We start from the raw sequence: 45,812 nt of genomic DNA, 5'->3' as shown, positions 1-45,812 counted from the left end.
CGCCGCACACAGCAGGACCAACGACACCAACCACGCCTTCATCGACACCCTCTTGCGCACGCACATCCTCCGTGAATCCATTGGTTTGACTTTGCCCGTCGAAAACGGCCGCGCAGTGTACTCGTACGTGCGGGCCGAAGGGGATATGCAGGAAGCCGCCGCCGCGCCTGGCCCTGGCGCTGGGGCCAGCGCAGCAGGCGCTCTGGGAGTAACTCTCGGCTGAGGGTCGCCCCCGCTCGAGCAGCGCGCGGCAACCGGTCGCCCGCGCAAGGCAGTGGTGGGGGGCCTCCTTCACCCTCCAGGGCATGTCGCAAGGCCCTTCTGGCCCACCACCGCCCCCTGCCCTCTTCCGCAACAGGACTCCCATCCCGCCTATACTCGACTACTCGTAGGTGCCCACCACGCTCACCGACGAGGCCACACCGGAGAGGCGCACGTACCAGGTGCCCGCGGCGGGGTTCTGGAAGGTGCAGGTCTCCGTGCTGCCGGCGTTGTTGGACAGACAGTCGTAATCCGTCTGCGTGGCGGGGCTTCCCAGCAGGACGCGCAGGTCGATGCCCGCTCCGCCGCAGGATGCCGTGCCCTGCGTGGCGAACGTCAGCTTCGTCGCCCCGGCGGGCACCTCCAGCTTGTACTGGAGCGGCGTGTTCGTGCTGATGCACGACGGGTTGATGACGAGCGCCCGGCTCACCAGCGGCTGGATGCCGTCGGGCGCGCCCACCGCGTCGTAGTCCGCGCTGAGCAGCGCGCCGTTGAAGGTGCCGCTCAGCCGCACGTACCAGAGGCCCGGCGTGGGGTTCTGGAACTCACACGCGCGCCGGCTCGTCGTCTTGACGGTACAGGCCGTGTCGCTCGCGGTGGGCAGGGCACCGGGGCGCGCGGTCATCACCGCGTTCGCGCCGCCGCCGAACAGGTCCAGGCTCAGGAAGCCCTGACCCGGCGGCACCTCCACCTGGAAGTACTGCGCCTGGTCCGGCGTGCTGGAGAGATTGGGCACCGGGGCGCCGCGCGCCAGGGGGAAGACATCTCCCTCGTTGGAGTACGTGCCCGTCAGGCTGGCCCCGCTGAAGGCATACGCGCGACCCACCGCGACGAACCAGGTGCCTGGCTCGGGGTTCTGCACGAGGCACGTCGCCACATTGCCCGAGGTGCCCTCCGCGTAGCAGGCCGGATTGGCCATCGTGGGGCGCACGCCGCGCTGGATGTAGAGGTCCGCGAAGCCGTCCCCGCCGGACAGGTTGAACTTGAGCAGGGATTGGCCGGCCGGGACCTCCAGCTTCCAGAGTTGCACGGCCTGGCCCTCGCCGTGGAGGCCGTTGACGGCGACTCCTCGGGTGAGCTCCGGGATGCCTTCCCCGGGCGTCTGCGCCGACGTCGCGGTGAGCACCGCGCCGGTGAACGCCGCGGAAACGGACCGGACCGCCGCGTACCAGGTGCCCGCCTGCGGCTGGCTGAAGGCACACGTGTCCTCGCTCTTCCCCACCACTTGCACGGTGCAGTCCGCCGTCGTGTTGTCCGGCGGCGCGCCGTAGCGCACGAAGAGGTTGGCGGTGCCCGTCGTGTTGCGCAGGTTGAAGGCCAGGTCGCTCGTGCCCGCGGCCACCTCGAACTGGTAGAGGCGCTGCTCTCCCAGCGCGCCGGAGACGGAGACCTCGGACACGCCCGCGGTGAGCGCGCGGGTGGTGGAGGTGGTGGCCCGCACGCGGCCCTGGAAGCCGTCCGCCGCCTTGACCATCACGTACCAGAGGCCCGAGGCCGGTGCCTGCACCGCGCACGAGGCGCCGGGCTGGGCCTGGGTGGAGACGGCCGCGCACTTGTAGCTCGTCGTGGTGGGCGCGCTGCCCTGCTTCACGTAGAGCTCCGCGTCCTGCTGGGTGAGCAGGTCCACGGTGAGCAGCGTCTGCCCCGCGGGGACGTTCAGGGTGAGGTAGCGGTAGCGCCCCGCGAAGTCCGTCAGCGCGAGCGGGACGTTGTCCGCCAGCGTCAGCGTGGGGGCGGGGAGGCGATCCGCGCTGGCTCGCAGCGAGACGTCGGCGCTGCTCGCCGTCATGTTGTTGGCCTCGATGAACCACGTGCCCGCCTGGGGATTCGCGATGACACACCGCCGTCCGCCGTCCGGCTGGTCCACGTTGCAGTCCGCGCCCGACGTGGGGGGCGCGCCCCTCGCCACTCGAAGCATCGCGGCAGAGCCCGTGCTGAGGCGGCCCTCCAGGGTCAGCGCGGACAGGCCGCTCGGCACCTCGATGCGGAAGAACTTGCCCGTGCCGTAGTTCGAGGGCGACACGGGGCCCACCCACTGGTTCAGGGGCAGCTCGGGGTACGGCTGGTAGGAGACCCGCACGCCCGCGCCGGTGTAGTCCTCTCGCCCGCGGACGCGCACGTACCAGATGCCCGCGTTGGGCGCGGTGAGCTCGCACGCGCTCGTGCAGATGCGGCCTCCCGTCGCGGGCGGCTTTGCTCCCGACTGCAGCACGTAGGCGACGTTTCCGTCACCGGCCAGGGTCTCGAACTTCAGGGTCTGCATGCCCACCGGCACGCTGATGCTGTAGAACCGGTCCACCATGTACGTCCCAGACAGGTCGGTCACCCACTGCCCGGCGGTGAGGGGCTCCGTGGGCAGCTCCGGCGCCGTGGCGGAATAGGTGGCGCGGACAAAGAACTCCGTGACCTCCTTGGTGGCCCGGAGCCGCACGTACCAGATGCCCGAGACGGGCAGGTCGAACACGCAACTGGTGCGCCCGTCATTGAGCGTGCCCTCGCAGTCGTTGTAGATGGACGTGTCCGCGGGCGCAGGGCGCGTGCGCGAGCGGATGGCGACCCACGGCTGGCCCGTGCTGCTCGTCATGTCGAAGCGCAGGCGGCGCTGCCCCGAGGGGACGTTGATCGTGTAGTAGCGGTTGTCATCCGGCGACGCGGAGATGCCGCTCAGCGCCTGGCCGTTGCCCAGCTCCACCGGCGCGCTCACCTCACCGGAGTACCAGACGCGCACGGTGGCGTTCAGCCGGATGCTGGAGGCCGTGGTGGCCAGCACGTACCAGGTGCCCGCCTGGGGCTCGTTGACCTCGCAGCTCGAGGTGGACGAGCAGGAATAGGTGCTGCTGTTGGTGGGAACAGGCACGGCGCCATACGCGAGGTAGACCGTCGGCGAGACGCTGTTGTCGCCCCGGTTCACCGAGACGCGCAGCTTCCCGGCGTTGGGCGGGACGGACAGCGTGAAGGCGCGGGTGTCGCTGGTGTTCATCAGCGTGAAGCCGGAGGACGGCTTACCGGGCGTCAGCTCCTGCGGCGCGAGCGCGCCGTTCGCGTAGTACGCCTGGAGCGCGACGCCGCTGAAGGCCGACTTGGCGTGCAACTGGATGTACCAGGTCCCTGCCTGCGGGTTGTTGATGACGCATTCCTCGGTGGCGTACGGCTGCTCGGAGAGGCAGTCATACGTCGTCGTGGTGGCGCGGTCGTTGAACCGCACGTAGAGGTTGGGGTTCTCGGTCAGGCTGCTCGTCGTGCGGACCCGGAGCACGGTCTGCCCGGGCGGCACCTCGATGGCGTAGTTGAGCAGCTCGTTGACGCTGGCGCTCAGTGGGCTCTCCACCCGGTCATTGCCGATGAACATCACCGGCGTCCCGTCCGCCGCCTGCAGGCTGCTGGTGACGCGCACGTTGGTGTAGTCCGAGGCGCCGCGGACCATGATGTACCAGGTGCCCGCCTGGGGATTGGTGACGTTGCAGTCCTCGATGGACGAGTCCCACCGCGCGGAGGTGCACGTGGCCGCGGTGGTCGTCGGGGGCGTGCCGAACGAGACATACAGGTCCGGGTTGCCCGAGCCGCCCATCGTCCGCACGTGCAGGGCCGTCTGCCCCGCGGGCACCGACACGGTCCAGTAGCGCTGGCTCCCCGTCGTGCCGCTCACCGTGACGAATTGGCCGCTGCCGAGCACGTTCGCCAGCGGGGCGTACTCGCCCAGCAGCGAGACGGTCGCGAAGGCGGCGTAGCCTCGGACCATCACGTACCACGTGCCCGCCTCGGGGTTGTCGATGGCGCACAGCTCCGTGTTGCCAGCGGCCGTGGAGGCGCACCGGTACGACGTGACGGTTGGCTCGGCGCCAAACTGCACGAAGATGTCCACATCTCCCGTGCCGCCAGACGTCTTGAAGTTGAGCACCTTCTGTCCAGGCGGGACCTGGAGCGAGAACAGCTTCTGCTCGTCCTTCGCGCCCGACACGGAGGTGGCCTGGCCCGTCGTCAGCGCGACGGCCGCGAGCGTGGCTCCACCGAGGGTGGTGCCAGGATTCTCTTGCACCGGAGCCGGACGGCTCGCGGCGGGACCACACGCGCTCAGGCACAGCCCGAGCAGACATCCAAACCAGACGACCCAGGACCGCGAAGACATAGCGCTATCCTCATGCCGGGGCTGAGTCGCGCCGGCGCGTGTGAAGAGGGAGAGGGAATGCGGGGATGCAGCGGCGCGGGCGGGGCTACTCATGGAGCACCCGCAGTTCGATGTCGTTGTAGCTGGTGCCGTAGGCATCGATGTACCAGAGGCCCGCCTGGGGATTGGTGAACGCGCAGGAGTCATCCGAGCCGGAGATGGTGGAGGCGCAGTCGTAGGTGGAGACGGGCGCATCGCCTCGCCGCACGTAGAGGTTGGTGGCGCCCGAGGTGCTCTTCGGGATGCCCACGGTCGACACCTGGAGGCTCTTGGCCCCGTCGGGCACCGACACCACGTAGTAGTGCGAGCCCGTCCCCGAGGGCACGCGGGTGCGCGAGCCATTCAGGATGGGCTCGATGCCCGACGCCGCCTGGGTGAGCTGATCCATCCCGGTGAGGGTCACGCCGCGGTACTTGCCGGTCAGCAGCACGTACCAGGTGCCCGCGGCCGGCGCCGAGACGACGCAGTCCATGGACTGGCTGCTGTAGCCATACGCGCAACGCGTCTCCGTCAGGGTGGGGACGGCGCCGCGCTTCACCCGCAGCTCCGTGTCCTGGAAGGCTCCGGTGACGTGGACGCGGAGTTGTGTCCGGCCCGCCGGAATGTCCATCGAGAACAGCCGCGGAATCGTGCCGTCCGCCGTGAGGTTGGGCACGGGGATGTGCGGTGTGAGCGGCGCGACGTCCGTGTCTTGGCCGTAGCGCCCGGTCAGGTAGACGCCATTGAAGTCCGAGGCCGCACGGACGAGCGCGAACCACGTGCCCGCCTGGGGCTGGTCGATGACACAGCGCTCACCCGTGGTGGCCGGGGCCGCGTGGCACACGGCGTTCGTGGGCGTCGGGCGCGTGCCGGATTGGACATACAGGTCCAGCGAGCCCGTGCCGCCCGAGACATCGAACTCCAGGCGCCGCTGTCCGGCTGGGACCTCCAGCTTCCAGAGGCGATAGGCGCCCACCTTGCCGGTGAGATTCACGCGCGCCACGCCATTCTCCAGCGCCTCCACCCCTTCGCCGGGCGTGACCGAGGTCGTGGCCTGGAGGTGCACGTTGGAGAAGTCCGTCTTGCCTCGGGCGAGGATGTACCAGCGGCCCGGTTGGGGATTCGCGATGGCGCAGGCCTCCAGGGGTGCGTCCGGCACGTCCGACTTGCAGTCGAAGTCCGCCGAGTTGGGGATGCCCTCGCGCTTGAGCAGGAGCGCCACGTCGCCTTGGGACCAGACGTCCCAGCCGCTCATCACCTCGGAGAGCTGCACGAGCAGGTCGCTGGTGCCCGCGGGGACGTCCACCGTCCACTGGCGCTCCGAGTTCTGGGTCCCGGAATAGGCAGGCTCCACCCAGCCGCTGAACAGGGGATAGGGCTGGGAGGTGGTGGCGCGCACCACGGCTGTCATCGGCACGGGCGCGGTGACCATCGCGTACCAGGTTCCCGCGGCGGGGCGCGCGAAGGCACAGCGGCGCGACTGGGTCGGGGACCCATAGTTGGCGTAGCACGCGGCGTCGAACGTGGTCGGCTCGCGTCCGTATTGGACATACATCGAGGCGATCGTGGGCGCGGGGAGGCGGGCATACAGGTCGAAGACGACCTGCTCACGGCCCGGCGGGACCTCGAACCGGAAGTACTGACGCGTGTCGGCGGGGGCGGACAGGCTCACCGGCTCGGTGTCCGCCAGCACGACGGTGGCGCTGTCGCTGCGCTCCACGGTGGCGAGCAGGGTGGCCTGGGTGTTCGCTGCGACGTTGAGGGTGATGAACCAGGCGCCGGCCTGGGGCTTCGTGAGGGTGCAGCGATTCTGGCTGCACGTGGAGAGGGCGGAGGCCGACCAGGAGCCGTAGCGCAGGGCCAGGCTCACCGCGGTGCCGCTGGTGGCCGTCACCGTCAGGCCCGCCGCGTCTGCTGGGACGTCGAGCCGGTAGTAGAGCGTGCGGCTCTGGGGCACCGCGGTCAGTGTCTGGGTTGCGCCTGATGCCAGGGGCGCGATGGGCGCGAGCGTGGCGCGCACGCGCGTGTCAGCGGCGGTCGCGTTCGCGCGCACGCGCACGTACCAAGGACCTGGCTCCGGCGTGTAATAGAAACAGCTGCTGGACGTGCTGCCCGTGCAGGCGCGGGCGTCCGTGGGCGTCGGGTGCCCCTTGGTCTTGAGATAGACATCCGCCACGTCGGGCGTGCCGGACAGCTCCATCGTCAGTCCCACCTGGTCCGCGGGCACGTCGATGCGGAACATCGCGTCCTGGGCGGGCGTGCTGGCGAAGGGCGTCCATTGCCCATCCGCGAGGACGACCTCGGCCGCCTCCGCGACGGCCGTGTAGGTGCCCTGGAGCTTGAAGTTGGCGAGGGCGCTCTTGGCCTGGACCGCCACGTACCAGGTGCCGGCGCGGGGCTGGTTGACGACGCAGCTCGCGGTTGCCGAGCGCAGGTTTCCGGTGCAGTTCGCGGACAGCGGCCAGGGCTTGTTGGCGAAGTTGGCCAGGAGCACCGCGTCGCCCGTGCCGCCCGTGAGCTCGAAGGCGACCCGGCCCTGTCCGGCGGGAACATCGAGGCTGTAGTAGCGCGTCTCGTCGGCCGGGATGGCAATGCCCGTCACCGGCTGGGCCGAGGTGAGCACGACCACGCTGGGGTCCGGCGCGGGCGTGGTGACGGCCGTGAGGGTGACGCCGGTGAAGGCGGCCGTGCCGCGCACGGTGATGAACCACATGCCCGCCGTGGGCGTGTTGATGACACACTGCTCGGTGGCGGTGGTCGTTTTGGACCGGCACGTGTAGCTGGTCTGCGTGGGCTGGGCCCCGTATTTCACATACAGGTCCACGTTGGTCGCGTTCGCCAGCGTGACGGTCAGCTTGGACTGTCCGGGGGGCACCTCCAGCCCGAAGAGGGTTTCACCGCCCGAGATGCCCGACAGCTCCTGGCGGGTCTCCCCCTGCGTGAGCAGGGGAACCTCCGCCGGTGTCGCGGGTTCGGGGACCGGGGCCTCCTCGCCGCGGTCGCATGCGCTCGCGAACATGAGCGCGCCCAGGACTGCGCACATCAGACTTCGACGCATGGTTGCTCCTCGTCGTCGGGAATGGCCGAGATGGCCTGAAAACCCAACTGCGACGCAGAGTGTAAAAAGGGGTCTGACATGGCGAGCCCGCTGACACGTCAACCGAGCCGTTGACGTGTCAGCCGGCCCCTTTGACGCGTTAGAGCGGCCTGAGCTCTTCGCCCTCCTTGCGATTCTTGTGGGCCGCGGCGGACGCTGGTACATCCGTTGCTCAGCGCACGCGCGCAGCACGCAGGCCCAATCCCAGAAGGCAATTCATGAAAACGCAAGCCAAGCAACCGTTTCAATTGCCAGACTTCTACGTCCCCTGGCCGGCGCGCCTGAATCCCAACCTCGAAGGGGCCCGCGTGCACTCCAAGGCGTGGGCGCGGGAGCTGGGAATCATCGGCAAGCCGAAGGACGGGAGCGCCCCCGAGATCTGGGACGAGGCCAGGTTCGATGCCATGGACTACGCCCTGCTCTGCGCGTACACCCATCCCGAGGCTCCGGGCCCTGAGCTGGACCTGGTGACCGACTGGTACGTCTGGGTCTTCTACTTCGACGACCACTTCCTCGAGCTGTACAAGCGCACGAAGGATCGCGAGGGGGCGAAGAAGTACCTCGACAGGTTGCCCGCGTTCATGCCGGTGGACCTCTCCGTCACTCCGCCGGAGCCGACCAATCCCGTGGAGCGCGGCCTCGCGGACCTGTGGGCGCGGACGGTGCCCCATCGCTCCGAGGCCTGGCGGCGCCGGTTCTTCACGAGCACGAAGCACCTGCTCGAAGAGTCCACGTGGGAGCTGTCCAACATCAGCGTGCAACGGGTCTCGAATCCCATCGAGTACATCGAGATGCGCCGCAAGGTGGGCGGGGCGCCGTGGTCGGCGGATCTCGTGGAGCACGCCGTCTTCGCGGAGATTCCCGACCGGATCGCGGAATCCCGGCCGATGCGCGTCCTCAAGGACACGTTCTCCGACGGCGTGCACCTGCGCAACGATCTCTTCTCCTACGAGCGCGAAATCCTGGAGGAGGGAGAGCTCTCCAACTGCGTCCTGGTGATGGAGAAGTTCCTCAACGTCGATACCCAGCGCGCCGCCAACCTGACCAACGATCTCCTGACGTCGCGGCTCCATCAGTTCGAGAACACGACGCTGACGGAGCTGCCCTCGCTCTTCGCGGAGTTCGGCGTGAACCCGGTGGAGCAGGCGCACGTCCTCACGTACATCCGCGGGCTTCAGGACTGGCAGTCCGGCGGCCACGAATGGCACATGCGGTCGAGCCGCTACATGAACAAGGGCACCCGGAACGAGGGGCTGCTCCCGCTCGCTCCCACGGGCCTGGGGACCTCGGCGGCGCGCCTCCGCTTGTCGCCTGATTCCCTGGGGTTGAGCCGGTTCAAGAGCTTCGCCCACCTGCCCTACACACCCGTGGGCCCGGTGAAGCTGCCCAAGTTCTACATGCCCTACAGCACGGGTCTGAACCCGCACCTGGACGCCGCGCGGAAGCACTCCAAGGACTGGGCGCGCCAGATGGGGCTGCTGGACCCGCTGCCGGGCCTGCCGGGCGTGTACATCTGGGATGATCACACGTTCGACATCGCCGACATGGCCCTGTGCGCCGCGTTGATCCACCCGGGCATGTCGGGCCCCGAGCTCAACCTGACCGTCGGCTGGCTCGTCTGGGGAACCTACACCGACGACTACTTCCCCGCGTTCTACGGGCACACCCGCGACATGGCGGGGGCGAAGGTCTTCACCGCCCGGCTGGCGGCGTTCCTGCCAGACGACCCCGCCACCTGCACGGCAGTCCCCATCAACCCGGTCGAGCGCGGACTGGCCGACATGTGGGCTCGCACCGCCGGGGCCCTGTCCCAGAGCGCTCGGAATCTGTTCCGCAAGGCCCTCCTGGACATGGCCGAGAGCTGGTTGTGGGAACTCGCCAATCAGATCCAGAACCGCATCCCGGATCCGGTCGACTACGTGGAGATGCGCCGGAAGACGTTCGGCGCGGACTTCTTCATGAGCCTGTCCCTCCGGCTGTCGCAAGGCGACGAGATTCCGCCGGAGATCTTCCATACGCGGACCCTGCGCTCGCTGGAGAACTCGGCCGGGGACTACGCCTGGATGACCAACGACATCTTCTCCTACCAGAAAGAGATTGAGTTCGAGGGCGAGCTCAACAACGGCGTGCTGGTCGTCCAGCGCTTCCTCGACCTCGACAAGCCGAGGGCCGTCGAGGTCGTCAATGACCTGATGACGGCGCGGATGCAGCAGTTCGAGCACATCGTCGCCACCGAGCTGCCCGCGCTCGTGGAGGATTACCGCCTGGACGCGAAGGCCCGCGAGAAGCTGCACAGGTACGTGGAGAAGCTGCAGCAGTGGATGCGGGGAGTGCTCGAGTGGCACCTCGCGGTGGGTCGCTACAAGGAATCCGAGTTGCGCAACACCCGGAAGCTCGTGCGGCTGCCGGGGAGCCCCACGGGGCTGGGGACCTCGGCCGCGCGCATCGCGTCGCAGCTCGGAGGCATCCCACCTGCTCAGCGTTGACGTGGCCGCGCCGTCCGGCTTCACTCCGCCGCCATGGCAAAAGTCACCGGCATCGGCGGCATCTTCTTCAAATCGACCAGGGACGACAAGGCGCTGTCCGAATGGTACCAGCGTCACCTCGGCATTCAGCTCGAGCCCTGGGGCGGCGCCATTCTGAAGTGGCCCGAGGATAAGGCCGAGGACAAGGGCCTCACGGTGTGGAATGTCGCGGCGAAGGACAGCGACTGGTTCGACGCGCCGTTCATGATCAACTACCGCGTCGACAACCTCGGCGAGCTGCTCGCTCAGCTTCGAGCGGCGGGGGTGCAAATCGTCAAAGGCCCCGAGAGCCACGAGAACGGCAAGTTCGCGTGGATCATGGACCCGGACGGCAACAAGGTGGAGCTCTGGGAGCCCATGCTCTGGGACGAGAAGAACAAGCAGCGCTGACCCCTGCCCTCTCCTCCTCCACCCCCCGCACCAGCCCGCCGCCTAGCAACAGTGCCCCCATTCCGCCTATACGCTATACGCTGCGGAGGGTGGCCTTGGCCCGCCAATAGTCGGCAAGGCATCAACAGATCAGCCCCGGAGTGAAGCGATGGGTAATATGGGTAAGGGCAGGCTCGAGGCCTTCAGTGATGGCGTCATCGCCATCATCATCACCATCATGGTGCTGGAGATGAAGGTGCCGCATGGCGAGTCGCTGGAATCGCTGCGTCCGCTCCTGCCGGTGTTCCTGAGCTACGTGCTGAGCTTCGTCTACGTCGGCATCTACTGGAACAACCACCACCACATGCTGCATGTCTCGACGAAGGTGTCCGGCGCCGTGTTGTGGGCCAACCTGCACCTGCTGTTCTGGCTATCACTGTTTCCCTTCACCACCGGCTGGATGGGCGAGAACCATTTCGCCGCGTGGCCGAGCGCCTTGTACGGTGGCGTGCTGCTCATGGCTGCCTGCGCCTACTGGCTGCTCCAGCGGGCGCTCATCGCGGTGGAAGGTCCGGGCTCCCTGCTCAAGTCGGCGGTGGGCAACAACTGGAAGGAACGGATTTCGCCGCTGCTCTATCTTCTGGGCATCGCATCGACGTTCTGGCGGCCGGGCATCGCTCAGCTGCTCTACGTGGTGGCCGCACTGCTCTGGCTGGTGCCGGATCGGCGCATCGAGCATGTGCTGAATCGTGGGGCGCAATGACAGCCTCTGGAGCCGCTCAAGGCGCGCTCAATGCCTGCACGACCAGCACATCCAGCTCGATGACGTCGCCCGGGGCACCCTCGGCGCCGGTCACCTCCACCCCCACCCGCTCCGTTCCGGCCGGGGCCGTCAGCTCGCGAGCAGTCCGAGCCCACTCCTCGGAAAGCACCGGGCTGGAGAGCACCTCCGACTGCAGCTCCTGGCCGCTCGCATCGCGCCAGCTCACCCGCATCTCGGCGACCAGTGCGCGTCCCGGCGTCCCGCGGGCCCAGAAGGAAGCGCGGTGCGCTCCCGGGGATGCGGCAAATCCCGGCCAGTTGTCGAGATGGACACCCCAGCCGTACAGCCCTGTCACCTCCACGCGCATGCCCGCTTCGCCATCTCTCGCGGCGGTGGGCGCTCTCGAGACGTTCACCGAGAACCACGGGACCCACTGTCCGAGCCCGGTCTCCAGAGACGCCGTCTCGGCGTCGAGCAGATTGGAGGTGGGGGAATGGTCGATGATGGCAGGCTCGCAGGCGGTGAGCGCCGCGACCAGCGACAGCACGCTCCAGCGCCCCGGTCTCATCGCCCTGTCTCCCCATCACGGGCCTGACAGGACAGCGTCTCACGGGCACGCTGGACTGCCTCTGCATAGCGCCCATGCTGGAACTGTCGTTCGTGGCGAGCCCAGTGCGCACAGGCGCGCTGCGCGTCCTTGAGCTGGTGCGTGAGCAGCGAGCCCAGCTCGAAGCTGAGGCGCTCCCGCGTCGCCGCGGGCTGCTTGCGCATCGCCGCCTCGAGGTACCGCGCCGCTTGCTCGAACTCGTGCCGACCGCGAAGGACCTCCAGCTCTCGCAAGATTTCCTCCACGCTCGGGGCACGGCCAGCCGCGGCGGGGGGGCGGGAGGAATCGACCACCGGGCTGGGCGTGGCCAGGGGCTGGGACGGTTCCGGCTCGGGAGACGCCAGCTCGCGACGTGCTGGCTCGGCGGGTTCGGCCACCGGCCACCCCAACGTCTGCCCCGGCCGAAGCTGAACCACCTCACCCGTGAGCCGACGGAAGAGAATGGCGCCTTCGTGCAGGGTGACCGCTCCACCCGCTTCCCGCTCCTCCACCGTGAAGCGCGTGCCCATGACCTCAATCGCCCCACCCGACACGAGCACGACAGCGGGGGAGGTCCCTGGCTTTCGGTGCTCCACCGAGAACTCCGCGCGGCCGCGGACCAGTCGCACCCCCGACGGCTCGCGACGAACGACGAGCGGCCCCAGGTTCCGAAGGGCGAGGCCTCGGGCGTCGTCCACCAGGGCGGCCTCACCCATCTGGATTTCCACCCCCGCGGCGTCTTCCCGCACCCTCAGGTCGGGAGAGGCCTGTGCGAGCTCGAGCCCCCCCAGCGAGCGTGCGGACGGAGCGCTCCAGAAGAACACCGCGAGGGCCAGCGCCGCTGCCGACGCAGCGAGCATCCACCATACGGGACGCCTGTGCCGTGCCGGCTTCGGCTCGCGCGCGTCCCGCAGCCGCGACCACAGCCGGGCCTGGGCGGCCGGGGACAGCCCCTGCTCGCGGCGGAGCTGGTCTTCACGCCGGAGCTCGGTGCGGAAGTCACGGGGAGCCATCGTCCACCTTCCATCCCCAGGCCGACAGACGGCCCTGGGCGCGGCTGATCAACTTCGACACGTAGCCCTCCGACAGCGAGAGGAGCTGGGCAATCTCGCGCTGGCTCAGATCATCCAGCATCTTCAAACCCATCACCACCCGCTCCTGCCCCGGCAAGCGGTCCAGCGCCGCCGTGGCGCTGCGCACCGCCTCTCGCCGCTCGAGGGCCCCCTCGGGCGTGGACTCCGTCTCCGTGCGCTGCGACGGAAACAGGAGGGCGGCGACGCGCCGTCGAAACGTGTTCTCGCGCCGCAGGGCGGAGAGCGCCACGTTCTGCGTGACGCGAAACAGCCAGCCCCTCACGTCCTCCTCACGTAGCCAGGCCCGGTGCTCCCAGGCCTTGAGAAAGACATCGTGCGTAACGTCTTCGGCCCAGCCCGAGCGGCCCGCCGCATACCGCATGGCCCATAAGAAGACATCCTCGGCGTGCTCCTCATAGAGCGTGTCGAACGACACAGGTCGGTCAGGCAGGGCGGGCGGGGCCTTGGAGTGGGAAGCGCGCGACATCACATCCATCACCTGGGCACCTACGATTGGCGCCGGAGAAACTTTCCTCGGAGGTTACGGCCACCAGGAGAGGCTGGCGCCGGTTTCGAGCCTCACGCCTCCCCGCGACCACAGCGTTCCGCCCTCGCTCGCATGGATCACTGGCCTCAGCAGGCCCATGGCCACGCGCAGCTCTGCCGCGAAGCGCTCGGTGAACCTCCACCGGAGCTTCATCCGGGCCCAGCCCGCGGGAGACACCTGCGTACCGGACCGGTCCGACACCCAGGAGGACGTGAGCTGGTAGTTGTGGAGGACGACACCCGCGCCCACGCCAGGTTCGAGCTGAAGACGCTCCGACGCGGAGAGCCGATAGCTGAAGAAGGCACCACCTTGCGCCTCGAGCACGGTCAGCTCCGCGCCGCGAGACACCCCGAGCCCCGCCTCCGCCTCGAGGCCGAACGCCCCCAGGCCCTGCCGGATGGACAGCAGGAGGTGTGGGTCGACGGCGGGTCCACGCCAGAGCGAACCCAGGCCCAGGCTCAGGTCCAGCTCGGAGCTCCGTGGGGCGGAAGCCACCGCCACGGGGGGCTGGGGCACGGGCCCAGCAGACTCGGCCGCAACGGGCTCGGGCGGGGGCGGCTCCGGCTCGGGCTTCAGCGCCCTCGTCATCTCGGACAGCTTCTGTGCGATCTCCAAGTGGAGCTCCGCGAGCGAGCCCCGCCCCATGCGAACGCTCTGCTCGACCCGCTGCCGCGGCCCGGCTGCCTCGAGCCGCAGTCCTTCGGGAGTGCGGCTCGCACGCAGCCGAAGCTGCGCCGGGCTCTCCGGAGAAACGACCGCGAAGCCCTCCTGTATCAACCGGAGCGCCACCTTCCGCTCCAGCTCCACACCTTCCCACCGCCGGTAATCCTGGTAGGACAGGGAGCGAAGGTCGAAGGAAACGGACACCGCCGGGGCCTGGGTCAGGAAGACGAGGGACAGCGCGCTGAGCAGAGCAGTCATGCGGTGACGCGGATAGTACCGTCGACCGTGGACCCCAGTCAGCTTCGGCCGTCCGGGCCCTCCAGCGGACCGACCCCACGGCGAGGAAAGTTTTTTCGGCCTGGCGCGTAGGTGGGGCCATGACTTCTCCACGCCATTTGAGCCTCCTGCTTCTGTGCGCGGGCGCGGTCGCCTGCTCTGGCAGAATCGAGCAACCCATCTCCGTCGGCGGAAACGACTCCGCGGGCGAAGACGATCCCGCTCCGCCCGCTTCGTCCGCGCCCATCTCCCCCGCCCCGGAGCAGTTCTCCTGCGATGCGAACGCCGTCCCCGTCGACCTGCCATTGCCCAGGCTGTCCCGGACCCAACTGGGGAACTCGCTCCGCTTCGCCATTGCCCGCGCCTTGCCGAAAGAGACGGACGCCATCTGGGCGAAGGTAGCGCCCACCTTCGCCCGGTACCCCACGGACCAGCGCACACCCGCCCCAGGTGATCTGAAAGGCGGCTACAGCCGGCTGGACCAGTCCATCCAGCAGGCCCAGATCGATGCCATGTACGACCTGGGACAAGCCGTGGCCCAGGAGCTCACCGGCAGCGACGCGCGCCGCAATGCCCTCCTGGGGAGCTGCGCGAGCGACGGACAGACGGCCAACGACCGGGCCTGCCTGGAGACCTTCATTCGCGGCTGGGGCTCGCGCGTCTTGCGCAACCCACTGCCGGCGGCGGAGGTCACCGCCTTCGCGGACATCGCGGGGAGTACTCCGGTGGACAGGGCGGCGGTGGCCGACGTCATCACCGCGCTCCTGAACTCGCCCTGGTTCCTCTACCGGGTCGAGCATGGAACCGACGCCAGCCAGCCAGTGAGCCCGCTCTCCGCGTTCGAGCTGGCCTCGAGGCTGTCCTACCAATTCTGGCAAGCGCCTCCCGACGACGAGCTCTGGGCCGGGGCGGTCAATGGCTCACTCCTGACCGAGGCCGGCTTCGCTGCCCAGCTCAATCGGATGCTCCAAGGTCCCCAACTGCGAAGCTCGCTGGACGAGTTCGTCAGCGAGTGGCTGCGGCTCGAAGAGTTGCCGTCGCTGGTCGCGCTCCGGAACGACCCGGTCTTTCAGGCCTTCGTCGGGGAGGAGATGCCCACGGACGCTGCTCGCACCGCGATGTTCGAGGACGTCCAGCTCTCCGCCTGGCAGACCATCGTGTCGGGTGGCTCGGTGAGCGACTTCCTCCACGACCGGAGATCCTACACGGGGGACCACTACCTGGCCTCCATCTACGGTGTGCCCGTCTGGAGCGGCACCGGTCCGGCACCGGTCATCCCTTCCCAGAACCGCAGCGGGCTGCTGACACGCGCTGCCCTGCTGGCCACGGGAACCGCGTCGACGCGTCCCATCCACAAAGGATACATGGTGCGCAACGCGCTGCTCTGCCAGCAGGTCGGGGCCCCACCTCCCAACGCCAGCGACAGGCCTCCCTCTCCGACCGAGGACATGACGACGCGACAGGCTGTGACCCAGCTCACCTCCGGAGGCAGTTGTGGAGGCTGTCATAACCAGACCATCAACCCGCCGGGCTTCGTGCTGGAAGGGTTCGATGCGCTCGGACGGGAACGCAGCGTGGAGCGGCTGTACGACCCGCGGGGCCACATGACGAACACCCCCCCGGTGGACACCGTAGCGGAAGTGCGGGTCTACGGCTCCGAGCGGCGGCTCGTCTCCAGCGTCGCCGAGCTCACGCAGTTGATTGATGACAGCCAGCTCTTCGAGTCCTGCATCGCGCGCCAGTACTTCCGCTTCTCGCAGGCTCGCGTGGAGTCCACCGCGAGGGATGGCTGCCTGCTCTCGGAGATGGAGGCGGTCGCGCGCAGCGGAGCGCCGATGGCCGACATGCTGAAGACGCTCGCCAACCACCCCACGTTCAAGCAGAGGAGCTTCCAGTGAGCAACACACCTGTCTTCCGAGTGGACCGCCGCATGTTCCTTCGCGGCGCGGGCGGAGCCGTCCTGGCGTTGCCGCTGCTCCCATCGCTGCTGAGCCCGAGGGAAGCGAAGGCCCAGACGGCCCAGCGCCCGAAGTGCTTCGTGCACTTCCGTACCCCCCATGGCGCCATCTTCGGCGCGAACATGTGGCCGGCGGACTCGGCGCTGACGCAGACCCTGTTCTACGCGAGCCACGACGTCCGGCGAGGGGCGCTGGCCGCGCCGGCCAACGCGAGCGGTGATGCGGTCATCAGCCGGGTGCTGACCGCGCGGTCGACGGTGCTCACGCCCACCCTCGTCTCGAAGATGAACATCCTGCGGGGCCTCGACTTCCCCCTGTACATGGGTCACAACTTCGGCGCCGCGCTGGGCTACTACGACTTCGACAAGCAGCGGCCCGCCTCGCCTCGGGCGACCATCGACCAGGTGATGGCCTACTCTCCGGCCTTCTACCCGAGCGTCACCTCCGTCCGGAAACGAAGCGTCGCCATCGCCGCCTCGGGCACCGCGAGCGGGAGCTGGGGCTACAGCACCCCCGGGGTTCGCTCCTCCGGGGTCGCCTCGAGCCCCATCAGCTCCATGGAGAGCTCGCTCGCCCTGTTCGACGTCCTGCTGGCCGGCACCAGCGGCTCCGGCAACACCCGAGCACCGGTGGTGGACAGGATTCTCGACAGCTATCGGCGGCTCCGCAACGGCAACAGCCGACTGTCGGCCGAGGACCGAGCGCGACTGGACCAGCACATCGACGCCGTCGCCGAGCTGCAGCGCCGGCTGGAGGCGACCACCAGCGCCGGCTGCCAGGTGCCGCAGCGGCCCACCACCGACAACCTGTCGCTCAAGAACTCGGGCTCCTTTGCGGGAGACCCCGCGAAGAACGTCGAATACTTCCGGCTCGTCAACGAGGTGCTCGCCGTGGCGATGAACTGCGGCGTCTGCCGCATCGCCACCATCAGCATCGACGAGAACAACCAGAACCTGACGTTCACCACCCGAGCCCCGCAGGGTGAAGACTGGCACAACAACGTCGTTCATCCGTCGACCGTGGCCGGGCCGAACCAGGAGCTGGTGGTCCAGTTCAACCAGGTCTTCTTCTCGCAGGTGTTCCTCGACCTCGTCTCCCGTTTCGAGCGGTTCTCGAACGGCGCGGGTGGAACGCTGCTGGATGACTCGCTGCTCGCGTGGGCCCAGGAGAACGGCAACACCCCACACTTCTCCTTCTCCGTCCCGGTGGTGACCGCCGGGAGCGCGGGAGGCGCCCTCAAGACCGGCAGCTACTGCGACTACCGGAACACCACGCGCAAGGTGAGCGGAGACTCCAGCACGGGCAGCGAGGGCAACTCCCTGTGGGCTGGCCTCCTGTACAACCAGTGGCTCGGCACCGCGCTCCAGGCGATGGGCATCCCGAAGGCGGAGTGGAGCGAGTCCGACCATCCCGGTTACGGCTGGAAGGCGTCATACCAATCTACGTACGAGTACTTCTTCACGAACAAAGGCTTTACCTCGGCACAGGCCTATCCGTCGTCGATGTGGCAGAAGACGGGAGAGCTGCTGCCGTTTCTCACGCCGTAGCTGTTGTGAGTCTTGCGAAAATGACCAATACATCCTCAGAAATCATCAGCGAGAGAGCCCATCGTCGGAGGGCTGTCCTGGCGACCCTCGCCAGTCAGGGAAAGCGCTTCGAGGGACTGATGCTGGGCGCCCTCCTTGCCTGCGGCCTGGCACTGCCAGCGCAGGGCCGCGAGAATGTGGGGGCCGAGCCCCCGCCCTGGCCGACGACACCGCCGGCTCAAATCTGCGGCAATACCGCGCTCTTGAGCGGCCCGAGTACCGCACCAGCGGGCGCGGTGACGGTTCCGGCCGGTGATAACAGCGGCTTCAACTTCAATCAGCCGGGCGCGACGTTCTGGTTCGGGCCCGGCGTCCATACGCTGGCCAGCGATGTCTTCGGACAGATCGTCACCCGCGCCAACACGACCTATATTGGCGCGCCGGGCGCAATCATCGACGGACAGCATCTCAATCTGTATGCCTTCACGGGTGCCGCCCAGAACGTCACCATCAAGTACCTGACCATCCGGAACTTCGGCCGCGGCCTGGACAACAACAACGAAGGCGTGGTCAACCACGACTCCGGAACCGGCTGGACCGTCGAGTATAATACCATCTCAGGCAACGATGGCGCTGGTGTCTTCCTGGGCACCGACAGCGTCGTCCGCTACAACTGCTTGAAGGACAACGGGCAGTACGGCTTCAGCATGTTCAAGCCGCCGGTCGAGGGCGGCTCCGCCATCCAGAACATCGTCCTGGACCACAACGAAATCACCGGCAACAACACCGACGACTGGGAAAGCCACATCGAGGGTTGCGGCTGTACCGGTGGCGGCAAGTTCTGGGACGTGCGGGGCGCGCGGGTGACCCACAACTGGGTCCATGACAACCGGGGCACCGGCCTGTGGGCGGACACCAACAACATCGACTTCCTCTTCGAGGGCAACTTCATCGAGAGCAATGATGGCGAGGGTATCTGGTATGAGATCAGCTACAACGCCACCATCCGCAACAACACCCTCCGCCGCAACGCCTGGGTGAGCGGCAACCGCAACCTGGGTTCGCCGGGTCCGGCCATCTACCTCTCGGAGTCGGGCGGCGACGCGCGGTTGGCCTCCGCCGTGAGCGGGGCACCGAAAATTCGCATCTACGACAACTTCTTCGAAGACAACTTCTCGGGTGTCTCCATCTACGAGAACGCCAATCGCTTCTGCAACTCCAACGGCAACACCAGCAAGGGGTACTGCACGCCGTTCATCACCCCGACCTTGATTCCGGAGGCACCGCGCAACTACGAATACCCCGCGCCCATCAGCGACACACACCCGTGCTACACCCTGGTGGCTGGCGAGCCCTACAAGACCGACTGCCGCTGGCACGCCAAGGCCATCGAAGTGAACAACAACGCGTTCTACTTCGACAGCACCGTCGTGCCGTGCGCCGGAACGTACTGCGGCGTGCAGGCCCTCATCGCCACCGGCGCCGACAACATGTCCTGGTCGCCCTACACGGTTGCCGGAATCCAGAACGATGTCATGTTCAACAATGGCAACAGCTTCCATGACAACACGTACGTCGGCAACTGGCGCTTCGCCAAGGGTTATGGCGAGACCGTCAGCTTCAGCGTCTGGCGGGCTGCTCCCTATGGACAGGAGGCCGGAAGCACCCTCGAGGGAGATGTGGGCGAGCCGCCGCCGACGCCGGGCTCCGGCGGCAACGCCCTGGACGCCGACACCTCCACCCTCGAGGGCTCTGTCGGCCAGTGGCAGACCTGGTACTCCACGGCCGTGGCCCGGTCGTCCGAGGAAGCGCACGCGGGCGCCAACAGCCTCCGTGTCGAGGTGACTGCCTCCTCGGGCTGGGGCGTCCAACTGGCGAACTGGCCCGGCTTCGCCACGACCGCTGGAGTCAAGAAGCTGAGCCTCTGGGGCAAGCTTGGCTCCGGAGCGGGCCTGACACCCAAGATGACCGTGAAGTGGCTGGGCGCGAACCAGACGGTCCTCCAGACCCACGAGGTGACGTTGCCCGCGCTGACGGCGACCTGGCAGCAGGTGTCCTCCGTGGTCGACGCACCGGTGGGTGCGAGCACCGTCCTCGTCTACCTGACGGGCACGGGCAGCTCCGGGGCCTTCTTCTATGTCGACGACATCGTCGTGGGTGACGCGCCAAACGCCCTCGATGCCGCCAGCGCCGGTGGTGAGGGCTCCGCGGGGCAATGGCAGGGCTGGTACTCCGCCAGCATCTCGGCCACGACCCAGGACGCGTACCGCGGGACGGGCAGCCTGCTCGTGAGCGTCTCGGCCCCCTGGGGCTGGGGCGTCCAGGTGGCGAACTGGCCCGGCTTCCCCACGAGCGGAGGCAACAAGCGCCTCAGCTTCATGGCGAAGCAGGGCTCCGGTGCCATCTCGAATGTCACGGTGCGGGTGAAGTGGTTTGACGGCAGCCAGGCGCTCGTCCAGACCGATCTGGTTCCGCTCACGGGCCTGACCCCCAACTGGCAGCAGGCCATCGCCCAGGTGGCTGCGCCCGCCGGTGCGGCCTACGCCTATCTGGAGGTCTACAGTACCTCGGGCGGCGCGGGTGACAGCCTGTACCTGGACGACATCGTCCTCACCGACGTTCCGAATTGACCTCGTCCGGCGAGCCCCAGGCGCCCGACGGGGCCCTGGGGCTTCCTCACCTTCGCCAGCGTCGGCCCGGGGGGAACTCAGTGGTTTCAACCACTGACTGGCCAGGGAGACAGGATTTGAACCTGTCTCCCCTGCCCTAATGCTTCGATGTCAGCGCGGTATCAGTTCCCGCTCATTGCTGCGCCTTGGCGGTGGCCGCCCCCGCGGGCACCGGGAACTGCCTGCCCCACAGGCGCACCTGGGCCGCCTTGGCCGCGTCACCCTCGAAGATGAGCGTGGCCTTCACCTTGGCCGAGGGTGGCATCTCGATGGCCTCGCTAATCTGGCCCGGAGCGCCCGCCAGCAGCGGCGTGAAGAAGCCCTCCTTGTCCACGAGCTGCGCGCCGCCCCCGTCCCGCAGGCCCAGCAGGTGGATGGGCTGGGTGGCCTTGTTCGTCACCGCCAGCACCACCTCCACGCCCTTGGGCGAGGCCGGCTTCACCTCGATGACCTGCAGCTCCGTGCTGGCGAACACCTCGTCGGGCTTGGACAGAGTCCTGGAGCCGTCCGTGCTCTCCGCGCCCTTGCGACCCGCCTCGATGCCGGTGACGACGCCGGTGCCGGCCCCCTTCGTCACCTCCACCGCCTTGCCCACCACGGTGGCTGTCACATCTTTGGCCATCTCGCCCTTGCAGGCGGACACGAGGATGATGAGCGGAATGAGTCGCATACGGCGAAACATGTGAACCCCTTTCTGGACGGACTGTACGTCGGATGGGAAGGAAGCGATGGGTCTGGGAGACTACTTGAAGCACCTGGGCTTGCCCACGGCATGTGCGAGCCTGGGTGCTTCGATGTCAGCGCTCAGTTCGCGCTGGCCGCTGAGCTGATGGGTTTGACCTCGGGAGCCGGAGACTCCTTCAACTCCACCGCGAGCGCGTCGAGGCCGTGGTAGCCCTTGGTGCTCACCTCGCCGCCCCGGTAGATCGCCCAGCCCTGGAGCTGGCCCGGCTGGAAGGCGCGGGTCATGTGCCAGAGCTGCGGGCCGCTGTTGGCCAGGTACAGGTAGAGCGCCCGCTTCGGGTTCCACGGGTTGGGCAGCGCCACGGCGAGCCCGTCATCCGAGCGCCCATACGTCTTCCCCTGCCAGCGGAAGAACCGGCGGCCGATCTCCACCGGCAGCTTCTTCTCCGCGGCCAGCCGCGCCACCAGCCCGTTGTCCTCGGCGCCTCCGAGTACGAACAAGTCCTTGCTCGCCAGCTCCTGCTCCGTCACCTCGGAGTCCGGCTTGAGGGGGGCGAGCTGGTCCGTGAAGGCATCCGCGACCACCTCGCGGAAGTTCAGGGTCAGCGTTCTATCCGCCTCCACCCCGCGTGCAGTGCCATGGACGAAGAGCAGCTGGCTGAAGTCATCCATCACGTTGGAGAGCACCTGGAAGCGCTCGCGCGGCACGGGAATGTCGTTGGCCGGGTTGAACACCACGCGCACGGGCTGCTCGGCCACGTGGAAGGAGAAGGCCTCGCTCGCGCTCTTCACCTCCACGCGCTCCAGCGTCGAGCCCTTGGCCGAGACGAGCTCCACGCTGGTGACGAGGTGATAGGGCTTGTCACCCTGCTCCACCTTGAGCGTCACGTCATAGCCGTCCTTGGCCTTCGTGGAGCTGGCGAGGATGCGCGGCTCGGGCAGGCCACCGCGATCCACCCACTGTGAGATGAAAGGCTTCAAATCCCTCCCCGCGGCCTCCGAGGCGGTGCGCACGAAGTCCGCCGTGGTGATGTTCTTGTTGGCGTACCGCTCGTGGACGGTGCTCATGACCTTCGAGAAGGACTTGTTGCCGAGCAGCAGTCGCAGCTGGTGCAGCAGGAAGGTGCCCTTGATGCGAGGAATGGCGTAGGTGCCGTAGCGGCCGTAGGAGGTGCGCGTGGCCACGGGCACCACGTCCCCCTCGCGCGAGGCGAGGTACAGGTAGCGGGTGTTGAGCTCCGCGAGGGCGTCGCGCTGCTGGTCGAAGGCCTTGTCCGCCGAGTCCGGCAGCTTGTTGAGCACGTTCCAGTAGGCGGAGGTGCCGCTCACCAGCCAGTTCTCGCCGTCGGTGGCCGGGAACACGGTGTTGGCCCACAGGAGCTTCTTGTCGAAGCCGAGGGACTCCTTGACCTTGGAGGTGTCGCGCTTGGGCGTGGAGTCCTTCGCCTCCGCGGCGAGCGACTTCGCGCGGGCGGCCTTGAGCTTGTCGGCCACGAAGATGGGGCTGAAGGTGGTGTAGCCGAGCGTCAGGTGGGCGGTGGCGCCGGGGAGGTCCTGGATCCACCGGCCGCCGACCATCTTCTCGCGCAGGGTCGTCTTGCCGTAGTGCGCGAGGAACATGAGCTGGCTGGCCATCTCACCGGTGGTGATCTTCCCGTCGCAGGCGTGGGGCCGGTTGATGGGGCTGGAGGCCATCATGCGGATGGCGTTCTCCAGGTCGATGCCGCCCTTGCCGTACTGCTCGAAGTACTTCTGGAAGGCGATGTCGCGGTTCCAGGTATTGAAGGCCAGGTCCACCGGGGCGTTCTGGGGGTTGGGGATGTATTCCTTGCGCACCTCCAGATCGCGGTTGTTGTTGTTGGCCCAGATGAAGTCCTTGAGGTTGCCCGGAGTGTCCGAGCCGTTGCCCTTGCCGCCGGTGCGCCACAGCTTCGTCTTCTTGGTGCCGAGCGTGAGGCAGGCGCCCTCGCCGGACTTGGCGTCCGCGAGCGTCCAGTCGTTGGTGTAGAGGCCGTTGTTGCGCTCCTTGAGGATGCGGGCCACGTCCTCGATGGTGGAGGCGTACTGGGCCGCCTTGCGGATGCGGTTGCTCTGGGGCGTGCCGTCGGGATCAAAGGGCGTCTGGCCCACCGTGGTCTCGCCGATGACGATGCCCGCGTCATTGATGAACCAGTCCGCGCCACTGTGGATGCCGCCCGGGAACGTCTGCATGATGAAGCGGTGGCCGCGGGTGGGCTGCACGTCCAGCATCACGTCCCAGTGGACGCCCGTGTAGCCGTTCCACATGAAGAGCTGCCCCATGATGAACTGGCCATCCCGGGTGGCGGACTTCGTGGCCACGAAGGACGAGCAGTGGTCGCCCTCACCTGCCCGAGCCGTCTCGTCCTCGGCCTTGAGGAAGACGCGCCCGGAGATCGGCGTGGCGCTCACGCGGTTGGCGTCCTCGAGCTGGCCCAGGTCCACCACCGAGTTCAATGCCACCACATCCAGCAGCTCCACCTCGCGGTCCTTGAACTTCACGCCGGCCTTGTTGACGCCGTCCGCGATGCCCTTCATCTCCTCGAGGAACTCGGGCTCGTACTTGCGCAGGAAGAGCGAGTCGGCGAGCAGCCTCACCTGGGACCAGCCGTTGACGGCGTCCTGGCGGTTCTTCTGGATGCCCACCTTCTCCATGTAGCGGACGACATCCTCCGCCACGAGCTCTCCGTACTGCTGACCGCGCTCGTACGGCTCGCCCTCGATGTGGATGTACTTCCATCCGCCGTCGTCGTAGCGGAAGCCCTTGCCGGCCCAGCGCACGGACTCCATGGGAATGTAGGCGGTGATGTCGTCCACCTCCTCGAGGCGCACGTCATCGACCCAGGCGGAGCCGGTGGCCTTGCCGTTGCGGCCCAGGTGCACCTGCACGCGATCCGAGCCCTGGATGGCGAAGAAGAGCACCGAGACGCGGCCGTCCTGGTCCGCGCCCTGGGTGGGCGAACAGTTGGTGAAGGGGAAGCTCTTCATCGACAGACAGGCGCCGATCGCCGTGGGGTAGCGCGCCTGGGCATCCGCCTGCACGCCGCGGGTGCGCACCCACGCGCTCAGGCGGTAGAGGCGGCCCACCTGGAGCTTCACGGGCTCGGACTGGACGGTGGTCTCGGCGCCGCCCACCGGGTTCTCGATGACGAGTCCCCGCGCGCCCTCGGACTTGCCGTCCGGGCTGGAGGCCACCCTGCCCCCTCCCGTCGCCGTCCAGCCGGAGGGCTGTCCGGAGGAAACCAGCGATTCGAAGCCGGCATTGGATACGGGCACCTGCGCGGCCCGTGAGGGGGACGCGTGGAGTGCTCCCGCTGTGAAGAGCAGCGCACCGAGGATTCTCGAGGTCATGCGGAGAGGGGTCATGTCCTTCCCGGAGTGAGGTGGGGGTTGTTGCGCAGGGCTACTTCTCCCGCTCCGGCCGCCGACCGTCAACCCATGTGCGGACTTCTTTCACAACCCGGGGGGATGAGCGTCTTCAAGGTCAGCATGAGTGCCTCCGGATTCGCGAGCGAACGATGAAGATGGGCAAGTATGAGACCCGCCGGCTGCTGGCGACCGGTGGCATGGCGGAAGTCTTCCTGGCCACCGCGGAAGGGCCGGGAGGCTTCGAGAAGACCCTGGTCCTCAAGCGGATCCTCCCGCAGCTCGCCGAGGATCCCCACTTCATCCAGCTGTTCCTCGCAGAGGCGAAGCTCGCCGCGCAGCTCAACCACCCCCACATCGTCCAGATCTTCGACTTCGGTGAGTTCGAGGGCGCGTACTTCCTGGCCATGGAGCACGTGGATGGCGTGAGCCTCAAGGAGCTCGCCACCCGCTATCACCAGGCGCGGCAGACGCTGCTCCCATTGGGCCCCTGCGTGAAGATCCTCTCGTTCGTGTGCGAGGGGCTCGCCTACGCGCATGGGCTGACGGCCCCCAGGACGGGCCAGCCCCTGAAGATCGTCCACCGCGATCTCAGTCCCGACAACGTGCTCATCAGCAGGAGCGGTGGCATCAAGGTGGCCGACTTCGGCATCGCCCGCTCGGAGGGCATGTCGAGCCGCACCCAGGTCGGCTTCATCAAGGGGAAGATCGCCTACATGCCGCCCGAGCAGATCCTCGGAAGGCCGTTGGATCTGCGCGCCGACATCTATGCGCTGGGCGTGGTGCTGTACCAGCTCGTGACGGGGCACCTGCCCTACGAGGAGAAGAACGAATTCCGCCTGGCGCGGGAGATCGTCCACGAGCCACCCACTCCACTGAGCCAGCGGCGCGTGGATCTGCCCGTGCAGCTCCAGCGGCTCATCGAGCGGGCCATGGCGAAGGACCCGAACCAGCGCCACGCGAGCTGCCAGGAGCTGCAGGCCGATCTGGAGCACTTCCTCGTCTCGCAGGCGCAGACCGTGGGAGCCACCCAGATCGCCGCGCTGGTCACCGAGGTGCTCGGCACCGGACCGGACGCCGGGAGCCCCGGAGGCGGCGAGAGCGGGGACCGGTTCCACACCCGCATCTTCGGAGCCTCCCCGGCGGGGGAGGACGCAGCGCAGGGGGCGAAGGAGCCGGCGGACCCGGAGGAGCTGGACATCGCGGTGCAGGCCTATGAGGAGTTCGGAGCCGCGCAGCGCGAGCGCCTGCTGGAGGATGCGGCGGGGGCCTCGGAGAACCGGCGCCAGAACCTGGTGGAGGTGCTGCGGCGGGCGCGCGACTTCCGCGCGGCGGCGAAGCTGCTGGAGGGCGGCCGGTCGGACGCGGAGGCCGCGGCCCTGTACGAGCAGGCGGGAGACCTGGGAGCGGCGGCCGAGGCCTGGTTGCGCGTGGGAAACATGACGCGGGCCGCCGCGGTGTTCGAGCGATGCGGGAGGCTGGAGCTGGCGCTCGACCTGTATCAAAAGCTGGGGGAGCGCCAGACCATGGCGCACTGCCTGATGAGGCTGAAGCGGCCGATGGAGGCCGCGGCCCTCTACCGCGAGCTGAACAACGTGCACGCCGAGGTGGAGGCACTGCGGAGCGTGCCGGCGGGAGATCCTCAATACCGTCAGGCCGTGCTGCGTCTGTGCGAGTTGATGGAGCACTATGGCCACACCCAGCGGGCCCTGGCGCTCGCCACCGCGGTGCTCCAGGCGTCCGAGGAGTCCTGGCGCGACCCGGACCTGCGGGCCCTGGTGCTACGGCTGTTGCGGCTGCTCGGGCGTCAGGCGGAGGCGGACAGGTTGCAGGCTCGGATGGACGAGGGCTCCCCGTGGGTCCGCGGCGCGCCGCCTCCCCTCACCGCCTTGGAGGGCTACGCCTACTTCAAGTCCATCCCCATCTTCGGCGAGCTACTGCTCGAGGACATGAGGGACCTCTACCGCATGGCACGGCAGATGGAGTTCCAGCCCGGGGAGACGCTCGTGGAGAAGGGCGCGCGAGGGGTGGGGCTGCTGGTGCTGCTCGAGGGAACGGTGGACGTCTTCATCGGCCCGGAGGCGGACGCGCGGCTGCTCAACACCCTGGGGCCGGGGGCACACCTGGGGGAGATCTCCCTCGTGCAGGACGCTCCCGCCTCCGCGCACGTGCGAGCCCGAACGGCCGTGCGAGCCCTGCACATCTCGCGCGAGGACTTCCAGCACTACCTCTCCACCCACGACGCGGCGGCCCTGCGCATCTACCGCCTCTTCACCCTCAATCTGGCGGATCGGGTCCGCGCCCTGAGCACCTGAGAGAGATAAATGCCCGGTTTGACTCGGAAATCAGCGCGGGAAGAGGACCGTCACTGGGCTGCCGTCCCCTGCCCCTCGGGTCAAGTCCCCCTGGGATGCCTGCCCGGAGTCCCAGGCAGCCTGAGCGCTTTACTTTTACCAGGGAGGATTTCGGGCCATGCTCCGGCCCCAGTGCGTTCTACATCCTGGATCATCCTGTTGCTGTGCGCCGGCTGCACCGCGCACGTTGCTCCCACTGTCTCCCCCTCGAAGGAGACGGCCTCCGCCGCCGTCCAGCCCGCTTCATTGCAGGCGGCTTCGCAGGAGACCGATGCCTCACGGCCGCCGGAGAAGCTCCCGGAAGCCGTGACGCAGGTGGTCGAACACAACGACGCGGCCGTCGCGGCCTCCGAGGAGTCCGCCGAGAGCGGTGACGACGAGGCAGGTGACGACGAGCTGGCGGACGCCGTCGATACGGACGAGGGCGAGGCCGGGGAGGCCACCAGCTCCACCGTCGTGCCCAACGGCCCGCTGTACACCTCCGAGTGGTCGGACGAGCAGCTCACGGAGCTGTGGAAGAAGCATCCGGCGTCGCTGGGGTCCATCTCGGTGGGGTTCGTCGAGAGCGGGCGGATGGTGAACTCGGTCCAATTCCCCCAGGGGGAGGAGTGGATCGTGGTCTCGCCCGAGCTGGCGTGGGGCACCCAGGAGACGGTGGACTACGTGACGCGGGCCATCCGCGAGGTCCGGGCGCAGTATCCGAAGGCGCCCCAGCTCCGGGTGAACCAGATCAGCTCCCGTGATGGTGGCTACCTGCGGCCGCACAAGAGCCATCAGAACGGCCGGGACGTGGACCTGGGCTTCTACTACCCCACCGTCGATCCCATCCGGGCGCGCGAGCGCGAGCGGTACATCGATCTCGAGCTGAACTGGGCCCTGCTCAAGGCGCTCGCCATGCACGCGGATGTGCAGATGATCCTCGTGGACAAGCGCGTCCAGAAGGTCCTGTACGACTACGCGCTGCGCAAGGGCGAGAACAAGGCGTGGCTGGACTCGCTCTTCAATGACGGCGCGAAGTCCCTCATCAAGCACGCCAAGCGCCACCGCGACCACTTCCATGTGCGCTTCTTCAACCCACGCGCCCAGGAGCTGGGACGGCGGATCGCCCCGCTGCTCGCGCTGCAGCCCGACAAGAACATCCAGATGCACCGGGTGCGCTCGGGAGACACGCTCGGCGGCATCGCGCTGCGCTACGGCTCGAGCATCCAGGGCATCAAGAAGGCCAACCGGATGCGCAACACCTTCCTGCGCATCGGCCAGGTGCTGTCGGTGCCTCTGAGGGGCCCGTGCACCCGCTGCCCGGTGCCGCCGCCCGTCGTCGTTCCTCCGCGGCGGATGCCTCCCGAGCTCGAGCAGCAGGCGCCGGCCGTGGCCGCGAAGCAGGCGCCCGAGGCCGCTTCGGCCGCTGGTTCGGAGCAGCCGGTCGTCACGGCACCGGGCGCCCTGGCGCAGCCCGCCGTAGCCGCACCGCCCGCTGCCGTGGAGCCGCAGCCGGCCATGGCCACCCAGCAGGCCCCTGCCTCCCCCGAGCCGAAGAAGCCCGCGGTGGAGGTGCAGCGGCAGGACACGGGTGGTAGCGAGCCACCGAGCGCCGAGACCGGGACGCAGCAGCAGGCCCCCGAGGCTCCGGCGCAGGAGCCCGCGGTCCAGGGCACTCCAGCCCACACCTCGGCCGCGGTCATGCAGATCGGACCGGCGGCGTCGCGGTGAGACGGAGCGCGGTGCCCCGCGCTCCACCGTCATTTCCGGATGAGCCCCCCTCCCCCTCCGGCGTCGCTTTGAGCGTACGCGGCGGGGTTCCAGTTTGAGGGGGGCATGGGCGCACTACATGTTGCGCCGGTACTGCCCGCCCACCTCGTACAGCGCGCGCGAGAGCTGGCCGAGCGTGCAGACCTTACAGGCGTCCATCAGCGCGGCGAAGATGTTCCCGTTGTCCAGCGCGGCGCGCTTCACGGCCGCGAGGGCCTGAGACGCGGACGACTCGTTGCGCTTCCAGAAGGCGTCGCGGGAGCTGATGGCGTAGTCCTTCTCCTCCTGGGTGGCGCGGATCACCTCTGGCGGGGTGATGGTCGGCGAGCCCTTGGGATCCAGGAAGGTGTTCACGCCGATGATGGGCAGCGTCCCGTCGTGCTTGAGCGTCTCGTAGTAGAGCGACTCCTCCTGGATCTTCGAGCGCTGGTACATGCGCTCCATGGCCCCGAGCACGCCGCCGCGCTCGGAGATGGAGCGGAACTCGGTCAGCACGGCGGCCTCGACCAGGTCCGTCAGCTCCTCGACGATGAAGGAGCCCTGGTTCGGGTTCTCGTTCTTGGAGAGACCGAACTCCTTGTTGATGACGAGCTGGATGGCGAGCGCCCGCCGCACGCTCTCCTCGGTGGGCGTGGTGATGGCCTCGTCGTAGGCGTTGGTGTGCAGCGAGTTGCAGTTGTCGTTGAGCGCCAGCAACGCCTGCAACGTGGTGCGGATGTCGTTGAAGGCGATCTCCTGGGCGTGGAGGCTCCGGCCCGAGGTCTGGATGTGGTACTTGAGCTTCTGCGAGCGCTCGTTGCCGCCGTACTTGTCGCGCATGGCCTTGGCCCAGATGCGGCGCGCGACGCGGCCCAGCACGGTGTACTCGGGGTCCATGCCGTTGGAGAAGAAGAACGACAGGTTGGGCGCGAAGTCGTCGATGTGCATCCCTCGCGAGAGGTAGTACTCGACGAAGGTGAAGCCGTTGGCCAGGGTGAAGGCGAGCTGGGAGATGGGGTTCGCGCCCGCCTCGGCGATGTGGTAGCCCGAGATGGAGACCGAGTAGAAGTTACGGACCTTCTGCTCGATGAAGTACTGCTGGATGTCCCCCATCAGCCGCAGGGCGAACTCCGTGGAGAAGATGCAGGTGTTCTGCGCCTGATCCTCCTTGAGGATGTCCGCCTGCACGGTGCCGCGGACGGCCTGGAGCGTGGAGGCGCGGATCTTCTCGTACGTCTCGCGCGGGAGGACCTCGTCGCCGGACACGCCGAGCAGCAGCAGTCCCAGCCCGTCGTTGCCCGCGGGCAGATCGCCCTGGTAGCGAGGCCGGGGAAGGCCGCGGCGCTGGTAGATCTCGGCGATCTTCTTCTCCACCTGCTCGGTCTGGCCCTGGGCGCGGATCCACTTCTCACACTGCTGATCCACCGCGGCGTTGAGGAAGAAGCCGAGCAGCATCGGCGCGGGACCGTTGATGGTCATCGACACGGAGGTGGACGGGTCCGCGAGATCGAAGCCGGAGTAGAGCTTCTTCGCGTCGTCCACGTTGGCGATGGAGACGCCGGAGTTGCCCACCTTGCCGTAGATGTCCGGGCGGTGGTCGGGATCCTCGCCGTAGAGCGTGACCGAGTCGAAGGCCGTGGACAGGCGCTTGGCGGGCAGCCCGCGTGAGACGTAGTGGAAGCGCTTGTTGGTGCGCTCGGGGCCACCCTCGCCGGCGAACATGCGCGCGGGGTCCTCGTTCTCGCGCTTGAGCGGGAAGACGCCGGCGGTGAACGGGAAGGCGCCCGGCGCGTTCTCACGCAGCAGCCAGGTGAGGACGTCGCCCCAGTCCTCGTACTTCGGCAGGGCAATCTTGGGGATGCGCAGGTGCGAGAGCGATTCGGTGAAGAGATCGATCTCGATGACCTTGTCGCGGACCTGGTACTGGTACTTGGCCGCCGCGTAGCGGCGCTTCGTGGCCGGCCACTCGTCCAGCAGCCGCTTGCACTCCGGGTGGAGGCGGGACTCCAGGTCGCGGTACAGCTCCACCAGCTCGGAGAGATAGGCTGGCTCTCCCTCGACGCGCTGGGTGACGTGCACCACGTCCGAGGCGTCCCGGGGCTCGACGATCTCGAGCCGCTTCTGGCCCACGTTCGCGCGCAGCGCCTCGATGGTGCCCTGGAGCTGGTACATGCGCCGGGCGATCGCGGCCTGGGCCCGGGCGAACTTGTCGTAGGACTCGCAGGTCTCGACGATCTCCGCCAGGTAGCGGGTGCGCTCGGGCGGGATGATCCACTTCTTCTCGCTCATCCCCGGGGTGATCGGGATGTGCGACTCGAGCCTGGCGCTGGTCTTCCGGGCGATCGTGTCGATGAGGGCCCGGTAGAGCTGGTTCATGCCCGGGTCGTTGAACTGCGAGGCGATGGTGCCGTAGACGGGCAGCGCATCGTCCGGCGTGGAGAAGGCGTTGTGGTTGCGCTTCCACTGCTTGCGCACGTCCCGCAGCGCATCCAGCGAGCCCCGCTTGTCGAACTTGTTGATGGCGATCACATCGGCGAAGTCGAGCATGTCGATCTTCTCGAGCTGCGTCGCCGCGCCGTACTCGGCCGTCATCACGTAGAGAGACACGTCCGAGTGCTCGGTGATCTCCGTGTCGGACTGGCCGATGCCGGACGTCTCCACCACGATGAGGTCAAACCCGGCGGCCTTGCAGATCTCGATCGACTCGCCGACGTGCTTGGACAGGGCGAGGTTGCTCTGACGCGTGGCCATGGAGCGCATGTACACGCGCGGGTTGTCGATCGCGTTCATGCGGATGCGGTCGCCCAGCAGTGCGCCGCCGGACTTGCGCTTGGACGGATCGATGGAGAGCACCGCGAGCGTCTTGTCGGGGAAGTCCGCGAGGAAGCGGCGGACCAGCTCGTCGACCAGGCTCGACTTGCCCGCCCCACCCGTTCCGGTGATGCCCAGCACGGGGACTCGCGGGGAGCTGGAGTTGATCTTCGACAGCGCGTCGCGCAGCGCGTCACCGGAGGAGGCGAAGTTCTCCGCGATGGTGATGAGCGAGGCGATCTTGCCCGGCTCGCGCGCCGGCCGCGGGGATAGCAGGGGCGTGAAGTCCCCGGAGCGCTTCTCGAAGTCACACTTGGAGATGAGATCATCGATCATCCCCTGCAGCCCGAGCGCGCGGCCGTCATCCGGCGAGTAGATGCGTGTCACCCCGTAGCGGTGGAGCTCCTCGATCTCGGACGGGAGGATGGTGCCTCCACCGCCGCCGAACACCTTGATGTTGGCGCCGCGCTCGCGCAGCAGGTCGATCATGTACTTGAAGAACTCGACGTGCCCGCCCTGGTACGAGGTGATGGCGATGCCCTGGGCGTCCTCCTGGATGGCGCAGTCGACGATCTCCGCGACCGAACGGTTGTGACCCAGGTGGATGATCTCCGCGCCCGAGGCCTGCATGAGCCGGCGCATCACGTTGATGGCCGCGTCATGCCCGTCGAAGAGCGAGGCGGCCGTCACGATCCGCACGTGGTGACGGGGCTTGTAGGGCATGGGAACTGAAGTCAATTTGAGGTTTCGCACCGTGTGTAACTCCCACCTTGAATTCGATGAGCGGCTCAGGTCTGGGCCCGGCGGCTCGCCTTCTTCTCGCGCTCGCCCAGGGCGGCCTGGAGGAACTTGCCCGCCAGCTTCCGGCCAATGAGCTCCTGGGCGACCATGCCCGCCTCGACGAGCTTGTCGAGGTGGATGCCCGTCTGGACGCCCATTCCATGGAGCATGTAGACGAGATCCTCGGTGGCGAGGTTTCCCGCCGCGCCCGGAGCGTAGGGGCACCCGCCCAGCCCGCCGATGCTGGCGTCGAAGGTCGTCACGCCCATCTGCAGGCCCACCAGCGCGTTGGCCAGGGCCGTGCCGCGCGTGTCGTGCAGGTGCAGCGCCAGCTTCTCCACCGGGATGTGCTCGAGCAGCGCGCCGAGGATGGTGTCCGTCTGCCGCGGCGTCCCTACCCCGATCGTGTCGCCCAGGCTGAGCTGGTAGATGCCGCCGTCCACCAGGGCCCGGCTGATCTCCACCACGCGGGAGACGGGCACCTCGCCCTCGTAGGGGCAGCCCCACACCGTGGACAGGTAGCCGCGCACTCGCAGCCCCGCCTTGAGCGCCGCCTCGGTCGTCTGGCGAGCCTCGGCCACCGCCTCGGCGATGCTCTTGTTGATGTTCTTCTTCGAGTGGGCCTCGGACGCGGAGATGAAGACGGCCGCCTCCTCCAGGCCCGCCTCCTTGGCGCGCGCCAGCCCCCGGAGGTTGGGCACCAGCGCCGAGAAGGTGACGCCCTCGCGCCGCCCCACCAGGCGCAGCAGCTCATCCGCGTCGGCGAGCTGCGGAATCCACTTCGGTGACACGAAGGAGGTCACCTCGATGCGCTTCTCCCCCGCGGCGATCAGCGCCTCGATGAGGCGCGCCTTGTCGCGCGTAGGCAGCGTGCGCAGCTCGTTCTGCAGGCCGTCGCGAGGACCCACTTCATAGACGTCGACATGCTCCGGCAACCTGCCGAGCCCGACTCCGCGCGGGCGGCGCTGTTCGTTCGAATCCACTGGACGGATGTCTTGCGTCGAGCTTCCGGTTTTCCTGTCAGCCATGTCGCAGCTCAGCTCCCACGATGAGATCCGTCGATGTGCCCGACGGCTGCTCTTCCCCCAGCCCGCCATGCAGCCAGCACACCGAAAACCCCGTGGATTCCAATAACCGCGTCAGGTCCGCGAGGGGATAGTAACGGATGGCGTAGTGGCCTGTAAGAACGCGTCCGTCTGGCCTTGTCAATCGCCGGGTGGCCTCGTCCCGGCCACGCACTGCGTCGAAATGGCTCTGCTCTTCCAGAAGACTGCCGTCCGGCAACCGGGTGGAGAAGGAGGCATCGGGATGGGCGGCCAGGCGCTCGTATGGCACGGTGTGCAGCACCAGACGTCCCCCTGGCCGTAGGCACCGCGCCACCTCGCGCAGCAGGGCCACGTGCTCCTCGTCCGAGAAGATGAACAGCGTCGAGTACCAGGCGTAGGCCCCCGCCAGCGAGCCCGTACGGAATGGGAGCGAGCGGAGGTCGGCTCGCACGGCTGGAAAGCCCGGGAGCCGTTCCTGGAGTGAAAGTGGATCCAGCTCCAGACCGATGACGCGGCCCGCCAGAGGGCCCTCGGCGTTCAGGCGCGCGGCGTGCCGGCCGTGGCCGCATCCCAGGTCCACGATGGGGCCAGGGACCTGGAGAGACTGGAAGCTCCTCGCGAGATACGCGACTTCTCGCGCTGTCGTTGCCTCGGAGAGGAACGGCAGCGTGGAACGCAGGTACAGCTCGCCGAAGAAGCTCACGGGGGCGCGTTAGAACAGGCCGCCCGCGCGGTCGCAAGCCGCCCGGAGTCCGGGCCTCATCGTCCGCGCGCCAGCCCCACCTTCAACCGGCGCACCGACTCGTCCAACACCGCTTCTGTCTTGCAGAAGGCGAAGCGCGCCATCCCCTGCCCCAGGTGCTTGTGCTCCGCGTTGTAGAAAACACTCGGGGGAATGGCCGCGACTCCCACTTCCGTCACCAGGTGACGGCAGAAGGCCACGTCGTCCGCGAAGCCCCGTCCGGAGATGTCCGCCATGATGAAGTAGCTGCCCTCGGGCGTGTGGGCCTTGAGCCCCGCCTCGGCGAGCCCCGCCAGCAGCCGATCCCTCTTCGACAGGTACTGGGCGCCCAGCTCCTGGAAGTACGCATCCGGCATCCGCAGCGCCGCCGCCATCGCCGCCTGCAGGGGCGAGGCCGTGGCGAACGTCACGAACTGGTGAGCGCGCTGCACCGCGTCACGCAGCGCGGGGGGCGCGATGATCCATCCAATCTTCCAGCCGGTGAGGCTGAACGTCTTGCCGCCGCTGCTCACCGTCACGGTCCGGTCCGCCAGCGAGGGCACGGTGGCGGGACGCACGTGCCGCGCCGGGCCGTAGACGATGTGCTCATAGACCTCGTCCGAGAGCACCCGCACGTCGTGCTCGGCGCACAGCGCGCCGAGGAACTCGAGCTCCTCGCGGGTGTACACCTTGCCGGTAGGGTTGTGGGGCGTGTTGACGATGAGCAGCCGCGTCTTGGGACCGAAGGCCGCGCGCACCTCATCGCGGTCGAACCACCACGTGGTGTGCGAGGCATCCGGAGGGCGCAGCGGCACGTAGCGCGCCTTCGCCCCGATGAAGCTGAGGTTGGCGTCGTACGAATCGTAGAAGGGCTCGAAGACGACCACCTCGTCGCCCGGATCCACCAGGCCGAGCAGCACGCAGAAGATGGCCTCGGTGGCGCCGCTGGTGACGGTCACCATGGTGTCTGGGTCGATGCCCGTGTGGCCGTGGAAGCGCGCGCCCTGCTCGGAGATGGCCACGCGCAGGTCGCGCAGGCCGGTGCTGGGGGCGTACTGGTTCACCCCGTCGGTGATGGCCTTGCGAGCGGCCTCCTTCACGGCCTCGGGCCCGTCGAAGTCGGGGAAGCCCTGCCCCAGGTTCATCGCCCCGTGTTTGAGGGCGAGCGCGCTGAACTCGGAGAAGACGGTGGTGCCGAGATGGGCCACGCGGCCCGCGAGGATTGGCCTGCTGCTCATGCGTACGCTCCCTTGTTCAGGGGCGTACAATAGCGTCCATGGGCACGGGTCGCGCCACTGCTTCTCGCCGCGCGGTCGCCCGGCTCCAGCCCAGGGCGAGGCCCACCACCACCATCACCATGGGCACCGCGCACATCAGGTCCGTGGCGTAGTGGAAGCGGCCCACGAGGGTGGCGGCGATGAGGCAGAGGCCCGGCACCAGCATCACGCGGAAGACGCGCCGCTCGAAGCGCCAGGCGTACACGAGCACCAGCAGCGTGGCCCCGGTATGCCCCGAGGGGAAGCAATCCCGGGCGAACGGCGGCATGCGCATCACCGAGTCCAGGAAGGGCGTCATCCACAGTCCCGCGAGCGGCCGGGGGAAGTCGTGGAAGAGGAAGTAGCGCGGGCCGATGGCCGGCACCAGCGCGTAGCTGAGGTAGTTGAAGGCGAAGAAGAGACTGAGCGCGAGCAGGTACTCGTCGAAGGAGTCGCGGCGCCCGGTGAAGTACAGCACCACGCCCAGCACCAGCGGCCAGATGAAGTGGCCGTAGTAGCAGACCATCAGGATTTCGGTGAGCCAGGGCGGGACCACGTGCCCGAGCATCACGGAGGCCTGCACACCGAACAGCCGCTGGTCCATGGTGGAGAGCTGCGCGTCGCGCAGCACCGGGGTGATGGCGGTCACCACGGGGTTGAGCAGCCCGTGGCTGAGGCTTAGCACCGGCAGCAGCCAGAAGGAGGCCACGAAGGCGAGCAGCCGGTGCCTCGGGAAGTAGGACTCCAGGGTGCGCAGGACCAGGGGCCCGAGCGCGAACAGGGCGAAGTGAACGGCGGACCTCAAGGAACCGGGGGCCCAGCGAGCGGGCCCCACGAGCGCCAGGGCGGCCAGTGCGCAGGAGACGACAATGACGATGTCGACCCCGCGAAGGTGGACGTACCGGGCGCCCGGGCGGACGCGGTTGTACGAGGTCCAGGAGCTCACGCCGACTTCCGCTCCCCCGGCTCTGTAGCGGCCTCGGGCACAGCGGGCGCGCTGATCTCCAGGCTCCGAACCATTCCCCCCTCCGCCTTCCGGCCCTTCCACCGCTCCATCAACGCGAGCATGGCCGGGAAGAAGACCGTGGTGCCCAGGAAGGTGCACATCACACCCAGAAGTGCAATCTCACCGATCGACCGCAGGCCCGCGTGATGAGAGATCAACAGTGCACCGTAACCGGCGGCATTGGAGAGCGTGGCCACCACCGCCGCCAGGCCCGTGTGCCGTACGACATGGCCGAGCGAGCCGGGGCCCTCTTCCTCGTACCGGTGGAAGAGGTGCACCGAGTTGTCCACGGCGATGGCGAGCAGGTTGGGGAGCACCACGGCGTTGATGAAGTTGAGCTGGACGTTGAAGAGGTACATCCCTCCGGCCAGGCACAGCATGCCCAGGAACAGGGGCCCGGCCACCAGGCAGGCGCGCTTGAAGCTGCGCAGGCTGATGAGGATGGTCAAGAAGACCACCACCGCGGCCGACCAGAGGATGAACGGTCCGTCCGCGCGCACCATGGAGAAGATGCGGGCGGCGATCCGGTTGCTGTCCAGCACCGCCAGGTCCACGCCCCGGGCCTTGGCGCCGTCAATCACTTCGTCGATCTGCGAGGCCCATGCCGCCAGCTCCCGGGTGTCGTGGTTGGACACCGAGGGGAACAGCAGCAGGAACATGCCCTTGCCGTCGAGCGCCTCGAAGCGGCGGCGGACCTCCTCGGGCATCTGCTCGGGCCCGTACGGCTGGGCGTTCAGCATCTTCTTCACGGTCTCGATGCGAGGATCCGTCTGGGCGCTCTCGGGCAGCTTCTGGAGCATGTCGCGCAGCGCGGCAATCTGCTCCTGGTGCGCCGGCACGTCCTGCGGCAGCAGATCATTGAGCGAGGCGTACTGCTTGAAGGTGGAGTCCTCGCCGTGCTTCGCCTTCACCTCGGAGATGACCTGCTGGACCACCTGGGCCTGCTTCAGGTCGTCCACCAGGAGGATGGCCGGGTTGAGGGGCGAGCCGAGCTGCTCGACGATGTGGTCATCCAGCTGCACACTGGACGAGTTGCCCTTGAGCTTGCGCATGTTCGTCTCGAAGCCCACGCGCGGCAGCACGTAGAGCGAGTACCCCGCGAAGCCGATCACCGCCATCAGGATGCCGAGGATGGCCACGGTGGGCATGCGCTTGCCGGTCGAGGGCCGCGCCGTCTGCGCCGGGGCCTCCGGAGCGTGGTCCGCGGCCGGCTTGCGGCCCGGGCGCAGGCGCTCGGCGAGCACGAGCAGCGCGGGGCCCATCCCGTACGCCACCAGCACGGACAGCATGACGCCCACGCCTGCCAGCAGGCCGAACTGCTTGAAGGCCTCGAACCGGGCGAACACGAGCACGAAGAAGGCCGCCGCGTTGGTCAGCGCCGAGGTGATGGCTCCGGCGAAGGTGCCGCGCACGGCCTCGGCCAGCGCGAGGGACGCCGGGTGCTCGCGCCGCTCCTCCCAGTAGCGCATGGCCAGGTGGATGCCGTACTCCAGGCCCAGGCCGATGAGGATGGCCACCAGGAAGCCCGTGACGATGTTGAGGTGGCCGATGGCCATCTCCGCGAAGGCGAACGTCAGCGACACGCCGAAGATGACGGGCACGCCCACCACGGCCAGCGCCCACAGCCGCCGCGTGGCCAGCAGGATGATGGCCACCGCCATCACCGCCGAGAGGATGCCGGAGCGCGTGAGATCATTGCGCATCACCGCGTCCTCCTCGAGCCGTGCCTGGAAGGCGCCCGCGTAGTCCAGCACCACTCCGGGCGAGCCCTGGGCCACCTCGGCGGACACGCGTTTCACGTCGTCCACGAGCTTCTGGGCGAACACCAGGTCGCCCGCTGTGCCTCCCGGCTTCACCATCAGGTACACCTCGGAGCCATCCGCGCTCCCGAGGTACTCGCGCATGGGCGCGTCCGGGGTGTACTTCTTGACGATGGCGTCGAAGTCCGGCGGCGCGTCCTTCTCGTCGAGCAGGTCCACCGCGAGCGCCTTCTGCTTCTCGTAGCGCAGCCGCGCGCTCACGTCCTCGCGCAGCGCGCGCAGCTTCTCCGTGGGCAGCAGCAGCAGGCCGCGCTCCTGGAAGAAGCCCACGTTGAAGTGGTGCTCGACGTAGCGCACTTCGGGCAACGTCTCGAGCTTCTTGGCCAGCGTGTCGGCGAAGGCCCGCAGCTGCTCGGGCTTCGCGCCCCGCGCCCGCACCACCAGATAGCCGTCACCTCCGGCCTTCTGCGCTACCCGTGCGAGGTCCTTGACCTCTCGGGCCCCGCTCGGCAACAGCTCCACGAAGGAGCCACGGAACTCCAGCCGCCCTGACAGCAGGGCTCCACCGAGCGCCAGGACCGTGAATACAAGGAGGACCCGCCAGGGGCGCGCCAGCGTTCCCCGGATGAAGGCCTCGAACCAACGACGACGAAGAGACTCAGCCAAGCTTGACCCCAGTCGAGTGGAGGCCCGCAGAAAGCAAACTTCCGGCCACCTGTCACGGACCTCAGCGAATCCCGGAGCAAACAGCGTCTGCTCTGGAAGCCTTCCGCCCCCCTATCCGCCCGAACCAGGGCAGGCACGTCCCAACTGTGCAACCGGCTGCTCACTCGTCCGCCCGGAACCGGGAATACCGGTACGTGTCAACCCCCTCCGAGTGACGCACTCTGACCGGAGGGCACACCGCCAGACAGTCGATGCCTTGACACTCGGAGGGTGACTCAATATTGACGCCACGCCTACCCCCCGAGGAGGACGCGCGCTGCGGTGCCCCGGGTCGGAATGAACACTGCAGGGAAGCGCGCCCCGGATCCGCCGAGCCGGATCTCGCTTAACAAGAGAAGAACGCCATGAGTGACGTGTTCGAGAAGTGCCGCAGTTGGAAGGACTACCGCATTGCCAAGGCCACGGGGCTCTACCCGTACTTCCGGGCCATCGAAGAGTCATTCGGGGCCACGGAGGTCCAGATCGAGGGCCGCCGCGTCATCATGGTGGGCTCCAACAACTACCTGGGCCTGAGCGCGGATCCGCGGGTGAAGGAGGCGGCGATCAAGGCGGTGGAGCGGTACGGCACCACGTGCTCCGGCTCGCGTCTGCTCAACGGCACCCTGGCGCTGCACGAGGAGCTGGAGCAGCGGCTGGCGAAGTTCCTCAACCGCGAGGCCGCGCTGGTCATCTCCACCGGCTTCCAGACGAACCTGGCGCTGTCCTCCATCCTGGGCCGTCACGACATCGTCTTCGCGGACCGGCAGAACCACGCCTCGCTGGTGGACGGCATCCGACTGTCCTTCGCCACGGAGCGCAAGTTTCGGCACAACGACCTGGACCACCTCGAGCAACTCCTGCAGCAGTCGGCGGAGAAGGAGCCCAAGGCGGGGAAGATCATCATCACCGACGGCGTGTTCTCGATGGAGGGCGACATCTGTGACCTGCCCCGCATCGTGGAGCTGTCCAAGAAGTACAACGCGCGGGTGATGACGGATGACGCCCACTCCATGGGCGTGCTGGGGGCGCTGGGCCGTGGCACCTCGGAGTACTTCGGGCTGGAGGCGGAGACGGACCTGGTGATGGGCACGTTCTCCAAGAGCTTCGCGTCGCTGGGCGGCGTGCTGGCCGGCCCCGCCGACGTCATCAACTACATGCGCCACAAGTCGCGCTCGGTCATCTTCTCCGCGTCCATGACGCCGGCCTCCATCGCCTCGGCGCTCAAGGCCCTGGAGATCATCGAGGCCGAGCCGCAGCGGCGCGCGCGGCTGCTGGACATCGCCGAGAAGATGCACAACGGCTTCCGTGCCATGGGCTTCGACACGGGCGTGTCGGTGACGCCGGTGGTGCCGGTGCACATCGGCGACCAGGTGAAGTGCTTCCGCTTCTGGAAGGCGCTGCACGAGGCGGGCGTGTTCGCCAACCCCGTGGTGCCCCCGGCGGTCGAGGCGGGCCACGCCCTCATCCGCACCAGCTACATGGCCACGCACACGGACGAGCAGCTGGACCGGGTGCTCGACATCTTCGAGCAGATTGGCAAGAAGCTGGACATCATCCCCCAGACGCGGCCCTCCACGTACACCCCGGTGCAGATCGCCCGCCCGGGCACCTTCGTGCGCAACAACAAGGCCACGGAGAAGTGGGCCGCCGCCAGCGCGGGTCACAACGGCAGCAACGGCTTCTCGCTGGATCAGCTCTCGCGCATGTCGTCGCGCGAGGTGGCCGGCAAGCTGTTCGACGCGGTGGAGTCGCTCACCTGGCGTGCCGCCAACCTCCAGCCCGACGACATCCGCAAGCTGGGCCAGATGCCGATGAAGCTCTGGGAGAAGCGCTCGAACATCCCCGGCTTCCTGTTGGAGAAGGGCGCCAACCTCTTCATTCGCAACGGTCGCGAGGATCACAGCTAGGAGCACACCATGGCCGTCTCCGCCCAGAAGCAGAACCCCGAGACCCCGTTGCCGCCCCTGCCCGCCGACGTGGAGGTGACTCCCGTCCGCACCTCGGCGGATCGCACGGCCTTCATCCGCCTCACCTACTCCATCTACAAGGGCGACCCGAACTTCGTGCCGCACCTGGAGATGGAGCGCCGGGACTTCATGGACCCGCGCAAGCACCCCTTCTTCGAGTTCGGCGAGGTGGAGTACTTCCTCGCCCGCCGGGACAAGCAGGTGGTGGGGCGGATCGCGGCGGTGAGCAACCCCCGCTACAACGAGTTCCAGGGCACCAACGTCGGCTTCTTCGGCCTCTTCGAGTGCGTGGATGACGCGGGCGTGGCCCGGGCGCTCTTCGAGGCTGCGGAGGCGTGGCTGCGCGCCAAGGGCTTCACGTCCGTCATCGGCCCGATGAGCTACTCCACCAATGGAGAGGTGGGCATGCTCATCGACGGGTTCAACACCCCGCCGGCCATCATGACGACGTACAACCCCACCTGGTACCCGGCGCTCGTCGAGGCCAATGGCTTCAGCAAGGCCAAGGATCTGTACGCGTGGGAGCTGTCCGCCTCCACGCCTCCGCCGGAGAAGGTGGCGCGCATCGCGGAGAAGATCCGTCAGCGCGAGGGCGTCACGGTACGCCCGGTGAACCTCAAGGAGTTCGATGCCGAGGTGACCCGGGTGAAGACCATGTACAACCAGGCCTGGGAGAAGAACTGGGGCTTCGTGCCGATGACGGAGCACGAGTTCGATCACCTGGCGCGCGATCTGAAGCAGATGGTGCGGCCGGAGCTCGCGCTGGTGGCCGAGGTGAAGGGCCAGCCCGTGGGCTTCGCGCTCACCATCCCGGACGCCAACGAGGCCATCAAGGCCGCCAACGGCCGGCTCACCACGTTCGGCCTGCCCATCGGCCTGGCGAAGCTGCTGCTGGCCTCGCGCCGCATCCGCCGGCTGCGCCTCGTGCTGCTCGGCACCATCGAGGGCTACCGGCGCCGCGGCCTGGACGCCATCCTCTACCTGGACACCCTCAACAGGGCGCGCGAGCTGGGCTACGAGGGCGGTGAAATCTCCTGGACGCTCGAGGACAACCACCTCGTCAACCGCGCCATCGAGTCCATGGGCGGCAAGCGCTCCAAGCTGTACCGCGTCTACGAGAAGCCTCTGTAGGCGGAAGCGGCTCCTGAGGGCTCCAACGAGAGAACCCCACCCCGTCCCTCACAGAGGGCCGGACGTGGGGTTCTCGCGTTTCGTCACGCTGAGGTGGTGGGATTACAGCGACTGCTCGAGCTGCGCCCGCTTGGCCTTCAGGGTGGACAGCAGGCCGTCGAAGCCCTTGTCGGCAATCAGCTTACGGAACTGGCCCTGGTACGTCTCCAGGAGCGACACGTCATCGGTGACGATGTCGTAGATGCGCCAGTCACCCTTCCCGTCCGCGCGGTAGAGCTTGTAGTCGACGGGGAACTTGTCCCGGTTCACGTTCACCGTGGTGCCCACGGTGGCCTCGTTCCCCTCGACGTTCTCCTTGCCGTACTGCACCTGCGCCTTGGCCTGGCCGAGCGCCTTCTGGGCGTAGGAGGCGCGGAGCAGACCCTCCATCGTGCTGGAGAACTCCTTGCGCTGCGTGGCCGTCAGCTTGTCCCACTTGTCGCCGAGCGCGCGCTTGGACAGCTCACCAAAATCCACGAACTTCTCTACCACCTTGGAGAGCTGATCCGCCGTGGCGCCCTTCGTGGTGGCGACCTTCTGGACGTCGGTGTTGCCCGACTTCACGACATCCAGGGGACCGGGCGCGGCGGTGAGGATCACGGCGGCGAGCAGGGAAGCGAACATGTCTGTGTGACTCCGAAACGCTAAAAGTGAAGTTGGGATGCAAGACAGCCCGCGGCGCGGACTTATTCACGGTTCCCGCGGCGCCGTTCCTGTGACTCGCGCAAGCTCCGCCTGGGCGACCTGGTAGTCGTGCCAGCTCTGAGCCCGGTCGCCCGCCGCCTGGGCGTACGCCGTGAAGGACTCGATGACATCCCGCGTGCCGGTGGTGCCCAGATCGAACGCGGCCATGGCGGCCGTGGCCCAGCGCCGCGCATCCCGCTCGGCGTCACTCAGGGCCTGGGCCCGCCGCAGCGCCGCCATCAACTCCCCGTGGGTCTTCGTCACCTCCAGGCGGATGGCGGCCTGGAGCAGCCGCTGCTGGGCCTTCAGCTTGTCCAGCTCCGCTCGTGACTGATCCAGCTCCGCCTGCTTCGTCGGGAAGTCGAAGGTGTACCTCGCCACCAGTCCTACGCCCACCTCGCGATCGTTGTACGGATCGTAGGCGAAGGGATCCCGTTGTGGCGTCGCGTTCGAGGTGTACCGGAGCGTCAGGAAGCCCGCGAGCCCGATATCCGGGAAGAACATGCGCTCGCGGATGAAGACCTCCTTCTCGCGCGCGATGATGCCCGCGGCGATGCCGGCGATCTCCGGCCTCTTCTGCTCGGCCAGCGCGAGGGACTCCTCCAACGTTGGAGGCTTCACCTCCCCTTCTGGCTCCAGCTCCGTCTCGGCGACCTCCACCGACTCCTCGGGTGGAATGCCCGCCAGCAGACGGATGGCGGCCAGCGCGAGCTGCCTGCCCTGCTCCGCCTGGGCCCGGCGCGCCTCGAGCTGCTTGCGGAAGAAGCCCAGCTTGTACAGGTCCATCTTGGAGACCTGCTCGGACTTCTGGCTCAGCATCTTCTGAAGCTGCTTCGCCGCGTCCTCCAGCCGCTCGGACGTATCATCGAGCTGCTTCAGCCCCGAGCGCGCCAACTGGTAGCCGAAGAAGGCCTGCGCGGCCTGGGAGCCCGCCTCGTCCTCCGCGCGATCCTTGAGCGCCTTGCCGATGATGGGGCCCTGCTCCGCCGCCTTCTGCAGCGCCGTCAGCTTTCCGAAGGTATAGAGCGGCATGACCGCGTTCGCCTGGAGGAAGGTCGCGATGCCCAGCCGGCCGAACTTCCAATCACCCTCGAGCGAGGCCTCTGTCGTCGGCGGCCCGCCCAGGCCGTCGTTGTAGGCCTCGGGAAGCGGCCCGCCCAGGCCCGCCGTCGCCTCGAGCTTGGGGAACCAGGCCCACTTCGCCTGGTACCGCAGCGCTTCCAGCCGGCGCAGTTCCGCTCGCGCCTCTTCTACCCGCGCGTCCTGCTTGCGGGCGCGCTGGACGAGCTGCTCCAGCGTGAGGGGCGTGCGCTTCGCCGCCCCGGGCGCCGAAGGAGGGGCTTCGTTGGGGTTGGGAGCCGCCTCCTCCGCCGCCTCACCCACCTGAGGTGTCACGCTCGGGGCCTGTGGGACCTGTCCTGCTCCGGACGGAACCTGCGGCGCCACCTGCGAGGGCGGAGGTGGCGTCGTGGGGGCTCCGGGCACCGGTATCGAGGGCGCGGGCGCTGGAGTCGGAGCGACTTGAGCTCCCGCCAGCGCCGCGGCGAGCACCAGTCCCACTCCCATGACACGTTGCGGATCTCTGCGGTTCACCACTCGCCTCTCCCAGAGGCCCTCGTTGTTCCGGGGCGTTCCCAGCGGCGCAGCATCCACTTTCGTGACCCATCCGTCATCGGGTTCGTGTACCCCGACCGTTCGCACCGCGACGAAGATTCGCATGATCTACTTGGTACGCGGCCGCTACCTGGGCAGAATCCGCGCCGTCAAAGTCAAGGGGCCTTCCGCCCCACACCGAGGAGTCACATGGCGTATACCGATCGCGTCAAGCAGATCCTCTCGTGGTACCCGTCCGACAATCCCGGCACGCTGTCCAACCTGGCCCGCCTGCTCAACACCGGTGCGCTCGCCGGCACCGGCAAGCTGGTCATCCTCCCGGTGGACCAGGGCTTCGAGCACGGACCCGCGCGCTCCTTCGCCCCCAACCCGCCGTCGTATGATCCGGACTACCACATCCAGCTCGCCATCGAGACGGGCTGCAACGCCTACGCGGCGCCCCTGGGCTTCCTGGAGTCGGTGGCCGGCAAGTTCCTGGGCGAGATTCCGCTCATCCTGAAGCTCAACAACTCGGACACCCTGGGCAAGCCCGAGCACCCCATGTCCGCCGTCACCTCCTCGGTGAAGGACGCGGTGCGTCTGGGCTGCACGGCCGTGGGCTACACCATCTACCCGGGCTCGGGTTACCGCAACGAGCAGTACGAGGCGCTTCGGGACATCATCCGCGAGGCCAAGGAGTACGGCCTTCCCACGGTGCTGTGGGCCTACCCGCGCGGCCACATCTCCAAGGACGGCGAGACCGCCATCGACGTGGTGTCCTACGCGGCGCAGATCAGCGCCCAGCTCGGCGCCCACATCATCAAGGTGAAGCCGCCCAAGGCCTTCCTGGAGCAGCCCGAGGCCAAGAAGGTCTACGAGCAGCAGAAGATCCCCATCGGCACCCTGACGGACCTGATTCGCGACGTGGTGAAATCCGCCTTCAACGGAAAGCGCATCGTCATCTTCTCCGGTGGCGAGACCAAGAGCACCGAGGCGCTGCTGGAGGACATCCGTCAGATCGCCGCGGGCGGTGGCTTCGGCTCCATCATGGGCCGCAACGCCTTCCAGCGCCCGCACGACGAGTCGGTGAAGCTGCTGAAAGATGTGATCAACATCTTCAAGAACGCTAAGTAACCGTCGCGACGAGGAGTTTTTCCGCGGCCGGTGTCTTTCGGGACCGGCCGCTTTTTCATTGGCGGTGTACGGAATCGGAAAGGGTCAAAAAAGACAGATGGGTAGTTGATGACCCTGCACCTGTTTTTCCCTCTGGAGGCCTTCCGTTCTCACTGTCTGAGCAGTATTTCTCCTCTCAAAAGCTATTTGCCTGTATAAAAATTTTCTGTTATTAAAACAGGAAAGAATGTCCATGGGGCTTGCCCGACCCCCCAAGCCGCCCAGCCCCGGAGGTTCGCCATGCTGACGCTGGTTGCCGCAGTGCAGGATACGATGCCGACGCGCGGAACCTCGGGTGCCAACGACCCCCTCTACATGAAGAAAGAGCGGAAGCCTCCACAGGCCGGGACCCCGGCAGAGCAGCAACAGTCGGCGTCCCCCGTGGACTTCGTGTCCTGGGCGAAGACGGTGCAGTACCAGACGCAGGTGGTGTTGCATCAGATCCTCGAGCTCGAGGACGAGCGTCACCTGGATCCCGATTGGAACAAGGTGCTGGAGCTGGTGCGCAGCTACTCGCTGCGTCCCTCCAAGCG

At 67.8% G+C, this 45,812-nt stretch carries 29 protein-coding genes (1 of these 29 running past the window's edge); 13 read left to right on the top strand and 16 right to left on the bottom strand.

Annotated features, from left to right (window positions below; translation table 11 throughout):
• A partial coding sequence (locus DAT35_RS60970; protein ID WP_233261732.1) for a hypothetical protein occupies positions 1 to 223 on the top strand: 223 nt, incomplete at its 5' end.
• Positions 224 to 382: 159 nt separating this feature from the next.
• On the opposite strand, the gene DAT35_RS27330 is transcribed toward DAT35_RS60970, so the two are convergent.
• Positions 383 to 4,387, bottom strand: coding sequence for a PPC domain-containing protein (locus DAT35_RS27330; RefSeq protein ID WP_158501899.1), 4,005 nt, complete (start codon positions 4,385 to 4,387; stop codon positions 383 to 385).
• An 85-nt stretch (positions 4,388 to 4,472) separates the two neighbouring features.
• A complete protein-coding gene (locus tag DAT35_RS58310) occupies positions 4,473 to 7,463 on the bottom strand; it encodes a PPC domain-containing protein (RefSeq protein WP_158501898.1) in 2,991 nt (996 codons plus the stop codon).
• Between the two features lie 257 nt (positions 7,464 to 7,720).
• Here DAT35_RS58310 and DAT35_RS27295 point away from each other — a divergent pair, with 257 nt between their 5' ends.
• The 3 genes from DAT35_RS27295 (at position 7,721) to DAT35_RS27285 (ending at position 11,159) form a co-directional block, all read left to right on the top strand.
• A complete protein-coding gene (locus DAT35_RS27295) occupies positions 7,721 to 9,988 on the top strand; it encodes a family 2 encapsulin nanocompartment cargo protein terpene cyclase (RefSeq protein WP_108070263.1) in 2,268 nt (755 codons plus the stop codon).
• Between the two features lie 33 nt (positions 9,989 to 10,021).
• On the top strand, positions 10,022 to 10,417 hold the full coding sequence (locus tag DAT35_RS27290; RefSeq protein ID WP_108070261.1) for a VOC family protein: 396 nt from the start codon (positions 10,022 to 10,024) through the stop codon (positions 10,415 to 10,417).
• Positions 10,418 to 10,565: 148 nt separating this feature from the next.
• Positions 10,566 to 11,159, top strand: a complete 594-nt coding sequence (locus DAT35_RS27285) for a TMEM175 family protein (RefSeq protein ID WP_233261731.1) — start codon at positions 10,566 to 10,568, stop codon at positions 11,157 to 11,159.
• Positions 11,160 to 11,175: 16 nt separating this feature from the next.
• On the opposite strand, the gene DAT35_RS27280 is transcribed toward DAT35_RS27285, so the two are convergent.
• From DAT35_RS27280 to DAT35_RS27265, 4 genes are read right to left on the bottom strand one after another with little or no spacing between them, the layout of a single operon-like run.
• Positions 11,176 to 11,727 carry a hypothetical protein gene (locus tag DAT35_RS27280; protein WP_108070257.1) on the bottom strand — a complete coding sequence of 184 codons (552 nt, stop codon included), beginning with the start codon at positions 11,725 to 11,727 and terminating at the stop codon, positions 11,176 to 11,178.
• Positions 11,724 to 12,758 (bottom strand): FecR domain-containing protein, encoded by a 1,035-nt coding sequence (locus tag DAT35_RS27275; RefSeq protein WP_108070256.1) that lies wholly within the window; start codon positions 12,756 to 12,758, stop codon positions 11,724 to 11,726. Before DAT35_RS27275 ends, DAT35_RS27280 begins: the two co-directional genes overlap by 4 nt.
• Positions 12,745 to 13,305 (bottom strand): RNA polymerase sigma factor, encoded by a 561-nt coding sequence (locus tag DAT35_RS27270; RefSeq protein ID WP_108070342.1) that lies wholly within the window; start codon positions 13,303 to 13,305, stop codon positions 12,745 to 12,747. The genes DAT35_RS27275 and DAT35_RS27270 overlap by 14 nt, the downstream gene beginning before the upstream one ends.
• A gap of 54 nt (positions 13,306 to 13,359) precedes the next feature.
• Positions 13,360 to 14,286 (bottom strand): hypothetical protein, encoded by a 927-nt coding sequence (locus DAT35_RS27265; protein WP_108070254.1) that lies wholly within the window; start codon positions 14,284 to 14,286, stop codon positions 13,360 to 13,362.
• 119 nt (positions 14,287 to 14,405) lie between these two features.
• Between DAT35_RS27265 and DAT35_RS27260 the strand changes: the two genes are divergently transcribed.
• The 3 genes from DAT35_RS27260 to DAT35_RS27250 all read left to right on the top strand — a co-directional run bounded on the left by DAT35_RS27260 (position 14,406) and on the right by DAT35_RS27250 (position 20,418).
• Positions 14,406 to 16,202, top strand: coding sequence for a DUF1592 domain-containing protein (locus DAT35_RS27260; protein ID WP_233261730.1), 1,797 nt, complete (start codon positions 14,406 to 14,408; stop codon positions 16,200 to 16,202).
• Positions 16,199 to 17,809 (top strand): DUF1552 domain-containing protein, encoded by a 1,611-nt coding sequence (locus DAT35_RS27255; protein WP_108070252.1) that lies wholly within the window; start codon positions 16,199 to 16,201, stop codon positions 17,807 to 17,809. The genes DAT35_RS27260 and DAT35_RS27255 overlap by 4 nt, the downstream gene beginning before the upstream one ends.
• 119 nt (positions 17,810 to 17,928) lie before the next feature.
• On the top strand, positions 17,929 to 20,418 hold the full coding sequence (locus tag DAT35_RS27250; protein WP_158501897.1) for a right-handed parallel beta-helix repeat-containing protein: 2,490 nt from the start codon (positions 17,929 to 17,931) through the stop codon (positions 20,416 to 20,418).
• Between the two features lie 172 nt (positions 20,419 to 20,590).
• On the opposite strand, the gene DAT35_RS27245 is transcribed toward DAT35_RS27250, so the two are convergent.
• Positions 20,591 to 21,139: a hypothetical protein gene (locus DAT35_RS27245; protein WP_158501896.1), complete on the bottom strand. Its 549-nt coding sequence runs from the start codon at positions 21,137 to 21,139 to the stop codon at positions 20,591 to 20,593.
• A 122-nt stretch (positions 21,140 to 21,261) separates the two neighbouring features.
• Positions 21,262 to 24,510: a C45 family autoproteolytic acyltransferase/hydolase gene (locus tag DAT35_RS27240; protein WP_233261729.1), complete on the bottom strand. Its 3,249-nt coding sequence runs from the start codon at positions 24,508 to 24,510 to the stop codon at positions 21,262 to 21,264.
• A gap of 167 nt (positions 24,511 to 24,677) precedes the next feature.
• Between DAT35_RS27240 and DAT35_RS60965 the strand changes: the two genes are divergently transcribed.
• Positions 24,678 to 26,840, top strand: coding sequence for a serine/threonine-protein kinase (locus DAT35_RS60965; RefSeq protein ID WP_233261728.1), 2,163 nt, complete (start codon positions 24,678 to 24,680; stop codon positions 26,838 to 26,840).
• A 171-nt stretch (positions 26,841 to 27,011) separates the two neighbouring features.
• A complete protein-coding gene (locus DAT35_RS27230) occupies positions 27,012 to 28,589 on the top strand; it encodes a penicillin-insensitive murein endopeptidase (RefSeq protein WP_233261727.1) in 1,578 nt (525 codons plus the stop codon).
• A 114-nt stretch (positions 28,590 to 28,703) separates the two neighbouring features.
• On the opposite strand, the gene DAT35_RS27225 is transcribed toward DAT35_RS27230, so the two are convergent.
• The 6 genes from DAT35_RS27225 to DAT35_RS27200 are packed head-to-tail and all read right to left on the bottom strand — an operon-like array spanning position 28,704 to position 38,653.
• Positions 28,704 to 32,171, bottom strand: coding sequence for a methylmalonyl-CoA mutase family protein (locus tag DAT35_RS27225; RefSeq protein WP_108070242.1), 3,468 nt, complete (start codon positions 32,169 to 32,171; stop codon positions 28,704 to 28,706).
• A gap of 35 nt (positions 32,172 to 32,206) precedes the next feature.
• On the bottom strand, positions 32,207 to 33,226 hold the full coding sequence (locus DAT35_RS27220; protein ID WP_233261726.1) for a hydroxymethylglutaryl-CoA lyase: 1,020 nt from the start codon (positions 33,224 to 33,226) through the stop codon (positions 32,207 to 32,209).
• Positions 33,219 to 33,947, bottom strand: a complete 729-nt coding sequence (locus DAT35_RS27215; protein WP_108070238.1) for a class I SAM-dependent methyltransferase — start codon at positions 33,945 to 33,947, stop codon at positions 33,219 to 33,221. The genes DAT35_RS27220 and DAT35_RS27215 overlap by 8 nt, the downstream gene beginning before the upstream one ends.
• A gap of 56 nt (positions 33,948 to 34,003) precedes the next feature.
• Positions 34,004 to 35,203 carry an aminotransferase class I/II-fold pyridoxal phosphate-dependent enzyme gene (locus DAT35_RS27210; protein ID WP_108070236.1) on the bottom strand — a complete coding sequence of 400 codons (1,200 nt, stop codon included), beginning with the start codon at positions 35,201 to 35,203 and terminating at the stop codon, positions 34,004 to 34,006.
• 16 nt (positions 35,204 to 35,219) lie between these two features.
• Positions 35,220 to 36,167, bottom strand: coding sequence for a phosphatase PAP2 family protein (locus DAT35_RS27205; RefSeq protein WP_108070234.1), 948 nt, complete (start codon positions 36,165 to 36,167; stop codon positions 35,220 to 35,222).
• The gene (locus DAT35_RS27200; protein WP_108070232.1) at positions 36,164 to 38,653 is read right to left on the bottom strand and encodes an RND family transporter; all 2,490 of its coding nucleotides are present in this window, start codon (positions 38,651 to 38,653) and stop codon (positions 36,164 to 36,166) included. Before DAT35_RS27200 ends, DAT35_RS27205 begins: the two co-directional genes overlap by 4 nt.
• A gap of 404 nt (positions 38,654 to 39,057) precedes the next feature.
• Here DAT35_RS27200 and DAT35_RS27195 point away from each other — a divergent pair, with 404 nt between their 5' ends.
• Complete coding sequence (locus DAT35_RS27195) at positions 39,058 to 40,599, top strand: pyridoxal phosphate-dependent aminotransferase family protein (RefSeq protein ID WP_108070230.1); 1,542 nt, start codon at positions 39,058 to 39,060, stop codon at positions 40,597 to 40,599.
• A gap of 9 nt (positions 40,600 to 40,608) precedes the next feature.
• Complete coding sequence (locus DAT35_RS27190) at positions 40,609 to 41,790, top strand: GNAT family N-acetyltransferase (protein WP_108070228.1); 1,182 nt, start codon at positions 40,609 to 40,611, stop codon at positions 41,788 to 41,790.
• Between the two features lie 102 nt (positions 41,791 to 41,892).
• On the opposite strand, the gene DAT35_RS27185 is transcribed toward DAT35_RS27190, so the two are convergent.
• Positions 41,893 to 42,453 carry a phospholipid-binding protein MlaC gene (locus tag DAT35_RS27185; RefSeq protein ID WP_108070226.1) on the bottom strand — a complete coding sequence of 187 codons (561 nt, stop codon included), beginning with the start codon at positions 42,451 to 42,453 and terminating at the stop codon, positions 41,893 to 41,895.
• A gap of 66 nt (positions 42,454 to 42,519) precedes the next feature.
• Positions 42,520 to 44,106: a TolC family protein gene (locus tag DAT35_RS27180; protein ID WP_369946072.1), complete on the bottom strand. Its 1,587-nt coding sequence runs from the start codon at positions 44,104 to 44,106 to the stop codon at positions 42,520 to 42,522.
• A 210-nt stretch (positions 44,107 to 44,316) separates the two neighbouring features.
• Between DAT35_RS27180 and DAT35_RS27175 the strand changes: the two genes are divergently transcribed.
• The gene (locus tag DAT35_RS27175; RefSeq protein WP_108070224.1) at positions 44,317 to 45,240 is read left to right on the top strand and encodes a class I fructose-bisphosphate aldolase; all 924 of its coding nucleotides are present in this window, start codon (positions 44,317 to 44,319) and stop codon (positions 45,238 to 45,240) included.
• A 279-nt stretch (positions 45,241 to 45,519) separates the two neighbouring features.
• A protein-coding gene (locus DAT35_RS27170; RefSeq protein WP_108070222.1) for a polyprenyl synthetase family protein crosses the window boundary here: on the top strand, positions 45,520 to 45,812 show its 5' end (the start). The gene runs 883 nt beyond the window's last position; 293 of the gene's 1,176 nt are visible here — the first part of the coding sequence; it begins with the start codon at positions 45,520 to 45,522; the stop codon falls past the right edge of the window.

Source organism: Vitiosangium sp. GDMCC 1.1324, assembly GCF_003044305.1.
Classification (GTDB): Bacteria; Myxococcota; Myxococcia; order Myxococcales; family Myxococcaceae; genus Archangium.
This window is presented reverse-complemented; position numbering and strand designations above follow the sequence as displayed.

Bases quoted from the DNA above. Each gene is read 5' to 3' on its own strand.
- DAT35_RS27240 (WP_233261729.1), bottom strand. From the start codon at position 24,510: ATGACCTCGAGAATCCTCGGTGCGCTGCTCTTCACAGCGGGAGCACTC.
- DAT35_RS27290 (WP_108070261.1), top strand. From the start codon at position 10,022: ATGGCAAAAGTCACCGGCATCGGCGGCATCTTCTTCAAATCGACCAGG.
- DAT35_RS27330 (WP_158501899.1), bottom strand. From the start codon at position 4,387: ATGTCTTCGCGGTCCTGGGTCGTCTGGTTTGGATGTCTGCTCGGGCTG.
- DAT35_RS27265 (WP_108070254.1), bottom strand. From the start codon at position 14,286: ATGACTGCTCTGCTCAGCGCGCTGTCCCTCGTCTTCCTGACCCAGGCC.
- DAT35_RS27280 (WP_108070257.1), bottom strand. From the start codon at position 11,727: ATGAGACCGGGGCGCTGGAGCGTGCTGTCGCTGGTCGCGGCGCTCACC.
- DAT35_RS58310 (WP_158501898.1), bottom strand. From the start codon at position 7,463: ATGCGTCGAAGTCTGATGTGCGCAGTCCTGGGCGCGCTCATGTTCGCG.
- DAT35_RS27190 (WP_108070228.1), top strand. From the start codon at position 40,609: ATGGCCGTCTCCGCCCAGAAGCAGAACCCCGAGACCCCGTTGCCGCCC.
- DAT35_RS27275 (WP_108070256.1), bottom strand. From the start codon at position 12,758: ATGGCTCCCCGTGACTTCCGCACCGAGCTCCGGCGTGAAGACCAGCTC.
- DAT35_RS27175 (WP_108070224.1), top strand. From the start codon at position 44,317: ATGGCGTATACCGATCGCGTCAAGCAGATCCTCTCGTGGTACCCGTCC.
- DAT35_RS27220 (WP_233261726.1), bottom strand. From the start codon at position 33,226: ATGGCTGACAGGAAAACCGGAAGCTCGACGCAAGACATCCGTCCAGTG.
- DAT35_RS27195 (WP_108070230.1), top strand. From the start codon at position 39,058: ATGAGTGACGTGTTCGAGAAGTGCCGCAGTTGGAAGGACTACCGCATT.
- DAT35_RS27285 (WP_233261731.1), top strand. From the start codon at position 10,566: ATGGGTAATATGGGTAAGGGCAGGCTCGAGGCCTTCAGTGATGGCGTC.
- DAT35_RS60965 (WP_233261728.1), top strand. From the start codon at position 24,678: ATGAAGATGGGCAAGTATGAGACCCGCCGGCTGCTGGCGACCGGTGGC.
- DAT35_RS27295 (WP_108070263.1), top strand. From the start codon at position 7,721: ATGAAAACGCAAGCCAAGCAACCGTTTCAATTGCCAGACTTCTACGTC.
- DAT35_RS27250 (WP_158501897.1), top strand. From the start codon at position 17,929: ATGCTGGGCGCCCTCCTTGCCTGCGGCCTGGCACTGCCAGCGCAGGGC.
- DAT35_RS27270 (WP_108070342.1), bottom strand. From the start codon at position 13,305: ATGTCGCGCGCTTCCCACTCCAAGGCCCCGCCCGCCCTGCCTGACCGA.
- DAT35_RS27185 (WP_108070226.1), bottom strand. From the start codon at position 42,453: ATGTTCGCTTCCCTGCTCGCCGCCGTGATCCTCACCGCCGCGCCCGGT.
- DAT35_RS27245 (WP_158501896.1), bottom strand. From the start codon at position 21,139: ATGTTTCGCCGTATGCGACTCATTCCGCTCATCATCCTCGTGTCCGCC.
- DAT35_RS27210 (WP_108070236.1), bottom strand. From the start codon at position 35,203: ATGAGCAGCAGGCCAATCCTCGCGGGCCGCGTGGCCCATCTCGGCACC.
- DAT35_RS27260 (WP_233261730.1), top strand. From the start codon at position 14,406: ATGACTTCTCCACGCCATTTGAGCCTCCTGCTTCTGTGCGCGGGCGCG.